We start from the raw sequence: 49157 nt of genomic DNA on the forward strand, positions 1-49157 counted from the left end.
TTTTCTTTTTGACAATACCGAATGAAACACTCTTGTACGCTTTCATCATCGAGCATTTCTATACTATGCCCGATAGTTCCACCTTTCCATGACCCCTTACGTTTTCCAACTTCTGCACTAAAATGAAGATCAAGAGACGTTGAGATGATTGGTTTGTTAAAATATTTTAACCATCTGAAAAACCCAACACCATGTTCCCATCTTCTTTGTTCAACGGTACATGATGCAGTAATTTTTTCTCCATCAAAATCAAGAAAGTCAAATTTTTTATTTGGCTGAATCTGTTTAATTTCCCATGAAGCATATGCTCTTGTTACATCACACCATAACTTTCTATCAAGAGTTAGGAAATGACGATAAATATGTTTTTTTTCTTTCCAAGGCAAAAAACATGACCATCTATTTTCTTTTATATTGCTCCAACTAAGCCCGTTTGAAAATCCTTCTTGTTTCCCATATTTGATTTGCAAAAAATGACCATCTGAGATAGTTATTCCAAATTCTCGTTCAGCGTACTGAGGATATGTTTCTTTTGAGTAGGAATTAAAATAGTCATATTTGAATGGTTTGATATACTCTTTATCAAAATAGATCCAGTAATGACCCCAAGGTAAAAACAAAACAAGTTTATTTTTTGGATACTCATCTCTATCACCAGTCATGAACTGAAATCCAATGCAATCCCAAGGTGTTTCTTTTTTAATTTTCATTCTATTCCTTTCCAAACAGCTTTCAACTTAACCGCAAAATCCCCATCAGAGCATGTTTTCATAACAACCGAAAAACCGCCTAAATCACGGATCGCTTTGAGCTCGATATCGCTAAATCCATGCTCCAACTCTTCCCCTTCGATATCGAACCGATCCGCCTTACCGCCATCGAAGAGGTCATGCATTGTTTTCAGACACTTGATCCGGAACTCATCCATAGGGCTCTTCACGTCCGCCGCCCCATTTGCGATTTTTTTGGGCTCTTCTTTACCCTCGTAATCCATCCATCTCTTTGCATTGAGCCAAGATGAGGCGAGTTTTGCCTCTTGCCAAGGCTTTTCTGATAGGTCGGATATATAGTGGCGAAGCCCAAACATGATTTCATTGAAGTGTTTTGAGAATTTTGCGAACACTTTGCATGAATTTTCGCGGTCTCGGTAGTTGATAGTTTTGTAGAGTTCCCAAAATATGACCCAGTTTGCATGATCCAATTCACTCATCTTGGCCTCATACTCTTTGCGCGGAGCAGAATCCGCCGGCGGATTTTCACCGCTCTTAGGAGTCGCCGCCCCATTTGCGATTTTTTTGAGACTGTGAATCTCTCTCCAGAGCTTGGTAGTTCGCATCTTGAAGTGTCCTGACTTCTCAACGACACCGGTGCAAACGAGAGTATCAACTGATCGAACCATAGTTCGGCTCGAAAAATTGAATAATTCCCCGATCTCTTTAGACTTTTTAAATGCCCAAGGCTCTTCGTTATAAGGAGAGTACGCATAGAAATCGATTGCGGCGGCTATGAGGTACTCATCTACACTCAGCCCTAGTTCTGCCCTGATATCGTTGTGGATCGTCGTGGATAGCATCTATTCGCTCGATTTAGGAGTAATGCCGAAGATATGATCGATGCTTACTTGGTGCTTGATACAAGCCTCAACAAGATTTTTCACTGGGGCAGTTCCTCTTAATTTTGCTTTTGCTATTGCAGTCCGATCTAATTCTAGGATTTCTGCCAATGCTTTATCACTTCGAGCATTGAATGCTACTTTGGCTTTTGCAAGTGCTGCTAAGTATATTTCGGATTTTTGCAACTTATAGCCCTTTTAATTGTGATTTTGTTGTATAATAATACATGTCAATCAAGTTAAGGTTGAATTATGTCATCATTAAACTTAAACTCTAATTAGGATAATCCGAAATGAAGTTAATATTTTCCGAAGTCATGGAAAGACTTAAAAATGAATTGGGCTTTACTGAAGATCAGCAAATGGCAAAATATATGGGAATGTCAAATGCTGCTTACTCTGAGCGAAAAACACGCGACTCACTACCGTATGAAAAAATCATTACCATCTGTCGTGAACGCGGTATAAGTTCAGACTTTATCTTTACCGGTATTCGCGGAGAGCTGAATGGAAAGATAATTTTTGAAAGTGATAGATCAGACATAGATGAAACAAAAATGATTATTGTCCCATATTTCAAAAATATCAAATCAATCCCTGATTCATTGCCAGAACACCCCGGATCGGTATCGTATATTGTTCTCCCAAAGAATGATTACCCAGAGCTGCTCAGAGATGGCCATACCCTCAATGCAGTTGGAGCAGATGATGATTCTATGGAAGGTACAATCCTAAACGGAGGTATTATGCTCTTTGATATCAATGATCATGGAATAGAGTCGGGTAAAATTTATCTCGTTAGGACCGGAAGCGAGAAGATGATCAAACGAATTTTCAACGACCCGTCTACCCCTGATCAAGTGCTGCTAAAATCAGATAACATTTATTACCCTCAATTTGATGTAAATCGCAGTGAAGTAGAGGTGATTGGTCGCGTTGTTGTCGTTTACAATCGTGGAAAACTCATTTAAAAGAAGAGAGAAAACACAATAAAGATACTTAATCTTTCTTATTATAGTAAGAGACACGCCAAAATGACACTTTAAAAACGCCATTTTGGCACTTTAACCATGTTTCTAACGTGCCATTTTGGCACTTTGACACCGCGCCCCATTTGAAATTTTTTTTCATGCATAGCTGGACTAATCTGTAGAATTTTTTGAAATTTTTTATAGAATGGTGCATTTATGGAATGGGGTGTATATACGCCCGCCCGCGTGGGGGAATTGCCCCCCTCCTATTTCCAATATGCCTTTTTTTACAGGGCTGTGATCCGAATAAAATATGACACTTTCCTACCGATTTACCAATTTTCTACCACGATTTAGGCACGAATTTAGTAAAACGTGACAATACCATGTAATAAAACGCTGTGTATAGTGGGGTTCTAAGCTTTTAGGTTGCAGAACCATACGTTCTTTTACCCATAGCGTGACAGCTTTTTTAATCAATCCGCCGGCGGATCATCCCAACTTCATTACCCGATCAAATCCTCTCCCTCCATCTTTGGAATTGGACACTTGGACTCGTCCTTTTTTTCACCCGGAACCCACGTTTACGTCCAAAAAACAGAGAAAAAGCTCGGGGGTTATTACTTAATTGATAAGAATCGTTCCGATAAAGCCTAAAAATCAGCCAAAAAAATTTCAAATGGGGCGCGGTGTCGGATGAGGAAGGGGTAAAAAAATCACAAATGGGGCGGCGGTTTGTGCGCGGTGAGAAGCGTGGTATAATACGTGAGAACGTAGAAACGATATTGATGCACCATTGCCCTACCTAAGATACATTCGTGCCTTGTAGAGGCTCTGAGAGATAACTTTAAAAAGGATTTTGATGAAAATGTATGCATATCGGATAAAAATAGGTTTATATACTGTATCAGCATTCACCGTTATTTTCTTCTTATTTGGTGGAACCTTTATGAGTTTTAGTAACTTATTTGGTTCGTATAAAGAAATATGGCTTCGTATAGGTTCTGCAATACATATTATGGGTGTAATAGGATTATTATATTTATGGAAAAAGAAGCTTTGCCCATTATTTAATACCACAAAAGCCCCAATGTTTCTTATATTTTCATCGTGGTATACCTCTATTCCATTATTTATAATACAAGATGATGAAATTATCCAAGAAGGATATGGAACTGTAGAATATGATGGTCATGGTGCATACTTAGATGGAGAGCCAACTATAGCGACCCACATGATACATTTTGACCCATCTATACCGCATATTTATATTTTACTGATCGCTTCAGCTCTATTTGTTTGGTTTTGGGATGACATAAAAGAAGAGATTATAAAATCATGGTGCGACTAAAAACATAGTTAATAATTATTAACGACCCATTACGCTAAAATGACGTACATTAATGCATTAACATGCATATATTTACCGTCACGGAGCTACCACCCATGTCCGAAGAACTCAACCTCATTAAAAAAGTCTGTCGGGATCATAGCCTCACCTACGCACAGCTTGGTGAGCGGATCGGGTATGGTGAAAGCTCTATACGTCAGTCGGCATCTACTGGAAAATTAAGTGAACCTCTCCAAAAAGCTATTGAACTCTACCTCCGCACTATTGATCTCGAAAATCAGGTACAAGAGTATCAAGAATTCAAAAATTTCCTCAAAAAAGCAGTTCAATAAGACATTATACATATACTAATCAAACAAAATCATACAAATTATATATGTTTACTATTGACATAATATAAAATATGTATTATTATTCTCTTTGTGATACATTAAATGTATCTGTTCCTTGAAACAGAGAGATTCCCAATCATCCCCCACCTCTCTTTATTGTTAATAACTTTTGCCTATCGGTTATGGAATAATTCACAAAAACCTAATTACAAGAGGAAACCCCATGAGCGACAAAGACCGCATAGAACTAACATGCAGGGTGCTAGGTATCACGCAGATACAGTTGGCAAGAATGTTTGAAGTTCTCCCGTCAACAATCAGTGAATGGAAACGCAGAGGGCTACCAACAGGGGCGAAACTCGCCATGCAGCTAATGATTGCACACCCCAACAAGATTGACTCGATAGACGCGCAGTTGAATCTTGAACGGATAAAAATCATGCAGCAACAGCTCGCTCATTTCGAAGCCTACCTCCTCGCCCAATAACACTGCATCGTTTCAATACGTAACAAATCAAACCAATCAAGATAATCCGAATTAATACTTAATAATTTGTGCTTACCTGCTTAGTTATATTCACAACATCCGAATGGATACACAAAAAATTAATTAAAGGAGTTCCTATGCAAATCATAGAACTGCACATTAAAGACCAAGTTATCGGCACAGAGCTGATCAAAACCGTAAACGCCCGTGAGCTTCACGCATCACTCGGAGCACGCAAAGACTTTTCAAGTTGGATCAAAGGGCAGATTAATAACCTTGGACTCGATAAGGGAGTAGACTATGCCTCGTTCACCCTAAAAGGTGAGCGAGCAATCGGAGGGACTACAAGTATCGAATATACCCTCTCCCTCGATGCCGCTAAACACATCGCAATGGTATCCCGAACTCCTCAAGGCAAAATCGTCCGTACCTACCTAATCGAGATCGAAAAACGATTCTGGGCAGAACGTGGCATATCCGATACCCCACTCGATCAAATCGCACGAGGTGAAGCCCCAAGTGTCCCACATCAGGTGAGTGCTATGGTCGAACGATTTGAGAAAAAGATAGATGATTTGGAAGCATTCCAAAAAATCCAATACGATGCGCATGTCCGGTTTAGATACGAAACGATCGAAACCCTTGATGCGATCCGATATCAGCTCACAGAATTGCAAGGTTCTATCGGTGATAAACGCCTTACACCATCACAGCGTAAAAAACTGTATGAACGTGTGTTGAGCAATGCAAAAGATTTGTCCGATGAACTCAGACTCGATGATGGAGTCGTAAAACTCGCTGTGTTCTCAAAACTAAAAGAGCATTTCAACGTCGATCACTACACCGAAATCCCATCACGAGAATTTGACTCGGCTATCGACTTTGTAGATACCATCGATATCTCTAAAAAACGAAGATAAGGAGCCTCACATGGCATCTCATATAGAACAAATCAAAACAGCCATTACAAAACTGGAATTTCTAAACGGAGCTATCGCAAACGCTCCTGAGGGGACTCTCCGTATGGAGGGTTTATATTTCACATTTGCAGGGGTGATCGAAGAGATCAAATCAGCACTGGACGGTGTAGAAGACCGCCCAGCATACGCCGCTATCAATAAAATAGCATCATAAAGGAGTCGAATATGTCAAAAGTACTCTCTAACGCTATCGGGGTTTCGCCAAACACCGATAAAGCCTATGATAACAACCACGCTCAAAGCAACGTCATAAAATCCGTATTCCATACGATCCTCGTTCCGCTAGGGTTATCGCTTGGATCACCCATCGCCGGTTTAGTCTATTTTATCTTAACGATAGTTGCGTATTCTACCATCTTCCGCGCCGAAAGTTATTATGTCTTCGCGATTATCAAATTCGTTGCCGCACTGATCGCCCTAGCCTCAGCATGGATCTCGTTCCTGTACTCTGCCGCATGGATCGGACATACGCTATGAGAGTGAGCCCCGAAACCCAAGAAGAGTTCGAGGCGCTCTATACGTCATTGACCGAACTCTACAGCGAATACACCCTATCGGCCAAGATAGCCGCACAGATCGAGAAAACCACAATGGCGATCTACATGTACTTCCGTCAACAGTTCACCGGTGGCAGCGAGGCATACAAACGATCCATCATCACAGCGATGAAAACATTATTACCCGAACAAGCAGGAGAAGCAGCATGAAACCTAAAACCCAAGACCTAAAAGAGTTGGCAAAATACGCAAAATGTCACGGCTACACCGTAGAGATCAAATCCGATCACATCGTCGCAGCAAACAACAACGGAGCAGTCAGAACCGGATCGATGGAGACATTGAAAAAAGTTGCAGGGGGTGGAAAGTGAGAATAGCACACTGGGATGTAAAAAAAATATGTGATAAAGATTGTGAAGATTTTGATTTCATCATTGAAATAGATATCCCCTTAACTTTTGATAGAAATCTTCTAAAGATAAATGGAGATTTTTATTATAAATGCTCATGGGATATGAAAAGAGATATCATCTTTGTAAAGCGAATAAATCCTATTTTTGAAGAAGAAACATATGGGGAAGATGAGATTAAATGCCCTCATTGCGGGGCAAATAAAAGTGATAGTTGGGAGTATTCAGATAGTAGTGACTCAGAGGAATGTCAATCATGCGGTAGCATATATAGCTATCAAAGAAATGTAGAGGTGTCCTATCAATCTACGTTAATTACAAAAAATGAAACCTATGACGAGGTAGTATCATGAAAACCCTAACCATAGCCAGTACCAAAGGCGGAATGGGAAAATCCACCATCACATGGAACATCGGAGCCGCTATCCGTGAGAGCGGAGCTTCCATCGCTTTTATTGACATCGATGTTCACTCTACTCTTACCCATACGAACGATGCGAGAGTTGCTTCAGGACTGGAACCGCTCACGGTGCTCAGACCCAAAACGATTCAAGAGTTGGTAGACTTCATCCAAAACACAGAAGTTGACTATATCCTCATCGACGTAGGCGGATACGATTACGACCTCGGACGTGTAGCCATCGCTATCGCCAATCAGATCATCATCCCCATCTCCGAAGACCCCACAGAGATTTTCGGCTTTCAGACGTTCGCGATATTCCTCGCACAAATCGAGGAGCAGTCTCCATTGCCTCCGATCACATTCGTAATTAACCACGCGCACTACAGAGCATCTACGTTCCCAAAAGTGCGCGAAGTAGCCGCTCTCAGACCGACCGCCACGATAGCAGAAACGATCATCCGACGCAGAGCGGTGTATTCCGCATCGATGGGAACAGGTATCGGTGTAGCAGAACAACCGGCACGATACGCCACTGCCGCCGATGAGATCACACGACTGGCACGGGAGGTGATGGGATGAATAATATCGAATTTAAAGCTCTCATAGAAGAGCAAAAAAAACACGTTATCAAGCGTCACGCTCAATACATGGATATGAGCCTTAATGGAAAATTGCACAACAACGACAAAGACTTTTCGACATACGTTTCATACTCAAAATCCGACTTTGATCTCAGCCGATGTGATGATCTAGATGAATTGATTGAACACTTACAAGAGTTCAAAACATCATTACAATCGCAAAGTAAAATGTACGGATTTCACACTGACATTGAGATTTATGCAAGCGAGGATTATGTCGAGCGATCTCATGTTAATGCAATATGGTATTACGTTAGAACACTTAATGATGAGTTCATTGAAAATACGGCAATTAAATTAGCAACGGATATTTTATCAGAGGTAATCAAGCCGGATGGATATGATTTGAAAGCTCGTAAGATTGACCATAAACTGATACCTCTTTTTCTCGGAGGATCTATGGATATAGAGGCTCTGAGAGAACTCACATACAACATCGATCTATGTGATTATTGAGGAGCAAACTATGACCCAAAAATTCAACCCCGCCCTCCTAGCCTCCATCGCAGCCGGTGCATCACTGGGAACCAACACACCCGATGTCACCGACACCAATGTCGGAGACATCCCCATCGCCCGCATCGACCCGAACCCATATCAGCCCCGCCTCGATTATGATCCGATAGTCGTTCGAGAACGTGCAGACTCCATCGATAAACACGGACTCCTCCAGCCTATAGCCGTGCGACGAAACGGTGATCGTTATACCCTCATAGCAGGGCAAACCCGCCTAGAAGCGCATAAACTCTTAGGACGAGAAACGATCAAATCCAACATCATCGATGCTTCGGATGAAGATATGGCATCCCTCGCCCTGATCGAAAACGTCCAACGCTCCGACCTTCACCCCATCGAGATCCAAATCGCCCTATCGCGTGAGCCGTTCGCTTCGATGAAAGATGAAGAGATCCGAGGGATCACCGGATACTCCCTCACCAAAATCCGAAACATCCGATCCATCAGCCGACTCTCTCCGGAGGTAAGAGAGCACCTAAGCACTCACCGCCCCTCCATCGGTGTCGAACTACTGGCCGAACTGCAAAAGTATCCGGAGCACACCCAAATCGGAGAATATCACCGTATCCTTAGAGGTGATACAAACCGATCTGATCTTCGTATGACATTGCAGCTTATAAATTCAAAGCAAAAATTCCAAAAAGACCAAGAAGACTCAAAACGAAATCTCTTTGAACAATCAAATCATTCATACTTTATCAGTAAGAGTGATCTCGATATGAAAAAGAAAAAAGCGTTTGAATCAGAGCTTACCGAGCTAATCAAAAAATACAAATCGAAAGGTGTATAATATGCAGAATAGACACCGATTAGGAAGAAAAATGAATATACAATTTAACCTGCAAGGTTCTACTCCATGGGCAGTAGATAAGGGGATATCTTTCATAGCAAAAGTAGACGGTAATAATGTAACTTGTACAGTTACTAAGGAGTATTTAACTGATTGTGACCCAGTAAATAAAGAGCGGAGTGATATTGATAAATTCAATGCAAACAAATATCGTATACAATCGATAGCTGAGGATAAAATCAGAAACAAAATTTTCCCTGTTATAATCAATAAATCCGACTTAAAATAAAATCCGCCGGCGGATCGTAGCTAGGCTGTTACACAAGTGCACAATACCCACATAAATTAGGATTTATACAATTTTATGTCCATATTGTTGCAAATTTGTGGTATATTTTTTAGTGCGTGCACTGCAAATCGGTTCACACTATGGTAAAATTCGCGTCCACAATTACTTTAAAGGTCTTATATGCTTCATAAAGCTACCGTATCAGATTTAGATGCACTATTATCTGATTGGTCAGAGTCTACATTACCGTATGGTGATGAAGGAACAGTTTATGCTAATGACCTTTATGAAAAAGTAGGAGCGTTAAAGAAAAGTATTGCAGAACCTGATAATCATGCCTATATCTTTAAATTAGTAGATGGCAGATCACGGGCTTTACTTAGTATAATTCATGCAATGCCAAGATCAAGTGCACCTTGGATAAAATTACTTGATCTTGATTTACACCCTGATTTAGTTCTTGGTGATTTCAATCATGATGATGTTGCTGTAGCTTTAGGTTCATCTATTTTTGACTCGATGGCTCTTTTATTCGCCGATTATGCTATGGCAAAAGAGTTAAAGATTTACGGGCGAACAGAGAGTATGATTAAAACTTTTGATCGTTTAGTAAAGAATAAAGCATTAATGGATATCCTTGCTGAAACCGATATTATCTGTAGTAGAAACAAGCATTGGCTTTATTTTAGAAAAATAACCCCATTACAAAAATAAGGAAAAAAAGATGAAAAACGCAGAAAATGTAAAAGTAGCTCTAATTGAAGCAGTATCTTTGGCATTGGAAGAACATCTAAAAGAAAACGGAACACTTAAAAACCTTGATTGGTTTAACGTATCCGATAAAACAACTGATTTTTATGCAGAGCAGTTACAAGAAGTAACCGCAGCATAATTTATAGAGGCGGCCTAACTCGCCTCCTCCCCTACCCCATCTCACCCCCAGTACCATTCCCCTGATCAGCTACTCCACCCGATTGTGAAATAAAATGCTGAGCACGCGCCGCATTGACGAGCGACTGTGATTCGAGATTCTTGATCTTACTCTCCATCTGTTTAAGGGCGAGCTGTACTTGCTGCTGCTGCATCTGAGCCTCTTCCGGATTACCGGCATTTTTCTCCAGTTCCATGACGAGTTCCAGCATCTTATCCGCTGCCGGTGATTGCACATCGCGCAGAAGCTCAGGGAAATACCGCTGAGCGAGCAGAGGATTGATCTGAGCGGCCGCTTTGAGCAGTTCCGTACCCTGAGCATAGCGCTCACCGATAGCCCCGTTGTTCTGAGGGATCATCTGCATCGTGATGTCGTATCTCCCTACCATGATCTTATTGCGACGTTTCGGGATACCGTTCTCACGCACTACTGCATTGTAGCTGTCTCTCTCGATCTCATTGATCGTAAAGTATTTCTCCGCTTCATCCCTCTCCACGATACGGAAAATCTGCTCCGCATCAAAATACTGCTGGACATAAAAACATCCTATTCGGTAGAAATCGAGATCCTGATTCTCACTGCGTGTAAGGAACCGCTGTAACCCTACCATCCCCGCATTCTGCCGTTTCTCTACCGCAAACCCGCTCAAACGGTTCGACGCAGTACCTAGCGCCTCATCATTGAGCCCTATGATCTCCTGACACTGCTTGCGGGTATCGATGATCTGCTGCATGAGATACTGGATCTCCGCATTATGCTTGATCTCTTTGATTCTACCATCACTGATTGCCCCGTCGCGCATTTTGACGACGGCATCATCTTTGCTGTACTCATCCGCAAATACATCCGGATCATCCACCGCCCCCTCTTCATAGAGCAGTTTCGTACTTCCGAGCATATTCGCGATACGAAGGTGTTTGAAGTTGATGCTGTCCTGTAACGGCATGATATCCTCGAACAGCCCGTACACATACCCGTCTTTCTTTTGAAACAGCTTACGGATGGCAAACGGGAACCCGTCGAACAGATACGGACTGTCCCCGCATTTGAGCATTGTGTTATTGCTCCAGATATACCATCGCGTCACCCGCTTACCGAGTGCTTTATCGTACTCTTTTGTCCACGTCGTCGTGACGAGGATACGGTGACGATTCATATCGCGTGATCCGTATCGGTTGCGCCACTCGTTCTGATCATAATCGTTCGTATAGTTGCTGTCACTTAGGAGAGTATCGACGAGTGCGGCATCAAAATGCTCATACAGTGTTTCACGATCCAGCCATCGCACACGGTGAAAATACCGCGCATCGGAATAGTCAGGAGACTTCGAGTACGGATCGGGATACGCTTCGTTAAACGGTACGTGGAACCCGTGGATCTCTTTTTCGCTGTTACCGAGGATATCGGTACTCGGCAGGATACGCACCGACGCTTCCATCACCGAGATACCGGCGATCATCAGATCCTCGTCGCATAACTCTTTGTGAGCATAAAAATCGGTACTGTCGGGGATAGAGTTGAGGACATCCCCGATGATCTGCCCCTCTCCCATATCGACACGCTGGCGACCTTTTACGCTGACTTTCTGCTCATTCCCCAGCTTGTACCCCAGGATCTTGTTCCCGATCTTTTTATACTGGTTCTCCCACTGTATCGGCTGACCGCGTGAGCTGAGTACCGCTATCGTCTCAGGATCGAGCTGATCCCCGTCAAAATACCGGCGATGCTTATTCGCATTGGCTCTCCAGTCACGTGAGAGCTCATAACTCTCAGTGAGCATTAAACGCAGTTCCACGACCGTTTTCATCAGTTACCCCCGAACAATTTTTTCATAGCGTTCTCATTTTTCTTTAGATTTTTATCCGTTACTTTAGGATCATAGGTTTGAGTATTAACCCCAAACAGTTTGAGCATTTGTTGTTTAGTAGTACGTGGTACTACATCTTGGTATTGCTTACGTTTTTTCTCTTCGACAATCTGCCCTTTAGCAAAATCATAGATATTCATAGCCTCCATTGGAACCGGTATCGCTTTATCTACAACGAATCGCCCGACGTTCATCATCTCTTGAGCATCGGTTTGTTTACCGCTTCCGATGATAGGACGACCCGAATAACTATCGGTATGTTTTGGCAATGTTGCTACAGCAGCAGATATTGGAGGCCCGCTCAGTAAGGTAGATGCAGCAAAATTAGATGAAGCATCAGTTGCCCCTTTCGTTGCCTCCCATAGGGCATGGACGGTGGAGTGTGATACTTGATACCCGCGTGCTCCGTCGATAACGGCTTCCATAGGGATAGAGGCGATATCAAATCCGGGTAAAATACGATCGATCTTGATTGTATCGATATGCCCATCTTTATCGACGTTATACCCCAGTCGTCTTCCTACTGCATCCGTTGGTAAATCGGCGTTAGATTTCCCTTCCATTTGCATAATTGTTTCAGATAGTACCATCGGAGCACCGATCACTGCTACTGCCCTCCATTTATTCTGCTTAGCAAGTTTCAAAATATTTGGGAGAACATAATACGTCCATGAGATAAAAGGAGCCGCACCGCTATCCCGTAGTTTTCTCACCCCGCTTGGGAGTGGACGGGTATAGTCTGGAAGTATTGCTTCGATCTCACGCTGTGCATCAATCATGTTGATATTTTTTTGACGGCGTGTAACATACATCGCTAAACGTACCAACCCATCTTCCGCTTGATACATACCCTGAGCAACCTCATTCACTTTGCCTAGGGCTTTACCTACTCCACTCTTTTGTTGCTTGAAATACTCAGACCCGCCATAACCATGCAGGATATCTTGCAGTTGTGATTTACCGAATAACCCGATTTTCACTGCCTCCATGACATAAGGGTTATCTTGGATTAATGTATCCAGTTCTTGCAGTTCTTCACTGCTTGCCTGACCCGCCGTTTTTTTAACCTTTAAATCCTCGATACGTGTATGCGCTCTCATCATCCTATACGCTTCATCGAAGTTTTCAAAAGGGTTATTATCCCCCGACAAGAAACGGAGCATGATATTAGAAGAGAAGTTATTAAAATGCGACCCCGCATTCCATACGGTTTTACTTTGTTTCCAAAATGACAAAGCCCCTAACCATTTTTTAAACCCTTCCCCCATCTCTTCCATACGGATTAAATCCTGCGCTACACGTTTATCGACCCATTGGGTAGAGAGCGCCCCGTATCGTTTACTGTTAGGCATTTTGACCCAGCCCATCCCCTTCATTACTTCATCGTCTTTGACTTCTCCCTTAAATACGATAGTAGGATCATCCGCGAGCTGTTTAAACATCCGAGCCGTCTGTACTTGATTGGCTAAACGTGCCATCGTATTAGGGACAGTGAGTGCTGCATTTTCGATCTCACCCATCGCCTCACGCTCACCCTTAGTCCAGTCACGATCAAATACGACTTTCCCATTATCAAAATCGATTTTTACCCCACCTGCTGTTTTTTCACCTAAATACCCTTTTTCTGTAGCATCAGCTATCAGTTCGTCCATATTGGAGTTAAAAGTATCTAAAGGCTCTAACCCCTTAACAACCCCAAAATCATTTAGGTACTTATATGCCTCTTCAGCCTTATCGGTAACGAGCTGTTTACCCCGTTGGTACTCTTTCGGCAGCCCTTTAGTGATAACATGCGGTTTTTCCTTAGCCCCAAACCAATGCTCATCATAGAGACGTTTTAGATATTGATCTCGATACGCATCACGAGTTTCAGCATCGATCATTCCCAGTTCAAAAAGCTCCTCAGACTGAGCATTTATTCTGGCATTGATCGTATCCCCTAGACGTTTTAAAAATGCATACGGCTCAGGCAGTTCCGTAATATCTTTGACGATGTACCGCTGTAACATCATATTGGTTTCCAGTTCCATCTTCGAGAGAGCTTTATGCAAGACTGTAGCATCGGCAAAATCCTGAGCTACCCCTGCATGTTTCAACTGAGTTGCCGTTTCATAAGCTTTTGGCAGAGTAAAATGAGTATGCGCCCAGTCTTTTAATGCCTCTTTGACGATATTCTTATCATCGATTAATGTTTTAGCGATAGTATGATTCACGAGATTTTTAATCCGCTCTTGGCTCATATGATGAATATCACCGACGAGTTTACCGACAGCAGCACGTGCGGTTTTAGAGAGGAGCAATGTCCCCCCAGTGATACCCGCCATCCCCAATACTGCCTTTACCGGATCAAACGTGATATTCCCATTCTCATCCTGCCCCACTCCCGCTATTGCTCCAAATCCATGAGCATAGAGCGCCTGACCGTTTTTGGCGATATCCTCTTTCATCTTGGCATTGACGGGAAAACTCCATACCTCTACCCCATTCGGAAGCGTTTTCTTCTCTACCGTTACTCCCCATTTTTTCGTGTACTTTTTGGCATAGTCTACGAGGATCTTGTCATAGAACCCTTTCATCCCGTCCCCGCCGATATCGAGTGCTTCCCCCTTGATCTCATGGATGCCTTTGTGGACTTCATTCTCCATCAGACGTTTCGCCGGTTCTTTCCCGATCAGGTGTTCGAGTTCACCCTCATCCGCGTTTTTGTACATCACCGATTTGCCGTCTTTGTAACCCTCGATGACATGATAATTTTTATTGTATACGAGACGATCTACGCTGTGACTCATCGCATATCGATTCGCCTGTGTTGCACCGTCCACCCACGCGACACGATCATACCCCTTGGCCACCGCTTCATCGATGAGCTGACGCATACCGAACTCATGCCATGTTTTTGACATAGGGGCATTAGGTACATTTTCACCTTTACGCTTTGCCTGCATCCAGTCACTTTGGATCTCTTCAACGAGGAGCGTTTTATCCCCATCGATAATAGTATCTTGCTGACGGGTATGGAGGAGTACATTTGGCTCATCCCAGTGGGATGAAGAATAACTTCCTTTACTATCGGGTAAAGTCGTCAACTCTTCGCGATAATTTTCCCCACCATCCGTGGAATACTTTTCATACTTTGGAGCTTCGAGAACCTTTCTCTCCATCACCGGATTGGCAAACGCCCCCTCGATCTCCGCTTTCGTAATCGACGTTTTCCCCTCTACCGCTTTAGCGATTCCGCTATGGAGGATCTCATCATCTTTTACCCCGTTGTTTTTGAGGTACTTGATAAACGCCTCACTCTCCATCTTCGGAGGCATCTTCTCGATAGCTCTTTGTGCCGCACTGTAAAATCCGCCGGCGGATTGTGGCTCTTCTTTCGCCCGTGAAAACTGTACTTCTTGACTATCCGTACCATTCGGGTGTATAATTTCTTCATCCAGACCCTTTCCGTCGATCATATGATCGCTCGGTGTTTTAGAGGCTATGCCTTGTCCGACGTGAGTCGCGGGGTCTGAGTGTTTAAAATACTTCACATGACCATCCGGTACTTTCATCATACTTTTTACACGATCTTCACTGACATCAAAAAATGTTTTAAGTTTTAGTCTGCCATCCCCATCTTTAGTAATCCCGATCAGATGCGTCAACCCGTCTTTCTCGATAAACGGTTTATAGTACGTAACATTCCCTTTTACTTTTTCTTCCACAACAAAAAGAGGCTCTTTAAGCGTAGAGTAAAGCGCTCCTGATAAATGCTGACGATCTGCATAATAGGTATTATTCCCTGAAAAATGGCGATAGGTTTCACCGGCATGCAGACGTACATCTCCGGCAGGAGTTTTCAATGTTACCCATGAATGTGTCCCTAAAAGATCGAAGAAATCTTTTTTACCGATAGGCTCAGGCAGCTCTATTGCCTCTTTAGCAAGAGCATTCATATTGATGCGGCCGCTCTTAGGGTCAATATACATTTTTTCGATTACTCTGGCATGGAGCATCGTATCTTTAGAAATAATTTGGTTATCCCCGCGCTTCACCGCCCCCCATGCCATCGCAGATAGATCCTGCGGTGTCAGTTTGAGACGCATCGGGCTGATACTGAGACGGATCAGCTGCTGTTTGATCCATGCGATCACACGACGTGCGATTGTAGTATCCGGATGCGCTTGAATCAGATATCCCAGTGCCTCCTCATCGACTTTATGTGCAGCGGTATTTTCAGGGACACGCGCATACGCTTCTTTGATGATCGGGTCATCGCTTTCGCGCATTGTACTGAGGATACGGTTAAACTCTTTATCCCCTGATCCCGCTTTACGTAGATGCACCCCCACTTCATGCATCACCAGCCCGCGTACCTGTGAATCGCTCCACTCTTTAGGGATATTATCCGCTACGATATAGGCTTTCCCCTCATGGATAAACCCGTGTATCCCATCGCTGCTATCCCCCGCTTTTTTGAGTACGGCTTCGGGGATATCCGCTTTACTAATCGTTTGCAGGATCGGAGATAACCGGCTATCGATATCCTCTCCTACCGCAGAGCGTACCGATTGCTTCATCGATTCCATCGTATGGACTTCAGGTACACTTTCCCCCTTTGAAAACGGGATATCCACCTCCTCTCCGGTAGCTTCATCGATATACTTGTCCCCCTCTACTCTCCCCGTAGGCTCTACAGGACGATACTCCGGATGATTATCCAGTACATCTAAATCCTTTTTAAACTTCTCAGAGAGTTCGGGAGTCAGGCCGTTTTTCTCATACGAGGCGATATCCGCTTTCGTGAGGCTCATATCATGAGCATAGTTTTTGACATCCGTTTCGGGGATTACCGTCGTTTCATATCCTCCGCCGTTATTTTCATGGATGAGGATGCGGTCACTCTCACGGATATTCGGGCGCTCCGCTTGCTTGGCGGATACATCACGTCGCATATCTATCAGCTCTTGGAGACGCGGATGCGACTCGATGGCCTCTTTGTCCGCTTGGAAAGCTTCTTGTGCTTTTTGCTGAGCTTCGAGTTCCGCTTTACGCGCCATTGCTTCTTCATGCGCCGCTTGCACCCGTGTATCCTGCTCCGCTTGCGCTTTGACTTTTGGATCTACCGGGGGGATTTCTTCTTTGGGTGCGACATTGATGTTGTTAGCAGATGCAGAATCCGCCGGTCTTATATCCTCTGGGTGTGGATTTGAGGTAGGAATCTCTTCATTTTTGTGACTGACATTGATGTCGGTTGCAACCTCTTCTTTTCCTGTACTGGGAACTTCTTTCGCTATTTCAATCTCAGGTGCACCATACTCATCCGCTATCGCCTTGGCAATCGCTTCATCTTTAGCGAGGACTTCAGGGGCTGCTTTGGGCTTTGGTAGGTCGATACCCATAGCCTCCGATGAGCTTTTTAAAATATCATCCGCCGCATCGAATATATGCTGCTGCCCTGCGCTCAGCACCTTAGTTTCTCGTATCTTAGCAATATTGGCTGCACGCCCTACTGCTTTGACTGGGGCCCCGACTGAGTTGAGGGGATCGGCGATAACCCCCTCAGCGAGTACATAATCAGGATTTGCATCGGCAAACGTTGTAGTCCGCTCCCCGTTTCTATACTGATAATCCCCGCCAAACTCTTTCGCTATTGCTTTCCCCGTCTCTTCCCCCCCGATTACAGAACCGATAGTAGTAGGGATCGCCATCATAGGGCGGGCAGGGTTAAACTGATCGGAGAGTTGTTGGAGTGCGGGTTTTTTAGACTCTTCGATTTGAGCTGTCCGTTTTTGATTCTGTTCTTCGCGTTTTTGATGCCCGACTTCGAGCTCAGCAGCTTGCTTTAACGTATCCATATACTCATCGCTGCGTCTGCCCATAGCATACTGGTTTTTAGCCAGTGCATATTTTTCGACCGCACTTATAGGCTGAGTCGGTTTTTCTTGATCTTTTTCATACGCAGAAGCTACGGCTTTAAATGGAGCCGTAACCGCATCTACGACTTTAGTGAGAGTACTTTTTTCAGGCTTTGGAATAGACTCAGTAAGATACTGTTTATACACAGCATTTTTATCCGATTGTGGCATATCGGCATAATCTTTTCCGGTGGCAATATTCTCTATAAAATATTGACGTGCCACCAGCTTCTGATCCGAAGGGTTCATATCTAAAAATTCTTTACTTTTAAATAGCTCTTGGTTCATAATCATCCTAATATGGTTCTTTGATTCGATAATAACTACTTTACAGTTTATAAAATAGGGTGAGTAATCACCAGCGCATCGTTTCAATGAGTATAAATAATTTTGGGTTTATAAAATAGCGGGGGTAATTGAGATAGACGGACTTAATACTTTTCGACACCGCTTCATGCTACTATTACGCATTAAAACTGTAAATAATACTACTTAGAGGTATTCAGAGTGGAAAACGAAAATATTATCAAAGCGACGTGTAAAGAACACGGTATGACATATAAAGAGCTTGGAGAAAATATAGGATACGGAGAAGAAGCAGTCGGTAAAGCTTCCCGTACTGGTGAAGTAAGTAAACCAATGTTAAAAGCCATTGAGCTATTTAATGAAAATATTATGTTAAAAGAAGAGAGTAAAACTCTTGATGATTTAAAAAACATATTTGAAAGGGTAATTTCCCGTAAATAATACGTTAATTAAATTACAAAATACAAATTTAATACGTTAATACACTTGACAAACACTTATATAATCCGCTAATATTACTTTATGACCGTATTAAATACGGATTATAAAGGAGACTTCAATGAGTCAAATAATCCCTTTCAACTATGGAGACAAACAAATCCGTGTACTGACAGATGAAACAAACGGTGATCCCCTATGGGTTGCTAAAGATGTTTGTGATGTGTTAGATTTAAAAGATGTAAACCGTTCATTATCAAAACTTGATGACGATGAAAAGGGTACTCAAACTTTGAGTACCCTTGGTGGAAACCAAAAAATGGCAGTCATCACCGAAAGCGGTCTCTACACCTTGGTGCTCCGCTCCAACAAACCCGAAGCCAAAACATTCAAACGATGGGTAACCCACGAAGTCCTCCCCGCGATCCGCCGCACGGGAAGCTATAGTGTTGTATCCCCCGACATGACAAATATGTTCCAGTCCAATGAGCGAATGATGAATGATCTAGCCGATAGACAAACCAAAATCCTACGTGACGCGGTAGACTCGATGGCGATGATGATTGCCGATACGCGGGAAGATATGAGAGCCGTATCCCGTGACGTTGCCGCGTTGCGCCTCAACGTCGGAACGAGACTCATCAATGCCGAAGAACGCCGTACCATCTACGAAACGATCACCCGACGAGGTATAGAACTTGCGAGGGTTCACGGTATCGACCCTTCCGTATCGACGGGAGCGATCTTCGCCCGTATCAAATCCCGCTTTGGGTTGGGTCACTATACCGAACTCCCCTCCGACCGAGTAGCCGAAGTCCTCCGATTTATCGAAAACTCTGAAATCTCATATTAAAGGATATAACATGATATACGATACACTTGAAACCCCTATGATCGCTGACCGCTTGGAAATATCTCTATCAAAAATCGATTTTATCGCCTCATTCCTATCTGATTACAAAGAGGGAAATATACTAAATAGTGAGGGGATGTACTATATCCTTCGTGATACTGTCGAAGAGATACGAGAACTCTTCGAGTTTACGAAAGAAACACCGTTGCCCGAACCAAAACCGCAACTGTTTAAACGTGCGGCATAATAACTATTTTTTACCTTTTATTCTATTTAGGATGTCAGTAGCACTCTCTACTTTAGCAGGTTGCACTGGAGCAGTAGCAACTGGTTTGGACTGGGTACTTCCTAAAGTAGCACTATTCCCATAAAAATGTTCATTTACTGTAATAGGTAAATATTGCCCCTGTGTATCTCTAAAATGTTTTCTAAATGTATTCTGATCATCAGGGCTTAAGTTTTTAAAACCCGGAATATCATCCCCAAAAGAAGGGTCTTTTAGTGCGTCATATACCTGTTTTTTAGCCATCCTATTCTCTTTATTTTGCCCTGTAGTTGCATTTGTTTTTGAAACGGCTATCTGATCAGCAGTTTGCTGTATTTTGATTGGTATAGTGCTCATCTCTACTTTATCTTTTGCTGCTCCAATAATATTTTTCTGAGTAGCGCTCACAGAATAATTATGCTTATCTTTAAATTCCTGTGGTTTATTACTATTTTCAAGAATTACCCCATCCGTTAATGCACCTTTATAACCGATCTCCGATTTTGTCTTTTCCGATTCAATAGCCTCTTTCCGGTATCCATCAGCAAGAGCATCGAACAGATGCAGATTATCCTTTGTCCACCCGCCGTTATCTTCAAATCCTTTACGGATAGTCTGATAATACCCTTCGCTAAACTTGCCGGTTTTAGGATCATTGAATGTCGTGGAGGGTATCATCTGCTTATACTGATCCATAAACCCGTTCTCAGTCTGCTTCTTTAGATCCGCAGCATTTTTATTTTCAGCCCCGATTGCCTCAGCTAGATTTTTCCGCTGTGTATCACGAAATGTCGAGCGCTTTTGCCCCTGATTTTCATTAAAAACTGAGTTTTCGTTCTGCTTAGAGACAAGATCCTCCTGAGCCCCTTGCAGCTTCAGAGTATTCAGCGCATCGACTTGTTTTTGGTTCTCCGTATCGATGAACATTTTCCCTACATTCCCGATCCCCTCAGCCGCCTTGGAAAACCCGCTCTCTTGTGGCATCGCGAGCGCCATCACCTGCGGGCTGAAGCGTAATGCATCACTGTCATTTTTCATAGTACTCTCCTTAATTTGCTTTTGTACCGGTAGTTTTATTCTGCACCGTTCCGGTATTATCGATGTCGGTATATCCATGTACATGGGTATTTATCGTATTTTGCAGCGCGATGATCTGATCCCCTAGTATCTGCATACTGTCACTCATAGCTTGATAATCATTATGAACCGTAACCTTATACAGATCAAACTCAGCCCGTATAGCATCGAGGAGGGTCTGGGCATCTCTGGCCAACACAAACGCTTTATCGGTTTGACTTTTTTTATCCATACTTATGCCTCCATTATGATATCACTTAAAATATTATTAGATAAAATTAATGCTTCTTTTAATTCTTCTAAATCGATATCTACTTTTGTATTGTCTTTAAGTTTCCATTTAATCTTTTTATCCCCTGCCATTAGCGCAATATTATATTTTAAGAGCATACGGCTTTGAGATTCTTCGCTACCATTAAATACTTTACCGCTTGATGTAGTGACAACAATCTCATTAATAACTGTCTGCCTCTGTTTCTTTTTCTGATAGGGATTTAATATTAGTGGTTTTTCAACAAGTGTATCATTGATAATTTGGTATCTTGAAATATCTTCAATATCAGCTTCGATTACTTTATCCCCGGAAGTCATGTTAACTATAACATCATTAGAATGATGCGTATTAATTCCTAATTTAATCCCACTGTCATTATATATAATATACATCAGTTCATTACCCCTATTACACCTACTGTGAAACTTACGTTCAATGTGGCGGAAGTATCAGATTTAGCAGTACGCAGTGAAAACTCTATATTTGAGTTTGCAGGGATTATATACGTGAATGCTGCGCTTTTAGCATCTTCTGACATTTGAGTCCATCCATAATCAAATATTTTAGTAGAACCTACAAAAAAACCAAATACTTGATAGCCTGTCGGAGATCCAGTCATTATACCACTGCGACCGGAGGCAGTGATTAGTACTTTCATTTGGGTATTAGATGAATTTGAAACGATAAAACTTTGAATACCATTTGTATTTTCTATAGTAATAGAAGTAGGGAATGCCGTTACTTGTGTAATTTCTCCATATAGTGAATAAGTGGCAGCAGTAGCAATGCTATTGGCTACAATTCTATCAGCAAGTATGGTTCCAGCGACTACCATATTACCATCAATAACCATCTGAGCAGTAATCCATGCTGAACCACTCCAGTACTTTGTCATAGTCCATGAATTTGCTTTGGATAGAGTTACTTTATCCATCAAAACTTTGGTAAGAGATAAATTAGATATAACCGCATTAGCTTCTGTATCACTCCATGCTGAAGCTGTAGATGTTGCAGTAAACCACCCAGCACCTCTTGCTCCATTCGTACCATTTATACCATTTATACCATTCGTTCCATTTATACCATTCGTGCCATCCGTCCCATTCGTACCATCTACCCCCTTGGACAAATATAGTCCCCATGTCCCGCTATGCAGTATATAGCTGTTCCCATCTACACTGTTTTTATAGACACTGTTCTCTTGGTAGCCGCTTGGGAGCGGATGCGCTGAAAACTCACCGATGTAGGTAATCGGGTATATCGTTTTGATCTCTCCGTTTACAGGGCTGACGATATAGAATGTGTCTGCATAGACATAGAATGCACTGGGCTCTGCACTATCAGCAACTGCTTTCCACCCCGCTATCGCTTTATGCCCATCCGCAGTTTGTACTGTAGTAAATGTAGTCGCTTCCGCTCGAAGTGACAGTACTCCGTCACTGAGTGCGGCCAATGCACTATTAGTAGAATACGATGCGGATATATTACCCTCTAGCTCTGCCACCGCAGCAGTTACGGTACTGGCATAGCTTATTTTGTCATATGCGATCTGATCGGTTATCGACCCTACTTGTCCATTCAGCCATGCTTGTAAATCCGATATCTTCATATCCTGAGCAGCAATAACAAGATTGAGTAAATCCCCAAATTTGATATTCAGTGCCGTATCCGACAGTGCATTAGAAATGATCCCATCTTGTGTGAGCAGATATTCTCGAACCCACTGTTCCAAACTCCCCATATCTCCCCGTAAATCTTGAGTGTTTGTTAGGATACTGTCAATCTGCATCCGCAAATCATCCAGAGTAAAATTAGGGCATTTTACAACAGATAGATGTTGATCATCTACCCATACATTATGAGTTTCTTCGATAGTAACCGATACATCCCCTTTAGAGACGACCATTGCATCGCTGTCATTTGTAACGGTCATACAATTCTCCGAACTACATAGGCATTTCCGCGAGCAATCTTCTTGATATCCCCATCTTTTGTGATCGCAATTTCATACGCTCGATTCGCATATTTGGTTCGTATAGATGGAGCATACTCATTGCTATCACTTTCCAGCGTTGCCGTGTACTCATCGGGGATCTTGATATACACCTTATCGCTGACACTTACACTTCCCACCGTAGATACATCGACTATCGTATTGGTTATCTTATCGACTATTTTCATGATAGCTGTATATCCGGTGAGATCAAACACTGCATTGTTATCATCGAGTACCTGAAGCGACATCTCAAACGTCCCCCCCTGCTCCAGTACGATATCCAGTTTCCCCGCAGCCATTATTTACAACTCCTAAATCGTGTTAAAAGTGTTTCATAGTCATCTTCCAGCAAAATAAATCGCTCACTTGCACATTGCCCAAACTTTGTATCATTATGTTCACCCGCACATATTTGGTGATAGGTACGGGTTGGTTCCTCTGCTTGACAGGGCAAATACTTCGGAGCGCACCCGCTAAAAAACACTGCGCATAACAGTAATGCCGTTTTGACAATCCGTTTTATTTGCATCATAGGGATACTCCTTTACTTTTTGGATTCGATCTCGTGTTACTACATGGATCTTCTCTTCGATCACTTTAGCCTCTACGATCTTTACTTTCTGCTGTTGTGACAGTGCAGCGGCTACTCCGATATTGACATTGAGTTTGTCAATCTCATTTTGTTTTGTCGTATTGATAGCCCATTGCGCTATATTTCCAATGAGTGATAAAACCAATGTATAAGCAAGAATTTGGAGTAAAGACTCTTTAAACCAACCAATTATTTTCATTACCAATACCTCCATTTTACAGATTTATAAAGACTATACTGTTGCCCATACTTCCATACTTTAACCGAGTAGTCGTAATTGATCTCGCAGTTCGAGACACACTCTTTCTTTCCGCTTGGATAGGTGAAGCAGGATTGACCTCTTCGGCAGTTTGCTTTTGCTTTCTCCCAGTTCTCAACGCCTGCTCTTGCTATCTCTTTCGATACAAGCCCACCGCCGTTGTACGTTTGGTATGTGACCCACAATCCGTACTTTTTATCGTACACAGACTTCATAATGATAGCCTGAGCTTTAAGTTGATCGGGAATAGCTTTAATACTCTTTACACCGTGATCGGATAGAGGCTTTTGCCATAGTCTATAGGTAATCTGTGGTAATCCCTCCGACCCTACACCGTCATAACTCAAAACGTTTCTACATCCTGACTCTTGTACGAGTTGTCCAACTCCATCCTGATACGGATAATCGACCCCGAACTGCTCATAATGAGCTACACGTACGTCATGAACATATGCTTGGCACCGTTGGATTGAACCTCCGAAGAGATTACCCCCCAAAAGCGTAGCAAAGAGGAATAATCGCATAGAGCATAATCCGAACAAAGTGAGCAGGTCTAAGTTTACCTTTCCAATCTACGGCAGGGAAAAACAACTTACCCATAGCATGAGCATGGAGCATACCTACCGATACTAAAACAACCTTCATTGACAAAAGTTGCATTGGTGCAGGAATAGCCTCATACAGCCCACTAAAAAACAATACCAAAATGATAATTGATAAAGCCACCTCAAATGCTACCCTCTTGACCTGATTCATTCTTTCCCCTTATAGTGTGATTTAACGAGTGTTTGCAATTGGATATTATTGTCGCAAAGCTGCTTGATTGTCGTTTCATTAAGGCTTATCTTTGCATAATCATCAATGATCTTCCATCCTTCCCAGTTAGGAAATTTATAGCGATCAATTCCACGATATATATTCATTATTTACTCTTATCTCACACTCTTTAAATTTTGTAATTCAGCTAGTATCTTTCCCATATTGTTATCAACTCGATCAAAACGAGAATCTGTTTGATCGAATCGATGATCGATATGTGCTTTGTGCATCTCAAATAACTCACGTGATATATATTGTTCATGGACTTCTTTGGCTGTTATTGCAGCACCTTGCTTAGTTTTCAGCTCAACGATAGCTTCACCATGTGAGTCCATTTTTAGGTTTGTTTCTTTCAACTCAGAAAATAAAATTGCTGTATCTCTCCGGTTAGCTTCACCCGTAAATTTGACAGTCGCATAGGCTACAGCAACTGAGGCTATAACTGTTCCACTGCTCAATAAAATGCCCATTTCTATATCCATTACTTTCCGCCCTTCAAATATTCTTTCTCTCCAAAAATTACCACTGCTTCATACATGATACGGGCATTCCAATGATGTACTTTTAAAACTTGCATTGCTTCTAAAAATAATTGATCAGCTTTGTTTTTCCCTACTGAATGAGTCTTATACAGATAATCATGGAGTACTGCCGCTTTACCATATTTTCCTATAGGCGGTATTAACCATCTAAGCCATTTTGGTGTAGATGCAAAGTCTGTGATAAATCCTATTGGCACAGAATATACAGATCCATCATTAGCGACATACTCAAACTCTTGTGTGAGCTTAAACTGAGTCATATCGTCATTAGTCCATTCACCTACTAATGGTGTTGTAAAGCTACTCATTACCCACCTCATTGGCAGAATTATTTTGTGCGCACAAAAAAGGATTCATAAGGCGGTTAATCGGGAGCATTAGAACACCACCGAATCGAGCACAGCTAAGAATTCTGTTTCTGTGGGAACAGCCGTAGCATTGGCTTGATAAGCTCTTACAGTTGTCCATATATTATCAGCATAGGTCATAAAGCGAATTGCAATGTCATGATAAACACTATTTTGCAAAATAGCGTATTTTGCAAAGGCATCAATATCTTTAAATGCTACACCGTTTTCTTTATTGTATGTATCTATTTTTATATTGATATAGTCTGTAGTTATATTGGTAAAAATATCTATAATAGTACCGATTGGTATCTGTGGAACAATATCGAGTGATAATGCTGTTCTGTATTGTTCTTCGGTAATCTCGGTCATATTCTCAAATATAGTACCTGATACATCCCCGTCATAGGAAAAATAACTACTTTCACTATTAATAAAATATCTCATTAGGCTACCCTTGTTAATACTAATATTGAACCAACTTGCAATGTAATCGCTGAGGAAGAAACTTCTGTTGCGAACTGTAATGAACAACTACCTGCATTTGGACCATTAACAATTACCCCGCTTACTCTTGCAGTATTATTAACATTTGGAGTTGTTGTAGCATTCCCCAAAACATTCCCTAAATTTAATGCTACTGATGAATAAGGGAATATTATGGAGTATATTGGAGATGATAGATTAGTTGCAACAGTAACTTCTATTTTGACATTATTAGTACACCCAACTGGTGTAGATATCCCAATATTTGCACCAGTTGTGCCTGATACAGATTGATATATAATAAATGCATCAATGGTATATACACCATTAGCTTCCATATTTATTGCAAGTTCGGTAATATCTGTAAGAGTTAATATTGTTGATGCTTGTGTAGCTGTCATTTTTGCAATAACAGGAGTATAAATATTTAATATTGGCTTATCAGTTAAGTCATTATAACTTCCTGATAATGCAACATTAGATAATATAGGAATATCACTTATTTCAAAGTAGGTATAACTAGGTTTTGTAATAGCTTTAGCCCATGCATACACATCACTAGCTGGTAGCGTTGTAGGAAGTGTTTGCCATGTCTTATCACCACTCCAATACTGTAAAGTAGTACCAACTGTAATTACAGGTTCATACACTCCATCATGATTATGAACACTTGGGGGATAGTCGATCGGTTTTCCTGTAACACCAGACCAAGGTACAACATCTGCACTATCAGCAGAGTTGACTTTTCCATCTGAATTAGTGTCATACACACTAATAAGCATATCCCCTGAGCCTATACCGTCATTACCGTCAAGAATATGGAATACATACGGAGCACCAACAAATGTACCATCCACAGTTACAGAAGTATCTTTGCCTATCTTAAGAGCTGTTACAGATGTAATAGACGTTCCATCTGCCCCATTAGTACCGTTAATTCCATCAAAGTAATCAATACCTTTAACAGGTGTATATCCCGCTATACCCTGTACTCCCTGATTGCCTTGGATACCCGGGTCACCTTGGAGAGAAGATAACCATTGAACTTCTGATCCGATAAAACCATTGATAACTGCCAGTTCATACGCAGTCTTTCCATCGATACCGTTAGTACCGTTAGTGCCGTTTAACCCATTCACTCCATCGAAATAATCAACACCTTTAACCGGAGTATAACCACTGCCCCCAGCAGCTCCTTCAGGAATACCAAGATCTAAAACCCCGGTATTTGGATCATAAAAAGCTACAGTATCCGTTCCGGATGGTTGGGTATGAGCTTGCGCGATCAGTGTTAAAATAGAGTTTGATTTTTGCTCGGCACTAAGAGCTGATTGGGCTGCACTTTCAGCACTTAAACGTACCTCTTCTGCTTTAAGTATGACGATGTTTTCTGCTTCAATAATAGGACCAAGACTACTCGGTCGTGATGATAAATCTCCGGATTCAGCAAACATATCAATACCTGTTTTTTTTATAACAGTGTAGAAAGTTTTGGATTTATAAAATAGCGGGGGTAATTAGGTTTTTATGGATTGGTTAGGTTTTTATGTATTCGGGACTTACCCAAATACTTTTTCATAAGCAAGCTGTTGTTTATCCTGACGGGCATTTTCACGATTGACCCGCGCTTCTTCCATCCCGAATACCTTATCTTGATACTTCTTTTTATTATACGCATCATATACCCCTGCGGCAGCAGATGCGATAGCCCCTATACCTTGGAGAGTTGTGCCTAACCCTTTCATATTATCAAACAACCCTCCGTTCTGTACAGCAGGAACTTTCCCAAAATCAAATCCGGTATCCCCTTTAGCCATTTCCAATGCATCAAACTTTGGCATAGTTGCATCTGCCAAAACATTACCTGCTGCATTATCGATTAACATCCCCTCAGAGTTATACTGAGCCCCTATCATTGTATCTGCCATCATGTCTCCCTTTTATTGAATTTTAAATGCATCACTACCGGCATACTGCGTATAATACCGGTTATTAATCAGCCGATCCATTTCGCTGTCGCTCTTATCGATCAGTCCCAATGCATAACGCGGCTCTGCTACGCTCGTGATCGAAAACAGATCATGTCCGGCTCCCATGATAAACATATCACCACCGGCTTGGATACGGTTGATAATGTCCGTATCGGTTATCATTGAAAACCATTGCTCTTTTGCACTTTGCATCTGTGCATAGAGCTTTTGGTAATATTCCATCGCTGCTTCCAGCTGTACTTTCCAATACTCCTGAGACTCGATGATCGCTTGCACTGCACTGTAGATATTATAGGCACCGTATCCGGTACTGATCGCATCGATAACCATTCTATTTTCTGATATAAATGTACTTAATCCGCTCCAATCCATAATAAACGGGGAAGCCCCATACCCGGCAAACATCGATGCACCGATAGTAATCAGTTGCTGGATCTCTACAGCATACGTATCGATATAGTGGGTATTAAACAGCGCCGTCTCAAGTGTACCCACCATTGCGATACTACGTCTCAGTAATTCCCCATTATTATATTGGGCATCGAGTATCGTAATACCGGCCGCTACAAACGCGTACCCCATAGGTACACCCATCACGATCAAAAACCCGCCTATGACTATCGATACAACTGCAACCGCAGAGGTGATAGTCCCCATTAAACTCTCTTTAAACTGCCCCCAGTCTCCGTTTATAGCTCCATGTACCATCCCGGCTATATTATCGATGATCCCGTCAATGGCATGGGTGACCAGCCCTCCGGTCAGCTTCTCATCAACCCACTTGATACCACTTATCGTGAGTGCGGAATTGGTGATAAATTTGGCTGCATCCGCTGCAAAATCTACTACATCGTTAGCCGCATTCTTAACTGTATTAAACGCATCACTGACGAAATCACCGACTGCATCTGCTACTTTACCCATGCATGTTCCTTGATGATCCGGTTTAGCTTCTCAAAATCGATATTTTTACCGGTGCCGATAAACCGATACTCATTCTTCTTTCGTGTCGGTTCTACATACGCGCTAAACGTCGAGATATCATCGCTTTTGATGTACACATTCTTCCCTTTAAAATAAGGAAATACCGCGCTAAACAGCCACAACGATACCAGCGTTTTACGCTTATCTTCCCGTACCCAGTAGTTTGTAAGCGATACGTTTACCCCATCACTCCCAGCTAGTGCCAGTGCACAGATTATATTCTCATCATCTCGAATGATTCGGCATAGCCCGATACGCAGATGCTCTTTAATCCGCCGGCGGATTTTCAGATCACCGGTGATCGGTTTGAGGATCGCTTCGACTTCATCGATATCACGTCCTCTCATGGGTTCAAGTTTCAACCCACACCGCCCCATAGAAATTCCCCAGCCCAGCCGCATTGCACACGATCGTTTTATACGGGTATTCTTCCACTGCCATCGCCAGTTCCAGCGCACCGCTCACCCCTTGGCTATGCCCGATACGATCTTTATACCGAACGTACTCACTGGTTCCATACACGGCGCTTACTGCCCCCAGTTCCGCACGGTCATTGACCTCTGTTCCGGTTCCATGTATCTTGATGATATCGGGCTTTACATCACCCAGCGCACGCATAGCACATTCATATCCCTCTTGGGAAAAATCAAACGCGCTTCGCTCTTTATGCCATACCCATGTTGTCGCATTGACATAGGCTCCATGCCCGCTCTTGGCAAACTTTAGAATCACAAATCCGTCACTTGGGGTCACGGGTATTTTCAGTTGCGTATAGAGGAGCTGCTCATTCGGTTCCGCCCACTCCTCCCCATAGATGATGACTTCATCAAACCCTTTATTATGGATCAGATCATAGGCTTCATGGATCGCAAACATTCCGCTGGCACATGCATTGGCATTGATCGATAGATATTCGATACTTCCTAACCCACCGGCTATTTTGCTGGCCATATATCCCATCTGCGCTTTTATCGGGATTGTCCCTTTTAGAGTATCGGTCGGGTAGACCCGGGTATGGGAGTGATGTTCACTCGCCCCCCCGATGTAGAGCAGTGCCCCGCGCTTGCCCTCATCGATAGTAAACGCATTGATTTCCTCTTTATAGAGTTTGTAAAAGACCTCGGACATATACCCGCTACGATACTCCAGTGTATCCGATATCATCTTACACCCATTGACATCTCTATTGCTGGATCGATAAAAAGATTTAGTGAGTACCATCACACTGCTCCATGATTTTATCGATAATAATTGATACTGTGAGTGTCTCATAATCGAGCGTATCGATCCACTCATCATTTAGATTCATCCCCATATCCGAAAGCGATAACCAAAATACCGCATAGCTGAAACTGTCCATCCCTGATTCGATCAACAGCTGATCTTCATGCAGTGTAGAGCCACGCTCCGCTTCGATAATGTCATTAATCGATTTTAAGTATGCATCACGTTCCGGCATCGACTACCCCCACTGCACTGGTCAGCTCTTCCGTATAGCTTATCGGTGTCAGTGTAATACCGTCGAGTGCAGATCTAACACGGGTCAGGTGTGTATCGGTAATTCCGAAATTAGCATCCAGTGCCAGCGCATTGAGTGTCGCATTCTCCTCTTTCGATTTTTGAATCTGCCCGTTTTGTTGAGTGCTCCCGATGAGTACAAACCGACGCGTCTCTTCAAATTTGGCACTTTGACGGGTAGAGAGCGCTTGCTCATTTTTGATATTGATTCCGGCCATAACATCCAGTTTTCGTTTGCCTTCAGTAACAACTTGGGCATCGACAAGAGCTTTATTAGAGGAGAGAAGCTGCGCTTCATTACCCACTTTTACCGTCGTATTCGTTTCCGTTAGCTTCTGCTGATCGACAAGCAGTTTCTGAGCACTTTTAAGTGCCGTTTCCGCATTCATCTGCGATATTTGAGCCGTACTTTGCGACTCTTTGAGTGCTATTTCGCGATTCATCACATCGATTTGTGCAGTTCTAAGAGCAATTTCTTTTAGAGCAAGATTGAGCTGTGCGTTTTGGAGTTGAATCTCTTTATCTTTGAGCTCAAGTTCTTTCTCTTTGATCTCGATATCGATCTCGGTAATACGCCCCTGCATCACCGTATCGACTATTTTACTGATGATTCCCCCGGTAAACTGCATCTCAAAATTAGCTTGGATAGATGCCTTTTCTTTCGGGGTAATCATAAATGCTTTGAGACCGTTTGTAACCGATCCGCGAGCCCCTTCTACCAATGCATTTGTATTTATACCATCACTGATCGTATTAATATCATCTAATATTTCTTGTATAAATGACATACTTATACCTTTTGATAGGTTGATTTTAATGTTATGCCGCTCCGGCGTTTTGCTTCAACAGCAGATACGTCTTTGCATCGTGATTCATACAGACTCATGTAATATTTGCTTTGTGCTAAGCTCTGTTCATGCGGCTCTTTTTGTATGGCCAGTGATAGAGCATAAAACAAAACAGTATCAACGATTTCAGGAAAGATATAGAGCTCATCGGAGATATCTGCAATCTGAATGAGAGCATGATAATTTAGTGATACCTCTACCTCTTGATCGGGAACTTGGGTTAATATCAACGCAGTCCCGTTAAGAAAAGCGATTTGATCATTCCCATCATTGGAGAGAGCCCATTGGTTCCCTTTGACAGGGATCATGACCCCATCATAAATCAGAGCGATAGGAGCCATAAAATCAACCGGAAGCGGATAGGTATCGATACCGATTTGAGCAGTAAAGGTATACCGTGATTTCCATGGCAATAATCGATGCGCGATGGCGGACAGGGCAAAATTGATAGAGTCGATCAGTTCTTGATCACTCCACCCCTCTTTTGCTTCATCACGTAAACGTGAGCGCATCATCCCTATCAGCACAGCGGCATTCATCATTGACCTTTAATAAGCTTTTGTTTTGGTGGATTTTCCGCTTGAGCTTTTGCTTCTTCAGCTACTTTTGCCTCTGCTTCCGCTTGAGCTTTTGCTTCTTCGGCTGTTTTTGCCTCTGCTTCCGCTTGAACTTTCGCCTCTGCTTCCGCCTGAGCTTTTGCCTCTGCTTCCGCCTGAGCTTTTGCCTCTGCTTCCGCTTGAACTTTCGCCTCTGCTTCCGCCTGAGCTTTTGCTTCTTCAGCCGCTTTAGCCTCTGCTTCCGCTTGAGCTTTTGCCTCTGCTTCCGCTTGAACTTTCGCCTCTGCTTCCGCCTGAGCTTTTGCCTCTGCTTCCGCCTGAGCTTTTGCTTCTGCTTCCGCCTGAGCTTTTGCTTCTTCAGCCGCTTTAGCCTCTGCTTCCGCTTGAGCTTTTGCTTCAGTTTGAGCTTCAGGAGCTACTACTACTTCATCACCATTCGGGTTCTCATCACCGCTCATAGAAATAGATGTAGGTTCAAAAAAACGACTTCGGCATAAACTTAGTCCTACTGACTCAGCGACAACAACAATATCACCATTATTGAGCATTGGCACATTACGCCCGCCAACTTCCCATAGTTTTTTAACTTGTACGCCGGTATAGCGTACTGCAATAACACCGGCGAGGACAATTTTCATATCAATACTCCACGCTGTATTCAGTAGGAAGTACGTAGTCGATTGTTACATTGGCTACACCGGTAGTAGACGCAGTTCCGGCAACACTCATAATGATTTCAGTTGTTGTACCGGTAATAGTATGTTGACGTGTAGCATTGTTACCAGCAACTGCATTGAGCGCAAAAGCATTTTGGAACTTAGAAGCAGCTCCTGAAACACCTACAGTAATAGTATTATCAGCATTAGTGAATGCTTCATCAACGGTAACATTGACATTTTTAATACGAGTTCCGATAGGGAGTATAGCAATTACAACACTGCTATCCCCTACATTCCCATTACTGAGTGGGACAATCATTGTCCCTTGATTTTTGCGTTCTGTTTGTTTCATAATTACTCCTTATGACATTGCCGACACGACTGCGATTACACCGTAATCTTTTCCATGCCATACCAATTTTTTCTGTGCATCTGTTTTACCAAAATATCGAGTTTTTTGGAAAGCCCACCCACGATCAACTGCAATCTTCATTTTACGCTTCATGTCGTATGGCTCTTCGTAGTAGTTAAACCCTTCATCCATAGGTAACATCCCTGCGGTAGCACCTAAGAACAGATTGACTTCAGTTTTTAGAGCTGCTGCACCAGCATATCCATCCATAGAGCTTGCACCACGATAAGCACCGATACCTGAGTTCATAATACCGGCATACTCTTCTGTCCATGCACCACCGTTTGTCAGGATAACCCCATTATGGATACCGAGCTGACCAGTAAAGAAGTTATTTGTAATACCGCGATCTGCTGCATACTTTTGCTCTTCACGCCAAATTGGATCTTCCCGTAGTGCTTGCGCTGAAGTCTCCCCAATGATCATTACATAAAAGGTTTCATAAACAGGGATACCATTATTATCCGAAACTTTAAGACGGTATGGGCGGATACGAGGATGGCGGTTACCTGCGCCATCGATACCGAGAGTAGCCCGTTTTTTTGCTTCATCAATCGCTTGAGTATTAAAAATATCTCCAGCTACAATACCGCTGGTAACATTAGCAGCGTCATACCCGGTAGCAGCATTACATGCAACAACATTGGTACAGTCTTGGCTCAAGCGACTAACAATAATACGATCACTGGTATCACGAGCCCAGTCCGATAACCCGTCCTTTGCATCACCGCGAAAGTTATCAGCAGCAGTTCGGCTCTCAATACGACGATCTTTAGATGGAATAGCATTACCAAAAAGCTCATAAGGGATATCTTGGCTAAGATATTCCAAGCTATCCATATTAGCATCAAAATCAGTATTACCCTCTACCCCTTGGCCACGAACTAATCCACGCATATGCATGGTAACGGTTCCAGCATTTGTACCGTCATCGACAAGTTGAGTCTTAATAAGAGCATCATTAGATGTACCCATAAATGGGTTAAACATCGACTGTTCCGTATAATTTACGGTAATCTCACGACCATGGGCTTGACGCTCCATTGGATCAGTAAGTACAAAATCACTCGCTAATGGCATAAAATGCTCCTTGTATTGTTTTTATCTAAACCCGATTTTCTTTAGAAAATCAGATTTACTAAGCTCTTCAAGTGTCTCTTTTTGTTTTGTGAAATACTCTTGAGCTGCCTTTAAACGCTCCTCATCCTCAATAATCTCTTTGGCACGCATCAGCGTGTCACAGTCATTTCGGATTTCCCATTCATCACGTTGTGGAACTGTTTTAACAGATAACATGTCCATAACTACCCCCTATGACCGTACACCGATTCGTGCAAGATACTCTTTATCTTTCACTACCGGTGTTGGGTCGCCTACTACAGCCGAGGATGGAGCATCGTTAAAATCAGGGGGGAGGTTTGTCTCTTGAGCAGGTTCCTCTTTTTTTACGGAGGGCTTTTTTTTCGTGAACATCGAGTAGGCCATTTCCAGCATATCGAGATAGGTAGCGGCAGAGTACAGCTCCTCTTTCTGACGCGGGGTGACATCGTTCTTGACAAAATCACTCAATGCGGCAAAATCACACTCAGGGTGAGCTTCGAGAAACTCTTTTTTGGCATCTTCGATAGTATTCATCTCCTCTTCATGGGAGACTTCCGACTTCATACCGTCGATACGCCCTTTGAGATCGGTGAGCTTTTCGCGGTAAAACGCTTCGCGCTTATCTTCGATCATAGAAACAAACGCTCGGATATCATCATCGAGCCGCATGTCCATCTCATCTTCGGTAAGCATACTTGGGATTTTGTCCAAAAACTCCGCATCGAGTTTCGCATCGACATCGCTCAGTTCCGCTTCGAGGATCTGTATCTGTGCTTTCTTGAGTGTCAACGCCTCTTTAGGATCGACAGCACTCTCCGGTGTATTTTGGTTATCCGTAGATTGTGGATCAGTAGGTTGTGGCATGAGGCCTCCAATACAACATTTTCCAAATTGTACGGGAGTTAAATTTTATAAAATAGCGGGGGTAATTAGGTTTTTGTGAATAATTTTTCTATTTTTAGGTTTTTGTTGACTAACTGCGACGGTTCCATCAATATTTTTTTCAATGCGACTTCTACGAGACGACTCTGACAAACCCCGATACTGGCAGCGGCATGAGCCACGTCTTGCAGCAAAACCTCATTAATCGTCCACTCAGGACACTTGATACGTTTAAACTCTTTAAACTTCTCTTTCCGATAGCTTTGCCCTTTTTTACGTCCGCTTGCCATACCCTACCCCTCCTTTTTATCCTCATGCATCTTGGCCAGCCGCAATAGTTCCTCTTGGGACATATTGGCGATATCGACATCGGTGATCTTGGAAAAATCCCCGAGGAACACCATGTCCGGATTCTTCCCGAAGATGATCTCTTTCCCCGTCTTGACACAATCGAGCCATATCCGCTGATCATTCAGCTTGGTACTGGTGATCGCAATCTCCCGTGCATTGGCGAGGGCTTGAGACGCATCGAGATTGAGCTGATCGAGGGTGAGCACTTCGCGGATCAACCCGCCGGCGATCTTTTTCGCCCGATCTTTATCCACATGCCCCGTATGAGCATCCGCTTCCATCACCTCACCCACGACCGCATCCACAGCCCCCTCACGAACCGCCCTCATCGCAGCCTCATCGATCAATCCGCCGGCGGATCTGCGAACCCCTTGGTACTTGTTCTGTATCCACCCGTATTTCTCGATCCACCCGTACATAATCGAGCGCGAAACCCCATGAGTCTCCGCTACCTCTTTTGCACTGTCATCATGCGTCTCGAAATAGATCCCGACTTTTTCGATAAACTCAGGAGCATACGCCATCTAAAACCTCCATTTCCCGCTACCGCTCTTCTTTTTATACCTGTTACCTATCGTCTGTTCTTTCTTAACTGAGCCTATCTTCTTCGGATGACAATGTTCCTCACCGCTGTGCGCCGCATCGATACAGTCATCACGGTTACTCTCTTTATTCGGATCAAACCGCAGATACTCACTCTTCATCTGCTCTACCCCGTTTGCCCCGCGCCGAAACTTGAACCGCCCCGTCTCCAACTCGATGATCCCCGCGCTGATCTTCTGATTTTTCGATATCTTGTTACTGGGGGAATAGACGATGATCCGATTTTTGATCAGATCACGCCGTTCCTCTTTGAGTACCGCATTGCGCCGCAGTATCTCTTTTTTGAGTTGCTGATCTACGAGCAACCCTCCCCCGCTTGATTCGAGCAATACCGTCGCATCCGGATAACGCATCATCGCCATGATGATATAATCGATAAACTCATCCAGCCCCCACGTCCCGAACCAACAATCCATCATCACCTTCAGCTCTATTGCACTATTATCGATACTGTACCCGATCACATCGATAGCGCGGTTATCGGCGCTTTGTTTCGTAGACATCGCAGGGTCGATCTTGATGTATAGATTCTGCTGCGGTATATCGAACTCCCCGATCTCGCTAAACCACTCTTTGAGAACAAACCCCGCCTCTTTGGGTTCAGGGTTCTGCTGATACTGGGTATCGTATTTCGTCTTACCCATAGAGCGTTCCATTTTCTCCAGCTGAGCAGTGTTCTCATGCGCCTCGAACAACGCTTCTCCAGCAGGACGCTCATAGTGAAAATTACCGAAATCGTAAAACGTAGTCGTCCCCTCAGTTCCGCGAAGCGTAAAAAACTCCCAATCGTCCCGCTCTTCCGATTCCATCAGATATCCGACGAGATCATGGACATGGAGACGCTGCATAATCAGCCCGATAAACCCATGCTCTTTATCCCGTAAACGGGTAAGGATTGTCCCCGTATAAAAATCGATAGCCTCTTTATGCTTTGCGATACTGTCCGCATCGATAGCCTTGAGCGGATCATCCATCATGATCCCGTCATAGTGCGTCCCCGTCATTGCCCCTCCCGTAGAGGTCGATGCCATTCCCCCCTCAACGGTTGTCTCCCAGTCATCGTTTTTATTCTTGACCTTGGAGAGCTTAGTATCGGGAAACAGCCCCGCATAGGGCTTACTATCGACGATGCTACGCGTTTGGATACTGACCATCGTAGAGAGATCACCTCCGTAAGTCGTATATGCATACTTCTTTCGGGGGTTCTGCCCCAACGCCCATGAGAAACCTTGCCGTACTGTCTCTTCCGTCTTTCCGGTAGAGGGTGCGATCTGTATCGAAAATCGGGGAAGCTCCCCGGCAAACGCCGCCATCATAATCTCAGAGATAAACCCTTGATGCCAGTTGATTTTCAGAGGCCGCTGATAGTGATATTTAAAGATATAGCGCATATAATATTCGAGATTACGGCGCGCCAGTTCCTGCTCCGCAAGCACCTGCTTGATGATGTTATGCTGATTCATCGCTTTTTCTTTAGTTTTGTTTTGAGCTTCTTATGCCGATATTTAAGAAGTATCTTTAAAAAAATCGCGTCTGCACGCTGCTGTATCTCTTTGCTTGGAATTATTCTCCCATCTTTATAAATCACTTTATGCCCCCCATTTCGCCCTAAGCGAAATTAATCAATCTAAACTCCCAGTCCCAAACGCACACCGATTGAGTAGTGCGCGAAGGCTCCGCCGCAGTCGCACGTCGCGTTTTGCGTTTGGGACGCTTTTCTTTGGTTCGTTTCTTTACTAAAAAGAAATGAATAAAGCATCATCATATCCACGTCGATAAGCCCTCTCAATCATGCCGATAAGCTCTGATCGGGAGAGATAGACGTATTGTTTTGAGGAGTCAGGTTGCGTTTGTTCTTCTTCCACTGCCTCGCATTCGCATTCACCCGTTCCCGATTCTTCTCCCGATAATCCCGCATATAATCCTGCTGCTTTTTCTTCTCTTCCGGACTCATACTCTCCCGCTTGATCCGTAACTTTTCCAGCCGATCCGTTTTGTTTTTCTCGTAATGGCTCTTGGCATACCCCCGCTGTTTGATGATCCTCTCCTCGCTCAGCGGTTTCAGCTCCCCGTTCTTCTTGTCCCGTTCTCTGCGCTCGCGTGAGAGCTTGTTCCGATGCACTCTGCGCTCTTCCTTGCTCATCCCCTTTAGAGAGGTTTTTTTGACCGCATTGGGACGGCGGCTTATCTCTTTTGATTCGCGTGATGGTGTGGGCTTTTTTGGCATTGATACCTTTTTACCGACTTCGGGAATATGGTTTGTTTTTGGAATATCCATCAAATTTACTTTGAGAGGAGCCGTAGCCCTTGGAGCCTCATGATTCGATAACGTCGGTTCCACATTTCGGAAACTCTCTTTTTTACGGGAAACAAAGAGAGCATTATTGAGTTCTTCAGCCTTTTTTTCTTCCTCGCTCTTCCGACGGTAGTCTCGATTAAATATCTCTTCGCTCAGCGGTTCACACCCTTTAGATTCCATAAATGAGCAATACTCTTCATACGTATCCCACATCAGGACTCCTTTAGTTGATGCAAACCGCATCCGCTATATTGAATATACCGGCATGTATAAAAATCTTCCGTATCGGTATGAATACAGGTATCATCTTCATAATGAGCACAGGTATGACATGTTGTATCTTTTTGAAACTCCTTGAGCTTCTCATCATGATGTTCCTGCAAGGACTTCTTAAACTCCTCAAACTTCGGACGAAAACTCTCCACTCCCTCCTCAAATCCTTGACGATACTCATCGCTATACTCGATCTCGATGCACTCTCGATGATGCTGATCCCCCACGGGAAGTTCAAAAAAATCAGTTTTTTTTCCCATCACGCTACCCCCCTTTCCATCTCGACCTTTTGTTTCAGCGCACGCAACCGCCCGTTGATCTTCATCCCCATCTCCGCAGCGAGTAGCTCCGTGAGATATCCCCCTATCCATGCCCCGTTATTACGGCTGGATTGCTTTCCGTCAATCCAACCGGCCATATAGGCATCGATCTTTTCTTTAGAGATACGGGCATGTTTATGGAGCAGATCAGGCGCAAAACTGTAGATAGCATGCACATAAGTCACTGCATCAAAATGTATAGATCCTTTCCCGTATTTGTCCAGCGCTTTTTGCCATATAGCATTACCGATCTTCATCGTTTCGATGTATTGATCATGCCGTTTTTGGTTAGTGACTTCCGGTGCTAAACCCCGTCTCCCGAACTTGCCGCGCACCAATACCATCTCAACACCTGATTGCTTATTTGAAAACCGTATGCAGGTATTTTTAAGCTCACGGGTAGACTCGCTCAACTCATCTTCTTCATAGGTCGATAATACTGTACCGATCAAACTGACAAGAATAATGGTTCGTTGGATTTCAGTCATAGTCTCTCCTTCACCCTACACTCATCATTTTTGGGATGCCCATCACCCGCAACTCTTTAGCACTGTTTTTCTTCGCCCACTTGCCTAGTGCATCAAGTAATGCTGTATAGGCTTTGACGTTCGGAATCTCTCCGACATAATCTACACTGAGAGCTAGTATCTTCCCATTGGGTTTGATGGTGATGTTCCAGTCGGTATCAGTTTTCATTCCTCTTCCTCTAACTCTTTGTCATAAATAAAATGCTTAATATCTTTTTCGTCGTACTCTTCGATTCGATTGTAAGAACGAACATACACCTCATAGTGAACTCCTCGATTTATCGAAGCCCCCCACGTCTTGACGATACACCCGATCAGCTTCTCATCCACTACCACTACGTTTGAAAATTGAAATTTAGGAGTCGGTTGGTTGTTCATAGCCCTTCCTCCAGCTTTTTAAAATGGCTTCTTTCGACGCATTCAAAACATCCCTCATGAGTAATACCGGCATAAGCACATCCATCGCAAAGACTTATAATTTGCTCTTTTCCAACGATAGGATCATCCCGATGCATCAGAGCACCTATCTCAATATCTACAATAAAACTCAAACAGCACATCGCATGAGCGAGATGATGCAATCCCGTCTCTTCATCACTCCACTGTCCCATCCGATACGCTGAGATATGACGGAGTGCCGCATCAACGTATCGGCTTAGATCATCTACATTCCGCCAGTTATCTACACTGTACTTTTGTGCTCCAAATGTGAGTACATCTACCATCTCACGCTCTGCCAATGGCGGGATCAATCCGTAGCGTAATTTCCCTTTATCATCTTTTTTAAATGACTTGCTTTTGATAAAGTTCACTATTCCAGTTATGTGTGCATCACTCATTATTTCATTTAATTCGTCATTAGATTGATTCATCCGTTCTGAGGTACTATCCAACCCATAAGGGCATGACGTTTCATCCTCTTGTTTATCTCCCATTACTTCGCTCCCACTAAATAATATTGTTTCCCTCGCATCTCGCTCTCGGATGTTTCGGTGATCGATTCGATATAGATTGGTGCAAAACGGTATTCAGCTGAATATACGGCACACTCACCCTCTACTCTAGTTGGCTCTCTATCAGATTGCAATACAACAGGGAGCTCTTTACCATGTGGATTAGAACACATAAAATCAATAAGCCAAAGTTTCAGCATATTTCAACCTTATTGATATCAAACCCCTCCCCTTCTCGGAGAGAAATAATACTGATCACCTGGCTCAGCTGTTCATTGTGTCCGATATGCTGACTACCCTGAAATCCATAATACATTCCGAGAGTTTCACTCTTGGTAATCTCATAGTCTTTATAGCGGGCTACTACCTTCGGATGTTGTATTTGGGGTTCTTTTTTCATGATTTACCCTTCTTATACTTTGCCCCTGACGGGTTCTCCCCATAACGCCGCTTCGTCTCTGCATGATGCATAAAAAACCACAGCACCGCTATGGATACAATCCCCATTGCAATATCTTCCATTACAATCTCCTTATAATTGCGCCATATCGATCTTGCCCTCTCCGGCAATTTCACTCAGCTGCTCTCCGATTAAACTCATCGAACTCTGCCCCGTTGTTTTTCCACCTGCATCTTGATGCTCTACCGGAATATGACCGGTGTATTTAGTCTCAGTTCCGCCCGCTCCGTATGGACGGGTAAACATCAACGTATACGGGTTAAAATTCACCTCACCTTTGAAGTGTTGCCCTGTCTGCTTATTTTTGGAAAAGATGATCTCACGCATCTCTTTCTTACCGTTCTCCGGATCGTCCTTGAGACGTTTGAGATGGATGATGATCGAGGCTTCGTGCGCCCCTTTTTTTGTCCCCATCGGAGAGATCACCGACGCAGCGGCATCCGCTTTCGAGTTTTGGATAATTAGCAAGATATCAATATTGAGTTTATGTGCTAGCTTAGCCAGCCGGCTAAACTTCTCCGATTCTCGATCTTCCATCGTTCCGTTATTGGCTGCGTTCTCGATCCGCATCTGAGAATCGATTACAAAAAACCGTGCCCCGCGCTTTGCCCATATCTTGATCTCACGTTCCAAATCTACGATGTCATATCCGTCATCGATAATTTGCAGGTTAACATTCTCATACGCTTCGCTCTCTACCCGCATCTGTAGCTTTACAAGCGAATCGGTCGTAAACTCAAACGCAAACAGCACCGCAGGGTTCATCTTCGTAATGTTTTTCAGGATCTGCATCGTGAGGATTGTTTTTCCGGCTTCAGGATCTCCGGATACGAGGATCAGCTGCCCCATCTCAAAACCGCCGTTAAGCGCTTCATCGATAAAGCTCACTCCGGTAGGATAAATCGGAGCGGGAGGATTTAACAGATACTCTCTTTTGAGCTGACTAAATGACTTTGCCCGTGACTGATCTGACATCTCCAAGATATCGATATAGCGCGCCACCTCCGCAATGATTTGATCCGAAGTTTTATTTTCTTCAACTACTTGCTGTTTTATGAGAGTTGTTAACCGTAACAGTTCCCGGATCGTATATAACTCTTTAATCTTGGCTATATAGGGGCTGAGATTGTTGATAGGGGTAGTTATGAGGATCTCTACCATCACCTTCTCATCAAACTTCTTCTTATTCACCAATTCATCCCGAATAAAAGACTCATCGATCGGTTTATCACTTCGATACAGATATTGCATCGTCTCATAAATGTTTTGATGTGCATTAAGATAAAAATGGTGCGGTTTCAGAGTATCAATGACATCACCAAACAACTCAGGAGAAAAAATAAACGAAGATAAAGCAGATCGCTCAAAAGCGAGATTATATAATTGTTCTTCCATAACTCTTTTCCGTGACAACAACGTGACAAAAACAGCACATTAAGTTGCGTAAACGAAAACCTACGAAGCCCACAAAGCACCGTACTTTACGTCCTAAAAAGAAGTTTTTATTGATTTAGATAGTTATGAAGATAAAAAGTTATTAAAATGCCTATTTAACGAGGTTAAAGGAGTATTTTTTCTACACTCCTTCCAAAATCATTGCCTCCGCTACTCGCTTAAAAGCAGCAATATTTGCCCCATCGACAAAATTGCGTTCCCTGCCGTATTCTTTTGCAGTCAATGCAATCCGTTTATAAATCTGTCGCATCAGTTCATCGAGTTTGCGATCCACTTTATCATAATCCCATTTTTCCATCGAAGCGTTTTGAGACATCTCAAACTCGCTAACGGCGACCCCTCCGGCATTAGATGCTTTGCCCGGAGCGAACAAAATCCCCTCCTCCTGCAAAAGGTCAATCGCATCCGGAGTCGTCGGCATATTGGCACCCTCAACCACGGCAATGCATCCGTTTCGGATCAGGGATTGCGCATCCGCCTTGGTCAGTTCGTTTTGCGTTGCACACGGGAATGCCGCGAAGCACGGATAACTCCACACCGGATGTGCACCCTCCGGATAGTCATCTTTTTGTGTATACACGGAAGTGGGGACTTTTGCTTTATAGAGTTTTAGAGATTGGCGTTTCTCATCCCCCTTGATACTTTTAAGCAATTCGAGTTTGATCCCGTCAGGATCATAAATCGTCCCTTCACTGTCACTGCACGTGATCACTTTAGCACCAAAAAACTGTAATTTTTCAATCGTATGCAATGCAACGTTTCCCGCTCCGCTGACACAGCACACTTGGGAATCCAACGTTTCCTGAAGTTCCTCTTTCAGCATCTCTTGGGCAAAATAGACAACTCCGTATCCTGTTGCCTGAGGGCGCATTAACGATCCTCCGAACGCATAGGGCTTTCCGCTGAGGACACCGTCATAATTACGGCTGATCCGTTTGTATTCACCGAACAAGAATCCGATCTCTTTGGACCCGACACCGATATCTCCGGCAGGTACATCGGTACGCGCTCCGATATATTGATGCAATTCACGCATAAACGCGCGGCAAAACTTCATAATCTCGAAGTCGCTTTTCCCTTTGGGATCGAAATCGCTTCCCCCCTTGGCTCCTCCAATCGGTAAACCCGTCAAAGAGTTTTTGAAAATCTGCTCAAACGCTAAAAATTTCAGTACTCCGGTCGTGACACTGGGATGGAAACGTAATCCCCCTTTATAAGGCCCGAGCGAATTATTAAACTGGATACGATATCCGTTGTTGATATTCACCCGGTTTTGATCATCCAACCATTGCACTTTAAACTGAATAATGCGGTCGGGTGTCACCAAACGTTCTACGATACCGTTCATCTCATAACGGGGATCGCTTTCAACAATCGGAGTCAAAGAGTGGAGAACTTCGCTGACTGCCTGCAAAAATGTATTGTCTACCGCACAGGATGATTTTTCGAGATTGGCTAATATTTTTTCGACCACTTTTATCTCCTATTTTTGAATACTTTGTTGTTCATTTTATCGCAATTCCAAAAAACTCTATAATGTTCTCAAAATAATGCTCAAATCCTTCAAATCCATGATTTCCACCCTCTTCTACAATCGTTTCGGCATCCGGCAGCTTACTGAGTGCCTCTGTATAATCGAGAAGCTCATCTCCCGTTTGTAGCAATAAAAGAGATTTGTTTTTCAACGGTTCGCACATTTCAAGACGCTTCAGCATCTCCAGATGGGTTTTATTCCATTCATAGCTGCTTTGATCGTAAAAATTCGACGGAAACCCTAATGAACGTTCGAGTGTAATATACGGATGTATCGCAGGATTGATGAGAACACAGGGGAGATTATACTTTTGGGAGAGAAACATCGCATAATATCCACCCAACGAAGATCCGACAAGACAGACTTCTTCGAGCGGTTGAAACGATTCAATCAGCTCTTCCAACGTCGTAATGGCCAAATCGGGAACTGTCGAGAGAGAGGGTGCAATAAAGCGTATAGCATGTTCCTGGCAATATCCGCGCAGCGCTTTCGCTTTTGATCCGTTTCCATGACTCCCAAAACCGTGGATATAGATAATCACACTCTCACTCCTACCCAGATAATGATTACTTCAACTCACCACAATGAGTACTATAGTTCACTCTCTAAAAAAAATTATGTCGTAACAAAACAGTTCTGTAACTAATTTAGAAAGTTATGATCGAAAAGATTCTAAGTCACCTAAAAGATTATGTGAGATGGATGCCAGCGTTTTTGCTTGATCTAGCAATCTTTCGGTACCAGAGTTATTCCGTTTGGCACACTCTTCGATATGTGCAAGATTTTCAATCGTCATTTTTGTTTTTTCTGCCCCGATTTTTGCAGATTCAGCCGTATCTTGAGCCATTCGTACCGAATTTTCCATCACCTCTATAACATTACGCATTGTCTCTTCAACTTGAAGCGATTTCTTACCGAGTTCTTCCATATAATCTGCATTTTTCGACATCATCTCAGTACTTTCTGTAACCGATTGAACAATAATAGCGACCGTAGCACCACTCTCCGAAAGACTTTTTTGTGTTCGTTCCGCCAGTTTTCTGACTTCATCAGCAACAACAGCAAATCCACGTCCATGTTCTCCTGCCCGTGCCGCTTCAATCGCTGCATTGAGCGCAAGCAGATTCGTTTGGTCAGCGATATCTGAGATAACGGTTAATACCGATTTGATTTGCTCTGCTTCCGATGAAAGACGTTCCAGCCGTGAAGAGAGTTCATGCTGATCTTGCACTGCGGTTTGCAGGGATTGAGACACGTTCAGCACTTCATGAGCAGCACCTTTCGCTTCCTCATTCGCATGCTTGATACTCTCACCCGTTTTTTTGGATTGGTGTTGATTTGATTCAAGAAGAAGAGAAACCTCTTGAGACGAAGCGTTTGTACGTGTAATAATCGATGTAATTTCATCCGTATTGGAACTGATCAATGTCGATGTATCGGTTAGATCAAAAGCAATCTGTGCATTTTCACTTGCTAATTTTTTGGATGATATAATCGCACTCGCCATTTCGCCAATTAATTTATTAACATGTCCGATCACATGCCCTATCTCATCATTGTTGACAATCGGAATAGGTTTGTTAAGTTCCTTTGTCCGTACGATGTCCTCACATCCTTTTTCAGCAATTTTAACCGATGCAACTATCGATTTTGTGAGCATAAAAATACCGCCGCTCAAGATTCCGATAATCAGTAAAGCTGCCACCCAAATAAGAGTTTTCACATTGGACGCTTCGAGTTTAATCGTATCATTCATCCGAGTATATTCTTTTTGATACACATCGACTAAAGCATCCAATTTGTCCGTCGGACCACGATCAATTCCGTCTACAGCTTTATCACCGACTTTGTATTTTTCTGAGGAAGCACTATTAAATGCTATCAATCCTTGACGATATTTCTGCCCCAATATTTTATGTGATGCGCTAAAATCATCAATCATCGCAACGATTTTTGGATTATCCGTAATTACTTTGAGTTCTTCCAACTCTTTATCAATTTTTTCTTCTTGATTCACAAAATTTTTAAAATATTTTTCATATTTTTCCGGATTTTCACCACGGAGAAGAATATTTTTCCATTCTTGAACCTGTTTTTTAAAAGCTACTTGTATGGAGCGTGCTTTATCGATTTGTTTTAAAGTGATTTGTGAGCTTTCAATTGTTTCGTCTAAAACCGAACCATAACCAACCATCGCAATGGCAACCACCAATAACATACCTATTAACGCGCCTATATTGATAATAATCAATTTTTGTTTGATATGCATACAAAATTTCCTGTACAATGTTTTAAATTTATTTGCAACATAATAACACAATTATAAGAAAATAATATCCAGACAAAACATGAAATACTTCTATTTACTTCAACTCACCCCAGTGATTCCCGATATGCATCGACGTTTTCAATGGAACACGCAGTTCTAAAATATGCTCCATCACCTCGACAAAACGGCTCGCATAAATCTCTGCAACATCCTCATCCACCTCAAAAATCAGTTCATCGTGGATTTGAAGGAGCATTTTTGCTCTCATCCCTTCGGTTCGGATCATGGCATCGATTTTATTCATCGAAAGTTTGATGAGATCGGACGCGGAACCTTGAAATACCGTGTTGACCGATTCGCGCTCGTATGCTGCTTTAAGCATCGGAGTGGCGGATGCAAAGTCAAAATAGCGACGACGGTGGAGCAGCGTCTCAACGTACCCCATCTCTTTGGCCTGCTCGACGATGCCGCTGAAATATCCTTTGACACTCGGGAAGGTCTCGAAATAGCGTTCGATGATCTCTTTTGCCTCTTTGGTCGTTATCCCAAGAGTATCGGAGAGCTTTTTCTGTCCCATTCCGTACAACAGACCGAAATTGACCGTTTTGGCGATGTTACGCTTACGTTGCGCATCTTCGGCTCCAAACAACGCTATTGCCGTTTGCATGTGGATATCGTGTCCCTCATTAAAGGCGTTAACCAACACACTATCCTCACTGAAATGGGCGAGGAGACGAAGCTCAATCTGAGAGTAGTCGATCCCGATCAGTTTTTTACCCTTGGGTGCGACGAATGCTTCGCGAATGCGCATCCCAAGAGCCGTTTTGACGGGGATATTTTGGAGATTCGGATTTTTCGAACTGAGCCGCCCCGTCGCCGTCCCCGTCTGAACGAACGAGGTATAGATACGCGATGTCGGATCGTTTTGTGCCAAAGCGATCAACGGCTCGATATAGGTCGAATAGAGTTTATGATATTCACGGTATTGAAGCAGCATCGGTATGACGGAATGATCGTTTTTAAGCCCTTCCAAAACCTGTTCATCCGTACTGTAGCCCGTTTTGGTTTTCTTGCCGTGAGCCAGCCCGAGTGTCTCAAAAAGGACAACGCCGAGTTGTTTGGTTGAGTTGAGATTAAATACCGTACCACATGCACTGTGGATTTGCTCCGTCAATGTGGCGATCTCGTTTGCTACCTCTTTTTTAAACTGCTCTAATACCGCCGTATCGACCGCAATCCCCTCACGCTCCATTCCCAGCAATGTCAGGGTAAAAGGGAATTCGACGTTAAATGCCTCATCCAGTGCATCCTGTCCCCCTTTTAATAGAAGCTGTTCGCGCAGAACTTCATACAATCGATAGGTGATATAGGCATCTTCTCCCGCATATTTGCACGCATCCTCGATCGCAACCGAAGCGAAATTCTCCCCTTTTTTGACCGTATCTTTGAAATGGATCATTTCGTGATGTAAAAGAGAAGCTGAAAGGTTATCCATAGCAAGCGAACGTGCCGAATCGGTCAGCCATGCCATCACCATTGAATCGGCATGGATGGTTAAACGATCAACCCCTAAAAATCGGGTCACAAAGTGGAGGTCAAATTTAATATTATGTCCTATGACACGATGCTCAAAAATCACTTTGATCGCTTTTTTTGCACTCTCATGAGCGACTTGTGCCCCTACTCCGAGATAACTGTGCGCCAAAGGGACATAATAGCCTGTTTTACCGTCGATGCTGAAACTAAAGCCGACCAAATGATCTTTGGTCGGATCGAGTCCCGTCGTTTCGGTATCAAAAGCGACCAATGCATCCTGCGGGATCAAAGCGATGATACGTTCCAGCGCTTCGTCAGTGTCGATCAACATCGTACACCCTTCAGTGTTTTCACATTTAAGGAGATCGAGGGATTTACTTTCCGCTACGCGCGGTGCAGGTGCACCTTGTGATTCTTCAAACAGCGCCTTGGCTTTCAAGGTACGTAGAACCGCATTCATCTCATAATGGACCAAATCATCGTAAATCGGTAAAAAAGGATTGTCAAAATGCATCGCGAATTCATTGAAATCGAGTGACTCGAAAACATTATCCCGCAGACTTACCAGTTCACGCGAACGAAACGCATCATCCCGATAAGTCTCCAACAATCCGCGAATACGCGGCGGTGTCACTTCATCAAGACGACGATACATTTCATCCAATGTCCCGAACTGGACTAAGAGCTTTTGTGCTGTCACTTTCCCGATCCCTTTGACACCGGGAACATTATCGGCAGTGTCACCGATAAGGGCTTGATAGTCGATGAATTGTCTCGGATGTACCCCGTATTTTTCATCGCAGTGGCGTTCGTTCATCACTTTTTTACTGATCGCATCCACGAGAACGACAACGTCGTCTTCGATAAGCTGATAGAGGTCTTTATCGTGCGAAACAACACGGACGATATGCCCCTGAGCACGTGCATGACGAACCACCGAAGCGATCATATCATCCGCTTCATAACCACTCATGGAAAGGGACTTATATCCCATTTTGTCTATCCACTCGATTGCGATCGGAAGCTGCATAATCAGCTCTTCAGGAGCGGGAGAGCGGTTGGCTTTGTAATTCGGATCGATCTCTGCGCGGAAGCTGGGTCCTTTGGCATCGAGGGCAAAAATGAGATAATCGCTGCTGTGGTCTTTATGCAGTGACGCGATAAAGTTGATAAATCCGGTTAAAAGACCGGTCGGGAAACCCTGCTTGTTTTTGAGTGGAGGTAGTGCGTAAAAACTGCGGAAAAAAAATCCGAACGTATCGATTACTGTAACGGTTTGTTGAGACATTGTGCGCCTTTATATGGCGCGAGTTTTTTCAAGAATCGAATCAATCGCCGCTTGAAGTTTGGTCACATCGTATCCGGCGGCTTCAGCTTTTTTAAGTCCGAATGCA

General features: G+C 43.2%; 66 protein-coding genes. 19 read left to right on the forward strand and 47 right to left on the reverse strand.

Going from position 1 to position 49157, the window contains the following annotated elements:
* The 3 genes from PHE37_RS11390 to PHE37_RS11400 form a co-directional block, all read right to left on the reverse strand.
* Positions 1-710 (reverse strand): hypothetical protein (locus PHE37_RS11390; protein ID WP_300008647.1); only part of this gene is annotated, 710 nt, incomplete at its 3' end.
* Positions 707-1573 (reverse strand): hypothetical protein, encoded by an 867-nt coding sequence (locus PHE37_RS11395; RefSeq protein ID WP_299993540.1) that lies wholly within the window; start codon positions 1571-1573, stop codon positions 707-709. The genes PHE37_RS11395 and PHE37_RS11390, both read right to left, overlap by 4 nt.
* Positions 1574-1798 carry a helix-turn-helix domain-containing protein gene (locus PHE37_RS11400; protein ID WP_299993539.1) on the reverse strand — a complete coding sequence of 75 codons (225 nt, stop codon included), beginning with the start codon at positions 1796-1798 and terminating at the stop codon, positions 1574-1576.
* A 107-nt stretch (positions 1799-1905) separates the two neighbouring features.
* On the opposite strand from PHE37_RS11400, the gene PHE37_RS11405 reads away from it, so the two are divergent.
* The 16 genes from PHE37_RS11405 to PHE37_RS11480 all read left to right on the forward strand — a co-directional run bounded on the left by PHE37_RS11405 (position 1906) and on the right by PHE37_RS11480 (position 10171).
* Positions 1906-2583, forward strand: coding sequence for a LexA family transcriptional regulator (locus PHE37_RS11405; protein WP_299993538.1), 678 nt, complete (start codon positions 1906-1908; stop codon positions 2581-2583).
* An 862-nt stretch (positions 2584-3445) separates the two neighbouring features.
* On the forward strand, positions 3446-3934 hold the full coding sequence (locus tag PHE37_RS11410) for a hypothetical protein (RefSeq protein ID WP_299993537.1): 489 nt from the start codon (positions 3446-3448) through the stop codon (positions 3932-3934).
* 95 nt (positions 3935-4029) lie between these two features.
* Positions 4030-4266, forward strand: a complete 237-nt coding sequence (locus PHE37_RS11415) for a transcriptional regulator (protein WP_299993535.1) — start codon at positions 4030-4032, stop codon at positions 4264-4266.
* Positions 4267-4549: 283 nt separating this feature from the next.
* Positions 4550-4753, forward strand: a complete 204-nt coding sequence (locus tag PHE37_RS11420; protein WP_299993534.1) for a hypothetical protein — start codon at positions 4550-4552, stop codon at positions 4751-4753.
* Positions 4754-4890: 137 nt separating this feature from the next.
* On the forward strand, positions 4891-5673 hold the full coding sequence (locus PHE37_RS11425; protein WP_299993532.1) for an antA/AntB antirepressor family protein: 783 nt from the start codon (positions 4891-4893) through the stop codon (positions 5671-5673).
* A 10-nt stretch (positions 5674-5683) separates the two neighbouring features.
* Positions 5684-5887, forward strand: coding sequence for a hypothetical protein (locus PHE37_RS11430; RefSeq protein WP_299993531.1), 204 nt, complete (start codon positions 5684-5686; stop codon positions 5885-5887).
* An 11-nt stretch (positions 5888-5898) separates the two neighbouring features.
* Positions 5899-6210 carry a hypothetical protein gene (locus PHE37_RS11435; RefSeq protein WP_299993530.1) on the forward strand — a complete coding sequence of 104 codons (312 nt, stop codon included), beginning with the start codon at positions 5899-5901 and terminating at the stop codon, positions 6208-6210.
* Complete coding sequence (locus PHE37_RS11440; protein ID WP_300008649.1) at positions 6207-6440, forward strand: hypothetical protein; 234 nt, start codon at positions 6207-6209, stop codon at positions 6438-6440. The genes PHE37_RS11435 and PHE37_RS11440 overlap by 4 nt, the downstream gene beginning before the upstream one ends.
* Positions 6437-6601, forward strand: coding sequence for a hypothetical protein (locus PHE37_RS11445; RefSeq protein ID WP_299993528.1), 165 nt, complete (start codon positions 6437-6439; stop codon positions 6599-6601). Before PHE37_RS11440 ends, PHE37_RS11445 begins: the two co-directional genes overlap by 4 nt.
* On the forward strand, positions 6598-6993 hold the full coding sequence (locus PHE37_RS11450) for a hypothetical protein (protein WP_299993527.1): 396 nt from the start codon (positions 6598-6600) through the stop codon (positions 6991-6993). Before PHE37_RS11445 ends, PHE37_RS11450 begins: the two co-directional genes overlap by 4 nt.
* Positions 6990-7622 (forward strand): AAA family ATPase, encoded by a 633-nt coding sequence (locus tag PHE37_RS11455; RefSeq protein ID WP_299993526.1) that lies wholly within the window; start codon positions 6990-6992, stop codon positions 7620-7622. The genes PHE37_RS11450 and PHE37_RS11455 overlap by 4 nt, the downstream gene beginning before the upstream one ends.
* Complete coding sequence (locus tag PHE37_RS11460; RefSeq protein WP_299993524.1) at positions 7619-8140, forward strand: hypothetical protein; 522 nt, start codon at positions 7619-7621, stop codon at positions 8138-8140. Before PHE37_RS11455 ends, PHE37_RS11460 begins: the two co-directional genes overlap by 4 nt.
* 10 nt (positions 8141-8150) lie before the next feature.
* Positions 8151-8990 (forward strand): ParB/RepB/Spo0J family partition protein, encoded by an 840-nt coding sequence (locus PHE37_RS11465; protein ID WP_299993523.1) that lies wholly within the window; start codon positions 8151-8153, stop codon positions 8988-8990.
* A 31-nt stretch (positions 8991-9021) separates the two neighbouring features.
* The gene (locus PHE37_RS11470; protein WP_300008651.1) at positions 9022-9279 is read left to right on the forward strand and encodes a DUF1488 family protein; all 258 of its coding nucleotides are present in this window, start codon (positions 9022-9024) and stop codon (positions 9277-9279) included.
* 180 nt (positions 9280-9459) lie between these two features.
* On the forward strand, positions 9460-9993 hold the full coding sequence (locus tag PHE37_RS11475; protein ID WP_299993520.1) for a hypothetical protein: 534 nt from the start codon (positions 9460-9462) through the stop codon (positions 9991-9993).
* 10 nt (positions 9994-10003) lie between these two features.
* The gene (locus PHE37_RS11480) at positions 10004-10171 is read left to right on the forward strand and encodes a hypothetical protein (RefSeq protein ID WP_299993519.1); all 168 of its coding nucleotides are present in this window, start codon (positions 10004-10006) and stop codon (positions 10169-10171) included.
* 31 nt (positions 10172-10202) lie between these two features.
* On the opposite strand, the gene PHE37_RS11485 is transcribed toward PHE37_RS11480, so the two are convergent.
* Entirely contained in the window at positions 10203-12017 is a 1815-nt protein-coding gene (locus PHE37_RS11485; RefSeq protein ID WP_299993518.1) for a hypothetical protein, read from the reverse strand.
* Positions 12017-18265, reverse strand: a complete 6249-nt coding sequence (locus tag PHE37_RS11490; RefSeq protein WP_299993517.1) for a hypothetical protein — start codon at positions 18263-18265, stop codon at positions 12017-12019. The genes PHE37_RS11485 and PHE37_RS11490 overlap by 1 nt, the downstream gene beginning before the upstream one ends.
* Positions 18266-18484: 219 nt before the next feature.
* Between PHE37_RS11490 and PHE37_RS11495 the strand changes: the two genes are divergently transcribed.
* The 3 genes from PHE37_RS11495 (at position 18485) to PHE37_RS11505 (ending at position 19821) form a co-directional block, all read left to right on the forward strand.
* Complete coding sequence (locus PHE37_RS11495; protein ID WP_299993516.1) at positions 18485-18724, forward strand: transcriptional regulator; 240 nt, start codon at positions 18485-18487, stop codon at positions 18722-18724.
* A gap of 118 nt (positions 18725-18842) precedes the next feature.
* A complete protein-coding gene (locus tag PHE37_RS11500) occupies positions 18843-19574 on the forward strand; it encodes a BRO family protein (RefSeq protein WP_299993515.1) in 732 nt (243 codons plus the stop codon).
* Positions 19575-19584: 10 nt separating this feature from the next.
* On the forward strand, positions 19585-19821 hold the full coding sequence (locus PHE37_RS11505; RefSeq protein ID WP_299993512.1) for a hypothetical protein: 237 nt from the start codon (positions 19585-19587) through the stop codon (positions 19819-19821).
* A 3-nt stretch (positions 19822-19824) separates the two neighbouring features.
* Here PHE37_RS11505 and PHE37_RS11510 read toward each other — a convergent pair whose 3' ends face one another.
* The 42 genes from PHE37_RS11510 to polA form a co-directional block, all read right to left on the reverse strand.
* On the reverse strand, positions 19825-20877 hold the full coding sequence (locus PHE37_RS11510) for a hypothetical protein (protein ID WP_299993511.1): 1053 nt from the start codon (positions 20875-20877) through the stop codon (positions 19825-19827).
* 10 nt (positions 20878-20887) lie between these two features.
* On the reverse strand, positions 20888-21148 hold the full coding sequence (locus PHE37_RS11515; protein ID WP_299993510.1) for a hypothetical protein: 261 nt from the start codon (positions 21146-21148) through the stop codon (positions 20888-20890).
* Positions 21149-21150: 2 nt separating this feature from the next.
* Entirely contained in the window at positions 21151-21582 is a 432-nt protein-coding gene (locus tag PHE37_RS11520; protein ID WP_299993509.1) for a hypothetical protein, read from the reverse strand.
* Positions 21582-23123, reverse strand: coding sequence for a DUF1983 domain-containing protein (locus PHE37_RS11525; RefSeq protein ID WP_299993508.1), 1542 nt, complete (start codon positions 23121-23123; stop codon positions 21582-21584). The genes PHE37_RS11520 and PHE37_RS11525 overlap by 1 nt, the downstream gene beginning before the upstream one ends.
* A complete protein-coding gene (locus tag PHE37_RS11530; RefSeq protein ID WP_299993507.1) occupies positions 23120-23485 on the reverse strand; it encodes a hypothetical protein in 366 nt (121 codons plus the stop codon). Before PHE37_RS11530 ends, PHE37_RS11525 begins: the two co-directional genes overlap by 4 nt.
* A 174-nt stretch (positions 23486-23659) precedes the next feature.
* Positions 23660-23977: a hypothetical protein gene (locus tag PHE37_RS11535; RefSeq protein ID WP_299993506.1), complete on the reverse strand. Its 318-nt coding sequence runs from the start codon at positions 23975-23977 to the stop codon at positions 23660-23662.
* Complete coding sequence (locus PHE37_RS11540; RefSeq protein ID WP_299993505.1) at positions 23977-24561, reverse strand: hypothetical protein; 585 nt, start codon at positions 24559-24561, stop codon at positions 23977-23979. Before PHE37_RS11540 ends, PHE37_RS11535 begins: the two co-directional genes overlap by 1 nt.
* Complete coding sequence (locus PHE37_RS11545; RefSeq protein ID WP_299993504.1) at positions 24524-24793, reverse strand: hypothetical protein; 270 nt, start codon at positions 24791-24793, stop codon at positions 24524-24526. The genes PHE37_RS11540 and PHE37_RS11545 overlap by 38 nt, the downstream gene beginning before the upstream one ends.
* Entirely contained in the window at positions 24790-24960 is a 171-nt protein-coding gene (locus PHE37_RS11550) for a hypothetical protein (RefSeq protein WP_300008653.1), read from the reverse strand. The genes PHE37_RS11545 and PHE37_RS11550 overlap by 4 nt, the downstream gene beginning before the upstream one ends.
* Before the next feature lie 9 nt (positions 24961-24969).
* On the reverse strand, positions 24970-25338 hold the full coding sequence (locus PHE37_RS11555; protein ID WP_299993503.1) for a hypothetical protein: 369 nt from the start codon (positions 25336-25338) through the stop codon (positions 24970-24972).
* The gene (locus PHE37_RS11560) at positions 25338-25706 is read right to left on the reverse strand and encodes a DUF1353 domain-containing protein (RefSeq protein WP_299993502.1); all 369 of its coding nucleotides are present in this window, start codon (positions 25704-25706) and stop codon (positions 25338-25340) included. Before PHE37_RS11560 ends, PHE37_RS11555 begins: the two co-directional genes overlap by 1 nt.
* 69 nt (positions 25707-25775) lie before the next feature.
* Positions 25776-26192 carry a hypothetical protein gene (locus tag PHE37_RS11565; protein WP_299993501.1) on the reverse strand — a complete coding sequence of 139 codons (417 nt, stop codon included), beginning with the start codon at positions 26190-26192 and terminating at the stop codon, positions 25776-25778.
* Positions 26192-27685, reverse strand: coding sequence for a hypothetical protein (locus PHE37_RS11570; RefSeq protein ID WP_299993500.1), 1494 nt, complete (start codon positions 27683-27685; stop codon positions 26192-26194). The genes PHE37_RS11565 and PHE37_RS11570 overlap by 1 nt, the downstream gene beginning before the upstream one ends.
* A 105-nt stretch (positions 27686-27790) precedes the next feature.
* Positions 27791-28159 carry a hypothetical protein gene (locus tag PHE37_RS11575; protein ID WP_299993499.1) on the reverse strand — a complete coding sequence of 123 codons (369 nt, stop codon included), beginning with the start codon at positions 28157-28159 and terminating at the stop codon, positions 27791-27793.
* Positions 28160-28171: 12 nt separating this feature from the next.
* Positions 28172-29146 (reverse strand): hypothetical protein, encoded by a 975-nt coding sequence (locus tag PHE37_RS11580; protein WP_299993498.1) that lies wholly within the window; start codon positions 29144-29146, stop codon positions 28172-28174.
* On the reverse strand, positions 29134-29568 hold the full coding sequence (locus tag PHE37_RS11585; protein ID WP_299993497.1) for a hypothetical protein: 435 nt from the start codon (positions 29566-29568) through the stop codon (positions 29134-29136). Before PHE37_RS11585 ends, PHE37_RS11580 begins: the two co-directional genes overlap by 13 nt.
* Positions 29558-30427 carry a hypothetical protein gene (locus tag PHE37_RS11590; RefSeq protein ID WP_299993495.1) on the reverse strand — a complete coding sequence of 290 codons (870 nt, stop codon included), beginning with the start codon at positions 30425-30427 and terminating at the stop codon, positions 29558-29560. Before PHE37_RS11590 ends, PHE37_RS11585 begins: the two co-directional genes overlap by 11 nt.
* Entirely contained in the window at positions 30414-30665 is a 252-nt protein-coding gene (locus PHE37_RS11595) for a hypothetical protein (protein ID WP_299993494.1), read from the reverse strand. Before PHE37_RS11595 ends, PHE37_RS11590 begins: the two co-directional genes overlap by 14 nt.
* Entirely contained in the window at positions 30652-31512 is an 861-nt protein-coding gene (locus PHE37_RS11600) for a hypothetical protein (RefSeq protein ID WP_299993493.1), read from the reverse strand. The genes PHE37_RS11595 and PHE37_RS11600 overlap by 14 nt, the downstream gene beginning before the upstream one ends.
* A gap of 2 nt (positions 31513-31514) precedes the next feature.
* Entirely contained in the window at positions 31515-32111 is a 597-nt protein-coding gene (locus PHE37_RS11605) for a hypothetical protein (RefSeq protein ID WP_299993492.1), read from the reverse strand.
* Complete coding sequence (locus PHE37_RS11610) at positions 32111-32767, reverse strand: hypothetical protein (protein WP_300008655.1); 657 nt, start codon at positions 32765-32767, stop codon at positions 32111-32113. Before PHE37_RS11610 ends, PHE37_RS11605 begins: the two co-directional genes overlap by 1 nt.
* A gap of 1 nt (position 32768) precedes the next feature.
* Positions 32769-33140: a hypothetical protein gene (locus PHE37_RS11615; RefSeq protein WP_299995235.1), complete on the reverse strand. Its 372-nt coding sequence runs from the start codon at positions 33138-33140 to the stop codon at positions 32769-32771.
* Between the two features lie 9 nt (positions 33141-33149).
* Entirely contained in the window at positions 33150-34280 is a 1131-nt protein-coding gene (locus tag PHE37_RS11620; protein ID WP_299995233.1) for a DUF4043 family protein, read from the reverse strand.
* A 21-nt stretch (positions 34281-34301) separates the two neighbouring features.
* Positions 34302-34502, reverse strand: a complete 201-nt coding sequence (locus PHE37_RS11625) for a hypothetical protein (RefSeq protein ID WP_299995231.1) — start codon at positions 34500-34502, stop codon at positions 34302-34304.
* 9 nt (positions 34503-34511) lie between these two features.
* Positions 34512-35165 (reverse strand): hypothetical protein, encoded by a 654-nt coding sequence (locus tag PHE37_RS11630; RefSeq protein ID WP_299995229.1) that lies wholly within the window; start codon positions 35163-35165, stop codon positions 34512-34514.
* Positions 35166-35230: 65 nt separating this feature from the next.
* Positions 35231-35473 carry a hypothetical protein gene (locus PHE37_RS11635; RefSeq protein WP_299995227.1) on the reverse strand — a complete coding sequence of 81 codons (243 nt, stop codon included), beginning with the start codon at positions 35471-35473 and terminating at the stop codon, positions 35231-35233.
* A 3-nt stretch (positions 35474-35476) separates the two neighbouring features.
* Positions 35477-36058 (reverse strand): hypothetical protein, encoded by a 582-nt coding sequence (locus tag PHE37_RS11640; RefSeq protein WP_299995225.1) that lies wholly within the window; start codon positions 36056-36058, stop codon positions 35477-35479.
* Entirely contained in the window at positions 36059-37600 is a 1542-nt protein-coding gene (locus tag PHE37_RS11645; protein WP_299995224.1) for a hypothetical protein, read from the reverse strand.
* A gap of 326 nt (positions 37601-37926) precedes the next feature.
* Positions 37927-38649 carry a hypothetical protein gene (locus tag PHE37_RS11650; RefSeq protein ID WP_299995222.1) on the reverse strand — a complete coding sequence of 241 codons (723 nt, stop codon included), beginning with the start codon at positions 38647-38649 and terminating at the stop codon, positions 37927-37929.
* Complete coding sequence (locus tag PHE37_RS11655) at positions 38649-38972, reverse strand: hypothetical protein (RefSeq protein WP_299995220.1); 324 nt, start codon at positions 38970-38972, stop codon at positions 38649-38651. Before PHE37_RS11655 ends, PHE37_RS11650 begins: the two co-directional genes overlap by 1 nt.
* Entirely contained in the window at positions 38969-39517 is a 549-nt protein-coding gene (locus PHE37_RS11660; RefSeq protein ID WP_299995218.1) for a hypothetical protein, read from the reverse strand. The genes PHE37_RS11655 and PHE37_RS11660 overlap by 4 nt, the downstream gene beginning before the upstream one ends.
* A 10-nt stretch (positions 39518-39527) precedes the next feature.
* Positions 39528-39725, reverse strand: a complete 198-nt coding sequence (locus PHE37_RS11665; protein ID WP_299995216.1) for a hypothetical protein — start codon at positions 39723-39725, stop codon at positions 39528-39530.
* Positions 39722-39934: a hypothetical protein gene (locus tag PHE37_RS11670; protein ID WP_299995215.1), complete on the reverse strand. Its 213-nt coding sequence runs from the start codon at positions 39932-39934 to the stop codon at positions 39722-39724. The genes PHE37_RS11665 and PHE37_RS11670 overlap by 4 nt, the downstream gene beginning before the upstream one ends.
* Positions 39931-40491 (reverse strand): dATP/dGTP diphosphohydrolase domain-containing protein, encoded by a 561-nt coding sequence (locus PHE37_RS11675; protein ID WP_299995213.1) that lies wholly within the window; start codon positions 40489-40491, stop codon positions 39931-39933. Before PHE37_RS11675 ends, PHE37_RS11670 begins: the two co-directional genes overlap by 4 nt.
* Positions 40491-40709, reverse strand: a complete 219-nt coding sequence (locus PHE37_RS11680) for a hypothetical protein (RefSeq protein WP_299995212.1) — start codon at positions 40707-40709, stop codon at positions 40491-40493. Before PHE37_RS11680 ends, PHE37_RS11675 begins: the two co-directional genes overlap by 1 nt.
* Positions 40703-40909 carry a hypothetical protein gene (locus PHE37_RS11685; protein ID WP_299995211.1) on the reverse strand — a complete coding sequence of 69 codons (207 nt, stop codon included), beginning with the start codon at positions 40907-40909 and terminating at the stop codon, positions 40703-40705. Before PHE37_RS11685 ends, PHE37_RS11680 begins: the two co-directional genes overlap by 7 nt.
* Complete coding sequence (locus PHE37_RS11690; RefSeq protein ID WP_299995209.1) at positions 40906-41031, reverse strand: hypothetical protein; 126 nt, start codon at positions 41029-41031, stop codon at positions 40906-40908. The genes PHE37_RS11685 and PHE37_RS11690 overlap by 4 nt, the downstream gene beginning before the upstream one ends.
* Before the next feature lie 10 nt (positions 41032-41041).
* Positions 41042-42364 (reverse strand): DnaB-like helicase N-terminal domain-containing protein, encoded by a 1323-nt coding sequence (locus tag PHE37_RS11695; protein WP_299995207.1) that lies wholly within the window; start codon positions 42362-42364, stop codon positions 41042-41044.
* A 181-nt stretch (positions 42365-42545) separates the two neighbouring features.
* A complete protein-coding gene (gene gdhA / locus PHE37_RS11700; RefSeq protein ID WP_299995206.1) occupies positions 42546-43898 on the reverse strand; it encodes an NADP-specific glutamate dehydrogenase in 1353 nt (450 codons plus the stop codon).
* Positions 43899-43929: 31 nt separating this feature from the next.
* On the reverse strand, positions 43930-44499 hold the full coding sequence (locus PHE37_RS11705; RefSeq protein ID WP_299995204.1) for a YqiA/YcfP family alpha/beta fold hydrolase: 570 nt from the start codon (positions 44497-44499) through the stop codon (positions 43930-43932).
* 114 nt (positions 44500-44613) lie between these two features.
* Positions 44614-46227, reverse strand: coding sequence for a methyl-accepting chemotaxis protein (locus PHE37_RS11710; protein WP_299995203.1), 1614 nt, complete (start codon positions 46225-46227; stop codon positions 44614-44616).
* Between the two features lie 94 nt (positions 46228-46321).
* Entirely contained in the window at positions 46322-49051 is a 2730-nt protein-coding gene (polA, locus tag PHE37_RS11715; protein WP_299995201.1) for a DNA polymerase I, read from the reverse strand.
* Positions 49052-49157: the final 106 nt, after the last annotated feature.

This window comes from Sulfuricurvum sp. (assembly GCF_028681615.1).
In the GTDB taxonomy this organism is placed as follows: domain Bacteria; phylum Campylobacterota; class Campylobacteria; order Campylobacterales; family Sulfurimonadaceae; genus Sulfuricurvum.

Bases quoted from the DNA above. Each gene is read 5' to 3' on its own strand.
- PHE37_RS11560 (WP_299993502.1), bottom strand. From the start codon at position 25,706: ATGAGTAGCTTTACAACACCATTAGTAGGTGAATGGACTAATGACGAT.
- PHE37_RS11660 (WP_299995218.1), bottom strand. From the start codon at position 39,517: ATGACTGAAATCCAACGAACCATTATTCTTGTCAGTTTGATCGGTACA.
- PHE37_RS11475 (WP_299993520.1), top strand. From the start codon at position 9,460: ATGCTTCATAAAGCTACCGTATCAGATTTAGATGCACTATTATCTGAT.
- PHE37_RS11630 (WP_299995229.1), bottom strand. From the start codon at position 35,165: ATGCCACAACCTACTGATCCACAATCTACGGATAACCAAAATACACCG.
- PHE37_RS11455 (WP_299993526.1), top strand. From the start codon at position 6,990: ATGAAAACCCTAACCATAGCCAGTACCAAAGGCGGAATGGGAAAATCC.
- PHE37_RS11640 (WP_299995225.1), bottom strand. From the start codon at position 36,058: ATGGCGTATGCTCCTGAGTTTATCGAAAAAGTCGGGATCTATTTCGAG.
- PHE37_RS11695 (WP_299995207.1), bottom strand. From the start codon at position 42,364: ATGGAAGAACAATTATATAATCTCGCTTTTGAGCGATCTGCTTTATCT.
- PHE37_RS11470 (WP_300008651.1), top strand. From the start codon at position 9,022: ATGAATATACAATTTAACCTGCAAGGTTCTACTCCATGGGCAGTAGAT.
- PHE37_RS11510 (WP_299993511.1), bottom strand. From the start codon at position 20,877: ATGAAAAATGACAGTGATGCATTACGCTTCAGCCCGCAGGTGATGGCG.
- PHE37_RS11665 (WP_299995216.1), bottom strand. From the start codon at position 39,725: ATGAAAACTGATACCGACTGGAACATCACCATCAAACCCAATGGGAAG.
- PHE37_RS11480 (WP_299993519.1), top strand. From the start codon at position 10,004: ATGAAAAACGCAGAAAATGTAAAAGTAGCTCTAATTGAAGCAGTATCT.
- PHE37_RS11595 (WP_299993494.1), bottom strand. From the start codon at position 30,665: ATGCCGGAACGTGATGCATACTTAAAATCGATTAATGACATTATCGAA.
- PHE37_RS11650 (WP_299995222.1), bottom strand. From the start codon at position 38,649: ATGTGGGATACGTATGAAGAGTATTGCTCATTTATGGAATCTAAAGGG.
- PHE37_RS11440 (WP_300008649.1), top strand. From the start codon at position 6,207: ATGAGAGTGAGCCCCGAAACCCAAGAAGAGTTCGAGGCGCTCTATACG.
- PHE37_RS11395 (WP_299993540.1), bottom strand. From the start codon at position 1,573: ATGCTATCCACGACGATCCACAACGATATCAGGGCAGAACTAGGGCTG.
- PHE37_RS11545 (WP_299993504.1), bottom strand. From the start codon at position 24,793: ATGAATCAGGTCAAGAGGGTAGCATTTGAGGTGGCTTTATCAATTATC.
- PHE37_RS11445 (WP_299993528.1), top strand. From the start codon at position 6,437: ATGAAACCTAAAACCCAAGACCTAAAAGAGTTGGCAAAATACGCAAAA.
- PHE37_RS11465 (WP_299993523.1), top strand. From the start codon at position 8,151: ATGACCCAAAAATTCAACCCCGCCCTCCTAGCCTCCATCGCAGCCGGT.
- PHE37_RS11685 (WP_299995211.1), bottom strand. From the start codon at position 40,909: ATGAAAAAAGAACCCCAAATACAACATCCGAAGGTAGTAGCCCGCTAT.
- PHE37_RS11405 (WP_299993538.1), top strand. From the start codon at position 1,906: ATGAAGTTAATATTTTCCGAAGTCATGGAAAGACTTAAAAATGAATTG.
- PHE37_RS11670 (WP_299995215.1), bottom strand. From the start codon at position 39,934: ATGAACAACCAACCGACTCCTAAATTTCAATTTTCAAACGTAGTGGTA.
- PHE37_RS11425 (WP_299993532.1), top strand. From the start codon at position 4,891: ATGCAAATCATAGAACTGCACATTAAAGACCAAGTTATCGGCACAGAG.
- PHE37_RS11580 (WP_299993498.1), bottom strand. From the start codon at position 29,146: ATGGGTAAAGTAGCAGATGCAGTCGGTGATTTCGTCAGTGATGCGTTT.
- PHE37_RS11575 (WP_299993499.1), bottom strand. From the start codon at position 28,159: ATGGCAGATACAATGATAGGGGCTCAGTATAACTCTGAGGGGATGTTA.
- PHE37_RS11710 (WP_299995203.1), bottom strand. From the start codon at position 46,227: ATGCATATCAAACAAAAATTGATTATTATCAATATAGGCGCGTTAATA.
- PHE37_RS11460 (WP_299993524.1), top strand. From the start codon at position 7,619: ATGAATAATATCGAATTTAAAGCTCTCATAGAAGAGCAAAAAAAACAC.
- PHE37_RS11600 (WP_299993493.1), bottom strand. From the start codon at position 31,512: ATGTCATTTATACAAGAAATATTAGATGATATTAATACGATCAGTGAT.
- PHE37_RS11590 (WP_299993495.1), bottom strand. From the start codon at position 30,427: ATGGTACTCACTAAATCTTTTTATCGATCCAGCAATAGAGATGTCAAT.
- PHE37_RS11530 (WP_299993507.1), bottom strand. From the start codon at position 23,485: ATGGCTGCGGGGAAACTGGATATCGTACTGGAGCAGGGGGGGACGTTT.
- PHE37_RS11435 (WP_299993530.1), top strand. From the start codon at position 5,899: ATGTCAAAAGTACTCTCTAACGCTATCGGGGTTTCGCCAAACACCGAT.
- PHE37_RS11615 (WP_299995235.1), bottom strand. From the start codon at position 33,140: ATGAAACAAACAGAACGCAAAAATCAAGGGACAATGATTGTCCCACTC.
- PHE37_RS11485 (WP_299993518.1), bottom strand. From the start codon at position 12,017: ATGAAAACGGTCGTGGAACTGCGTTTAATGCTCACTGAGAGTTATGAG.
- PHE37_RS11565 (WP_299993501.1), bottom strand. From the start codon at position 26,192: ATGAGATATTTTATTAATAGTGAAAGTAGTTATTTTTCCTATGACGGG.
- PHE37_RS11500 (WP_299993515.1), top strand. From the start codon at position 18,843: ATGAGTCAAATAATCCCTTTCAACTATGGAGACAAACAAATCCGTGTA.
- PHE37_RS11645 (WP_299995224.1), bottom strand. From the start codon at position 37,600: ATGAATCAGCATAACATCATCAAGCAGGTGCTTGCGGAGCAGGAACTG.
- PHE37_RS11505 (WP_299993512.1), top strand. From the start codon at position 19,585: ATGATATACGATACACTTGAAACCCCTATGATCGCTGACCGCTTGGAA.
- PHE37_RS11675 (WP_299995213.1), bottom strand. From the start codon at position 40,491: ATGGGAGATAAACAAGAGGATGAAACGTCATGCCCTTATGGGTTGGAT.
- PHE37_RS11540 (WP_299993505.1), bottom strand. From the start codon at position 24,561: ATGCGATTATTCCTCTTTGCTACGCTTTTGGGGGGTAATCTCTTCGGA.
- PHE37_RS11490 (WP_299993517.1), bottom strand. From the start codon at position 18,265: ATGAACCAAGAGCTATTTAAAAGTAAAGAATTTTTAGATATGAACCCT.
- PHE37_RS11550 (WP_300008653.1), bottom strand. From the start codon at position 24,960: ATGAATATATATCGTGGAATTGATCGCTATAAATTTCCTAACTGGGAA.
- PHE37_RS11570 (WP_299993500.1), bottom strand. From the start codon at position 27,685: ATGTTTGCTGAATCCGGAGATTTATCATCACGACCGAGTAGTCTTGGT.
- polA (WP_299995201.1), bottom strand. From the start codon at position 49,051: ATGTCTCAACAAACCGTTACAGTAATCGATACGTTCGGATTTTTTTTC.
- PHE37_RS11525 (WP_299993508.1), bottom strand. From the start codon at position 23,123: ATGACCGTTACAAATGACAGCGATGCAATGGTCGTCTCTAAAGGGGAT.
- PHE37_RS11430 (WP_299993531.1), top strand. From the start codon at position 5,684: ATGGCATCTCATATAGAACAAATCAAAACAGCCATTACAAAACTGGAA.
- PHE37_RS11520 (WP_299993509.1), bottom strand. From the start codon at position 21,582: ATGTATATTATATATAATGACAGTGGGATTAAATTAGGAATTAATACG.
- PHE37_RS11555 (WP_299993503.1), bottom strand. From the start codon at position 25,338: ATGGATATAGAAATGGGCATTTTATTGAGCAGTGGAACAGTTATAGCC.
- PHE37_RS11605 (WP_299993492.1), bottom strand. From the start codon at position 32,111: ATGAATGCCGCTGTGCTGATAGGGATGATGCGCTCACGTTTACGTGAT.
- PHE37_RS11535 (WP_299993506.1), bottom strand. From the start codon at position 23,977: ATGAAAATAATTGGTTGGTTTAAAGAGTCTTTACTCCAAATTCTTGCT.
- PHE37_RS11635 (WP_299995227.1), bottom strand. From the start codon at position 35,473: ATGGCAAGCGGACGTAAAAAAGGGCAAAGCTATCGGAAAGAGAAGTTT.
- PHE37_RS11625 (WP_299995231.1), bottom strand. From the start codon at position 34,502: ATGGACATGTTATCTGTTAAAACAGTTCCACAACGTGATGAATGGGAA.
- PHE37_RS11415 (WP_299993535.1), top strand. From the start codon at position 4,030: ATGTCCGAAGAACTCAACCTCATTAAAAAAGTCTGTCGGGATCATAGC.
- PHE37_RS11610 (WP_300008655.1), bottom strand. From the start codon at position 32,767: ATGAAAATTGTCCTCGCCGGTGTTATTGCAGTACGCTATACCGGCGTA.
- PHE37_RS11680 (WP_299995212.1), bottom strand. From the start codon at position 40,709: ATGCTGAAACTTTGGCTTATTGATTTTATGTGTTCTAATCCACATGGT.
- PHE37_RS11410 (WP_299993537.1), top strand. From the start codon at position 3,446: ATGAAAATGTATGCATATCGGATAAAAATAGGTTTATATACTGTATCA.
- PHE37_RS11620 (WP_299995233.1), bottom strand. From the start codon at position 34,280: ATGCCATTAGCGAGTGATTTTGTACTTACTGATCCAATGGAGCGTCAA.
- PHE37_RS11690 (WP_299995209.1), bottom strand. From the start codon at position 41,031: ATGGAAGATATTGCAATGGGGATTGTATCCATAGCGGTGCTGTGGTTT.
- PHE37_RS11515 (WP_299993510.1), bottom strand. From the start codon at position 21,148: ATGGATAAAAAAAGTCAAACCGATAAAGCGTTTGTGTTGGCCAGAGAT.